This is a genomic window from Clostridium sp. cel8 (genome assembly GCF_014050525.1).
Lineage (GTDB): Bacteria > Bacillota > Clostridia > Clostridiales > Clostridiaceae > Clostridium_B.
Genome location: NZ_JACGAG010000007.1, coordinates 1 through 57,671, shown reverse-complemented (window position 1 = coordinate 57,671; position 57,671 = coordinate 1). Strand labels below are relative to the sequence as shown.

At 28.7% G+C, this 57,671-nt stretch carries 50 protein-coding genes, 2 CRISPR repeat arrays, 1 riboswitch and 1 other annotated feature (1 of these 54 running past the window's edge); of the genes, 39 read left to right on the top strand and 11 right to left on the bottom strand.

The genetic code is table 11. The annotated features are described in order from the left end of the window. Window positions 1–210: the 3' portion of an MYG1 family protein gene (locus H2684_RS07760; protein ID WP_347707536.1), read on the top strand. The gene continues 750 nt to the left of window position 1, outside the view; only the last 210 of its 960 coding nucleotides appear in the window; its start codon lies off the left edge, out of view; its stop codon occupies window positions 208–210. Between the two features lie 39 nt (window positions 211–249). Here H2684_RS07760 and H2684_RS07755 read toward each other — a convergent pair whose 3' ends face one another. From H2684_RS07755 to H2684_RS07740, 4 genes are all read right to left on the bottom strand, one after another. Further along, window positions 250–2,307, bottom strand: a complete 2,058-nt coding sequence (locus tag H2684_RS07755) for a PTS sugar transporter subunit IIA (protein ID WP_182088837.1) — start codon at window positions 2,305–2,307, stop codon at window positions 250–252. 62 nt (window positions 2,308–2,369) lie between these two features. Continuing rightward, window positions 2,370–3,737: a PTS ascorbate transporter subunit IIC gene (locus tag H2684_RS07750; protein ID WP_182088836.1), complete on the bottom strand. Its 1,368-nt coding sequence runs from the start codon at window positions 3,735–3,737 to the stop codon at window positions 2,370–2,372. Between the two features lie 17 nt (window positions 3,738–3,754). After that, a complete protein-coding gene (locus H2684_RS07745) occupies window positions 3,755–4,054 on the bottom strand; it encodes a PTS sugar transporter subunit IIB (protein WP_182088835.1) in 300 nt (99 codons plus the stop codon). A gap of 2 nt (window positions 4,055–4,056) precedes the next feature. Next, complete coding sequence (locus H2684_RS07740; protein ID WP_182088834.1) at window positions 4,057–4,509, bottom strand: PTS sugar transporter subunit IIA; 453 nt, start codon at window positions 4,507–4,509, stop codon at window positions 4,057–4,059. A 271-nt stretch (window positions 4,510–4,780) separates the two neighbouring features. Between H2684_RS07740 and H2684_RS07735 the strand changes: the two genes are divergently transcribed. The 11 genes from H2684_RS07735 to H2684_RS07685 all read left to right on the top strand — a co-directional run bounded on the left by H2684_RS07735 (window position 4,781) and on the right by H2684_RS07685 (window position 14,232). Then, window positions 4,781–6,691, top strand: a complete 1,911-nt coding sequence (locus tag H2684_RS07735; RefSeq protein ID WP_182088833.1) for a PTS sugar transporter subunit IIA — start codon at window positions 4,781–4,783, stop codon at window positions 6,689–6,691. Next, window positions 6,681–7,742 carry an aminopeptidase gene (gene ypdE, locus H2684_RS07730; RefSeq protein WP_182088832.1) on the top strand — a complete coding sequence of 354 codons (1,062 nt, stop codon included), beginning with the start codon at window positions 6,681–6,683 and terminating at the stop codon, window positions 7,740–7,742. The genes H2684_RS07735 and ypdE overlap by 11 nt, the downstream gene beginning before the upstream one ends. Further along, window positions 7,735–8,058, top strand: a complete 324-nt coding sequence (locus H2684_RS07725) for a PTS lactose/cellobiose transporter subunit IIA (RefSeq protein ID WP_182088831.1) — start codon at window positions 7,735–7,737, stop codon at window positions 8,056–8,058. Before ypdE ends, H2684_RS07725 begins: the two co-directional genes overlap by 8 nt. Window position 8,059: 1 nt before the next feature. Next, window positions 8,060–8,398: a PTS sugar transporter subunit IIB gene (locus tag H2684_RS07720; RefSeq protein ID WP_182088830.1), complete on the top strand. Its 339-nt coding sequence runs from the start codon at window positions 8,060–8,062 to the stop codon at window positions 8,396–8,398. Window positions 8,399–8,434: 36 nt separating this feature from the next. Next, on the top strand, window positions 8,435–9,724 hold the full coding sequence (locus H2684_RS07715) for a PTS transporter subunit EIIC (RefSeq protein WP_347707535.1): 1,290 nt from the start codon (window positions 8,435–8,437) through the stop codon (window positions 9,722–9,724). A 48-nt stretch (window positions 9,725–9,772) separates the two neighbouring features. After that, a complete protein-coding gene (locus H2684_RS07710) occupies window positions 9,773–10,861 on the top strand; it encodes a Xaa-Pro peptidase family protein (protein WP_182088828.1) in 1,089 nt (362 codons plus the stop codon). Then, complete coding sequence (locus H2684_RS07705; protein ID WP_182088827.1) at window positions 10,862–12,043, top strand: aminotransferase class I/II-fold pyridoxal phosphate-dependent enzyme; 1,182 nt, start codon at window positions 10,862–10,864, stop codon at window positions 12,041–12,043. Between the two features lie 12 nt (window positions 12,044–12,055). Then, window positions 12,056–12,658 (top strand): RDD family protein, encoded by a 603-nt coding sequence (locus H2684_RS07700; protein ID WP_182088826.1) that lies wholly within the window; start codon window positions 12,056–12,058, stop codon window positions 12,656–12,658. Between the two features lie 132 nt (window positions 12,659–12,790). Continuing rightward, window positions 12,791–13,477, top strand: coding sequence for a YeeE/YedE thiosulfate transporter family protein (locus tag H2684_RS07695; RefSeq protein WP_182088825.1), 687 nt, complete (start codon window positions 12,791–12,793; stop codon window positions 13,475–13,477). A 15-nt stretch (window positions 13,478–13,492) separates the two neighbouring features. Further along, complete coding sequence (locus H2684_RS07690; protein WP_182088824.1) at window positions 13,493–13,717, top strand: sulfurtransferase TusA family protein; 225 nt, start codon at window positions 13,493–13,495, stop codon at window positions 13,715–13,717. Further along, the gene (locus H2684_RS07685; RefSeq protein ID WP_347707534.1) at window positions 13,690–14,232 is read left to right on the top strand and encodes a YeeE/YedE thiosulfate transporter family protein; all 543 of its coding nucleotides are present in this window, start codon (window positions 13,690–13,692) and stop codon (window positions 14,230–14,232) included. Before H2684_RS07690 ends, H2684_RS07685 begins: the two co-directional genes overlap by 28 nt. Window positions 14,233–14,260: 28 nt before the next feature. Here the strand turns inward: H2684_RS07685 and H2684_RS07680 are convergent, their stop codons facing one another. Further along, window positions 14,261–15,151, bottom strand: coding sequence for a LysR family transcriptional regulator (locus H2684_RS07680; protein ID WP_182088823.1), 891 nt, complete (start codon window positions 15,149–15,151; stop codon window positions 14,261–14,263). Between the two features lie 237 nt (window positions 15,152–15,388). On the opposite strand from H2684_RS07680, the gene H2684_RS07675 reads away from it, so the two are divergent. From H2684_RS07675 to H2684_RS07645, 7 genes are all read left to right on the top strand, one after another. Next, window positions 15,389–16,654, top strand: coding sequence for a YeeE/YedE family protein (locus H2684_RS07675; protein ID WP_182088822.1), 1,266 nt, complete (start codon window positions 15,389–15,391; stop codon window positions 16,652–16,654). Window positions 16,655–16,695: 41 nt separating this feature from the next. Beyond that, entirely contained in the window at window positions 16,696–18,393 is a 1,698-nt protein-coding gene (locus H2684_RS07670; protein WP_182088821.1) for an FAD-dependent oxidoreductase, read from the top strand. Between the two features lie 11 nt (window positions 18,394–18,404). Then, entirely contained in the window at window positions 18,405–19,736 is a 1,332-nt protein-coding gene (locus tag H2684_RS07665; RefSeq protein ID WP_182088820.1) for an APC family permease, read from the top strand. Window positions 19,737–19,894: 158 nt separating this feature from the next. Then, the gene (locus H2684_RS07660) at window positions 19,895–20,626 is read left to right on the top strand and encodes a TetR/AcrR family transcriptional regulator (RefSeq protein WP_182088819.1); all 732 of its coding nucleotides are present in this window, start codon (window positions 19,895–19,897) and stop codon (window positions 20,624–20,626) included. Next, window positions 20,577–21,719, top strand: a complete 1,143-nt coding sequence (locus tag H2684_RS07655; RefSeq protein ID WP_182088818.1) for an HlyD family efflux transporter periplasmic adaptor subunit — start codon at window positions 20,577–20,579, stop codon at window positions 21,717–21,719. The genes H2684_RS07660 and H2684_RS07655 overlap by 50 nt, the downstream gene beginning before the upstream one ends. A gap of 18 nt (window positions 21,720–21,737) precedes the next feature. Beyond that, window positions 21,738–22,526, top strand: a complete 789-nt coding sequence (locus H2684_RS07650) for an ABC transporter ATP-binding protein (RefSeq protein WP_182088817.1) — start codon at window positions 21,738–21,740, stop codon at window positions 22,524–22,526. Continuing rightward, window positions 22,526–23,659, top strand: a complete 1,134-nt coding sequence (locus tag H2684_RS07645) for an ABC transporter permease (protein WP_182088816.1) — start codon at window positions 22,526–22,528, stop codon at window positions 23,657–23,659. The genes H2684_RS07650 and H2684_RS07645 overlap by 1 nt, the downstream gene beginning before the upstream one ends. Here H2684_RS07645 and H2684_RS07640 read toward each other — a convergent pair. Both H2684_RS07640 and H2684_RS07635 read right to left on the bottom strand, forming a co-directional pair. Continuing rightward, the gene (locus tag H2684_RS07640) at window positions 23,640–24,647 is read right to left on the bottom strand and encodes an acyltransferase family protein (protein WP_182088908.1); all 1,008 of its coding nucleotides are present in this window, start codon (window positions 24,645–24,647) and stop codon (window positions 23,640–23,642) included. The genes H2684_RS07645 and H2684_RS07640 overlap by 20 nt on opposite strands. A gap of 226 nt (window positions 24,648–24,873) precedes the next feature. Further along, on the bottom strand, window positions 24,874–25,209 hold the full coding sequence (locus H2684_RS07635) for a cupin domain-containing protein (RefSeq protein WP_182088815.1): 336 nt from the start codon (window positions 25,207–25,209) through the stop codon (window positions 24,874–24,876). 91 nt (window positions 25,210–25,300) lie between these two features. Between H2684_RS07635 and H2684_RS07630 the strand changes: the two genes are divergently transcribed. The 3 genes from H2684_RS07630 (at window position 25,301) to H2684_RS07620 (ending at window position 28,850) form a co-directional block, all read left to right on the top strand. After that, window positions 25,301–26,203, top strand: a complete 903-nt coding sequence (locus H2684_RS07630) for a site-2 protease family protein (RefSeq protein ID WP_243159297.1) — start codon at window positions 25,301–25,303, stop codon at window positions 26,201–26,203. A 68-nt stretch (window positions 26,204–26,271) separates the two neighbouring features. Continuing rightward, window positions 26,272–26,356: riboswitch (ZMP/ZTP riboswitch) on the top strand. A 50-nt stretch (window positions 26,357–26,406) separates the two neighbouring features. Beyond that, window positions 26,407–27,582: a phosphoribosylaminoimidazolecarboxamide formyltransferase gene (locus H2684_RS07625; protein WP_182088813.1), complete on the top strand. Its 1,176-nt coding sequence runs from the start codon at window positions 26,407–26,409 to the stop codon at window positions 27,580–27,582. A gap of 101 nt (window positions 27,583–27,683) precedes the next feature. Next, the gene (locus H2684_RS07620; protein WP_182088812.1) at window positions 27,684–28,850 is read left to right on the top strand and encodes an AI-2E family transporter; all 1,167 of its coding nucleotides are present in this window, start codon (window positions 27,684–27,686) and stop codon (window positions 28,848–28,850) included. A gap of 30 nt (window positions 28,851–28,880) precedes the next feature. Here H2684_RS07620 and H2684_RS07615 read toward each other — a convergent pair whose 3' ends face one another. Next, window positions 28,881–29,921 (bottom strand): M42 family metallopeptidase, encoded by a 1,041-nt coding sequence (locus H2684_RS07615; RefSeq protein WP_182088811.1) that lies wholly within the window; start codon window positions 29,919–29,921, stop codon window positions 28,881–28,883. Window positions 29,922–30,113: 192 nt separating this feature from the next. On the opposite strand from H2684_RS07615, the gene H2684_RS07610 reads away from it, so the two are divergent. The 7 genes from H2684_RS07610 (at window position 30,114) to H2684_RS07580 (ending at window position 39,012) form a co-directional block, all read left to right on the top strand. Further along, on the top strand, window positions 30,114–30,884 hold the full coding sequence (locus tag H2684_RS07610) for a 4Fe-4S binding protein (protein ID WP_207719416.1): 771 nt from the start codon (window positions 30,114–30,116) through the stop codon (window positions 30,882–30,884). A 112-nt stretch (window positions 30,885–30,996) separates the two neighbouring features. Further along, window positions 30,997–31,271, top strand: a binding site (T-box leader). Between the two features lie 161 nt (window positions 31,272–31,432). Further along, entirely contained in the window at window positions 31,433–32,746 is a 1,314-nt protein-coding gene (locus H2684_RS07605) for an MFS transporter (protein WP_182088810.1), read from the top strand. After that, window positions 32,743–33,951, top strand: a complete 1,209-nt coding sequence (ilvA, locus tag H2684_RS07600; protein WP_182088809.1) for a threonine ammonia-lyase — start codon at window positions 32,743–32,745, stop codon at window positions 33,949–33,951. Before H2684_RS07605 ends, ilvA begins: the two co-directional genes overlap by 4 nt. 131 nt (window positions 33,952–34,082) lie before the next feature. Continuing rightward, window positions 34,083–34,514: a MarR family transcriptional regulator gene (locus H2684_RS07595; protein WP_182088808.1), complete on the top strand. Its 432-nt coding sequence runs from the start codon at window positions 34,083–34,085 to the stop codon at window positions 34,512–34,514. Window positions 34,515–34,566: 52 nt separating this feature from the next. Further along, window positions 34,567–36,300, top strand: coding sequence for an ABC transporter ATP-binding protein (locus H2684_RS07590; RefSeq protein ID WP_182088807.1), 1,734 nt, complete (start codon window positions 34,567–34,569; stop codon window positions 36,298–36,300). Next, on the top strand, window positions 36,293–38,215 hold the full coding sequence (locus tag H2684_RS07585; protein WP_182088806.1) for an ABC transporter ATP-binding protein: 1,923 nt from the start codon (window positions 36,293–36,295) through the stop codon (window positions 38,213–38,215). Before H2684_RS07590 ends, H2684_RS07585 begins: the two co-directional genes overlap by 8 nt. A gap of 101 nt (window positions 38,216–38,316) precedes the next feature. Continuing rightward, window positions 38,317–39,012, top strand: a complete 696-nt coding sequence (locus tag H2684_RS07580) for a histidine phosphatase family protein (RefSeq protein WP_182088805.1) — start codon at window positions 38,317–38,319, stop codon at window positions 39,010–39,012. 89 nt (window positions 39,013–39,101) lie between these two features. On the opposite strand, the gene H2684_RS07575 is transcribed toward H2684_RS07580, so the two are convergent. Then, window positions 39,102–39,296 carry an alpha/beta-type small acid-soluble spore protein gene (locus tag H2684_RS07575; RefSeq protein WP_182088804.1) on the bottom strand — a complete coding sequence of 65 codons (195 nt, stop codon included), beginning with the start codon at window positions 39,294–39,296 and terminating at the stop codon, window positions 39,102–39,104. A gap of 490 nt (window positions 39,297–39,786) precedes the next feature. Then, window positions 39,787–40,347 (bottom strand): hypothetical protein, encoded by a 561-nt coding sequence (locus H2684_RS07570; RefSeq protein WP_182088803.1) that lies wholly within the window; start codon window positions 40,345–40,347, stop codon window positions 39,787–39,789. Between the two features lie 187 nt (window positions 40,348–40,534). Between H2684_RS07570 and H2684_RS07565 the strand changes: the two genes are divergently transcribed. The 8 genes from H2684_RS07565 (at window position 40,535) to H2684_RS07530 (ending at window position 52,345) form a co-directional block, all read left to right on the top strand. Beyond that, the gene (locus H2684_RS07565) at window positions 40,535–41,932 is read left to right on the top strand and encodes an aspartate ammonia-lyase (protein WP_182088802.1); all 1,398 of its coding nucleotides are present in this window, start codon (window positions 40,535–40,537) and stop codon (window positions 41,930–41,932) included. A gap of 39 nt (window positions 41,933–41,971) precedes the next feature. Next, a complete protein-coding gene (gene hydF, locus H2684_RS07560; protein WP_182088801.1) occupies window positions 41,972–43,207 on the top strand; it encodes a [FeFe] hydrogenase H-cluster maturation GTPase HydF in 1,236 nt (411 codons plus the stop codon). A 160-nt stretch (window positions 43,208–43,367) separates the two neighbouring features. Then, a CRISPR array of direct repeats spans window positions 43,368–44,673; the repeat unit is 30 nt; unit sequence GTTTTTAGACTACCTATGAGGAATTGAAAC. 228 nt (window positions 44,674–44,901) lie between these two features. Then, on the top strand, window positions 44,902–47,175 hold the full coding sequence (gene cas10, locus H2684_RS07555) for a type III-A CRISPR-associated protein Cas10/Csm1 (RefSeq protein ID WP_182088800.1): 2,274 nt from the start codon (window positions 44,902–44,904) through the stop codon (window positions 47,173–47,175). Window position 47,176: 1 nt separating this feature from the next. Further along, window positions 47,177–47,830 carry a type III-A CRISPR-associated protein Csm2 gene (gene csm2, locus H2684_RS07550; RefSeq protein ID WP_243159299.1) on the top strand — a complete coding sequence of 218 codons (654 nt, stop codon included), beginning with the start codon at window positions 47,177–47,179 and terminating at the stop codon, window positions 47,828–47,830. Window positions 47,831–47,842: 12 nt separating this feature from the next. Then, window positions 47,843–48,745 carry a type III-A CRISPR-associated RAMP protein Csm3 gene (gene csm3 / locus H2684_RS07545; protein ID WP_182088798.1) on the top strand — a complete coding sequence of 301 codons (903 nt, stop codon included), beginning with the start codon at window positions 47,843–47,845 and terminating at the stop codon, window positions 48,743–48,745. Window positions 48,746–48,759: 14 nt separating this feature from the next. Next, window positions 48,760–49,806: a type III-A CRISPR-associated RAMP protein Csm4 gene (csm4, locus tag H2684_RS07540; RefSeq protein WP_182088797.1), complete on the top strand. Its 1,047-nt coding sequence runs from the start codon at window positions 48,760–48,762 to the stop codon at window positions 49,804–49,806. A 2-nt stretch (window positions 49,807–49,808) separates the two neighbouring features. Then, on the top strand, window positions 49,809–50,864 hold the full coding sequence (gene csm5, locus H2684_RS07535; RefSeq protein WP_182088796.1) for a type III-A CRISPR-associated RAMP protein Csm5: 1,056 nt from the start codon (window positions 49,809–49,811) through the stop codon (window positions 50,862–50,864). Beyond that, window positions 50,843–52,345 carry a hypothetical protein gene (locus tag H2684_RS07530; RefSeq protein ID WP_182088795.1) on the top strand — a complete coding sequence of 501 codons (1,503 nt, stop codon included), beginning with the start codon at window positions 50,843–50,845 and terminating at the stop codon, window positions 52,343–52,345. The genes csm5 and H2684_RS07530 overlap by 22 nt, the downstream gene beginning before the upstream one ends. A gap of 200 nt (window positions 52,346–52,545) precedes the next feature. Further along, a CRISPR array of direct repeats spans window positions 52,546–53,251; the repeat unit is 30 nt; unit sequence GTTTTTAGTCTACCTATGAGGAATTGAAAC. 211 nt (window positions 53,252–53,462) lie between these two features. Here the strand turns inward: H2684_RS07530 and H2684_RS07525 are convergent. Next, window positions 53,463–54,158 carry a DUF6873 family GME fold protein gene (locus H2684_RS07525; protein ID WP_182088794.1) on the bottom strand — a complete coding sequence of 232 codons (696 nt, stop codon included), beginning with the start codon at window positions 54,156–54,158 and terminating at the stop codon, window positions 53,463–53,465. A gap of 182 nt (window positions 54,159–54,340) precedes the next feature. Here H2684_RS07525 and ytxC point away from each other — a divergent pair, with 182 nt between their 5' ends. Both ytxC and thrS read left to right on the top strand, forming a co-directional pair. After that, window positions 54,341–55,207 (top strand): putative sporulation protein YtxC, encoded by an 867-nt coding sequence (gene ytxC, locus H2684_RS07520; RefSeq protein ID WP_182088793.1) that lies wholly within the window; start codon window positions 54,341–54,343, stop codon window positions 55,205–55,207. Between the two features lie 452 nt (window positions 55,208–55,659). Then, on the top strand, window positions 55,660–57,570 hold the full coding sequence (gene thrS, locus H2684_RS07515; protein ID WP_182088792.1) for a threonine--tRNA ligase: 1,911 nt from the start codon (window positions 55,660–55,662) through the stop codon (window positions 57,568–57,570). The last annotated feature ends 101 nt before the right edge of the window (window positions 57,571–57,671 follow it).

The window sequence follows — 57,671 nt, the reverse complement described above, 5'->3', positions numbered from 1 at the left end:
TGGATGGGAAAAAGAGATAAAGAACTTCAAGATATAACAGGTGTTAATGATGCCGTATTCTGTCATACTGGAAGGTTTATTGCAGCAGCTGAATCTTTGGAAGGAATTATAAAATTAGCAAAACTTGCAATAGAAGAACCTGATGAAAAGAGAAAATTAAAAACAAGTAAATTTATGAGATTCATAAAGGGCTTATTTTTGAAAAAATAGGCCCTTTACTCAATTATATTATTCCGAATTTCCAAAAGTTCAAACTAAAAGTAATTCCTCTAATTCTTTTTTATTAGTGCATTTGTAAATAGAATTAAGCCAATTGTCATCTTGAATTTTATTCATTAATTGTGATAGTGCTTTAAGATGACTTACTGAATCAACTGGAGCTAAACCTATAATAAGATTAACTTTAACTGATTTTCTACATTTTAAGTTTGGTATATAAACTCCATGTTTTAAAAATGATATAGAAATTCCAAGAGAGTTAACACCATCACTTGGTTTTGCATGAGCAAGCATAATGCCTTTTCCAAGTACCATATATGGTCCATGATTTTTAGTTAAGTTTATAATTTCATTAATATATCTTTCAGTTACTATATTTTCGCGAGTAAGCGGATTATAGGTAAGTTTTATGGATTCCTCCCAACTTAAATTTTCTTTGCATATTATAATATGGGATTTGAAAAGAAGATTTTCCAGTCCAATATTATTTTTTGCAGTTAGTTCTTCATTGCTTTTAACTTGATTGAAATAACTTTCCAATGATTTTTTAAGACCAAGTACATTTTCAATTCGAGCATAATTGCTTATAATATCTAATAAATTTTCCGTATTAATTTGTGAATTTTTAGTGCTATTTAGTCCAACATTATCAAGTGCCTGTGTAATTCTATCCCACTCAAATGAGCTTGGAATTGCGGAAACTTGAATTACAGGTATATCTTTTCTTTTGTGCAAATCTATTGTACTAATGACTAGTTTAACTCCTGTAAGAGAGCTACTTTCGTATTGTAAAACACTCATAGGAGAAGAAAATTTAATTAAAGGATAACGACTGCATAATTGCTGTTCTAGAGCTATAGATGTACCTATTCCGCTAGAACAAACTATAATTACATCAGGTTCTTCCTTTGCCAAAGTTTTCTCTTCTAATTTCCTAAGCTCACTTCCAAAATAAAGAGCAATAAGTGCTATTTCATCATTACTTAGGTGTCTTGAAATAAATTCTTCAAAATAAGTAATGGAGTATTTTGTTAAGTTAAAAAGTTCATGATATTCTAGTTCTATTTGATCTAAATTTGGATGTTTATAGGGAATATTGTATTTCACTCGATTATAAGTTGAAAGTAAGTGTGTAGTTAAAGAAATCTCCAAATTTTCAGGGGGAATATCAACGCCTGCTAATTGGTTAAATCTATCAACTATTGCTCTAGTAATTGGAATCAGTTTTTTTATTGTTAAATCTTCTCGATTTATTTTAGAAAACTGACTTGAATTTATTATTTTTATTAAATAATGAGCTTCACTTTCATTTGAAATACCATTTTCACTTAGAAATTCTTTAGTGCAACGTAACCCAGAAGAATTTTTAAAATCGTAGTTTTCTTGAACATCAATTAATAATCTATTTGAATTTTTAATTCGATTTAAGTACCACAGTATGAAAGTGCTTGTAGTCATTAAAGCATCATCTGTTAAATAATTGCCAGTTGATTTCTCTAACTGATGAAGATAGGTATTAATTTGAGCCAGCTTACTTGGGTCGTTTGGAAGTTGGCTGTAGATAAGTGAATTGTGTTTGCTCAATTGTTCATATACCCAATTACGTTGAGCAGATTCTTCTCCCTGTAGTTTTCTACCTTCTTTTGATTTAATTAATTTTAATCCATACTTTTTTAATTTGTTATTTATATTTTTTAAATCGCTAATGGCAGTATTTTTGGAAACTTTCAAATCTGATATAATTGTGAGTAATGAAACCTTTTCATCGTTTATTAATTTCCATATAATAAATTCTTGCCTTTCATCACGATTGAGTTTAGGTTGTAATTTAAAGTCAGATGAAGATTTATTTTTATTTAAATAAGAAGTAGTACTTGGGGTTAAATAGTATCCTACATTGGTTATTTGCTGAATAGGATCTAAATTAGACTTTTCCAGTTCAGTATTCACTTTTTTAAGTACATAGAAAACACTTCTCCTAGATAGTTTCAAGCGGTCTTCTAGTTCTTGAAGAGATAGATATCTATTAGCACTTAATAATAAATTTAACAACTCATCTCCATGTTTAGTATGACTAAAACCAATCACAAAATACACCTCTTTTCATAATGGAGTAAAACCCCCGAACTTGTAATCCGGAGGTAAAATTTTTAATTTTCTGTAATTTCACTCTTGCTTCGAGAATTTAATACAGCGCTTGAAATAAGTACTGCAAGTGTGAATCCAATAATACCAACAATAACTGCTAATTGGCCATAAGATCCAACTTTTCCTAATATGATTCCAGGAATTAAATAATCTGTATCTGCAAATGTAGAAGCAGCAAGTTTTAAGTTTCCAAGTACAGGTAGAATGAAAAGTGGTAACCAACTAATTAATAATCCGTTAAATGCGGAGCCAAGTATTGCACCTCGTCTTCCTCCAGTTGCGTTTCCGTAAATTCCAGCAGCTGCACCACAGAAGAAGTGTCCAACTACACCTGGAATAATAACTGTTGTCTTCATACCAATCATTATAAACATGCTTATTGTACCTACAATAAAACTTACAAAGAATCCAATTAAAACTGCGTTTGGTGCATATGGGAATATAATTGGTACATCTAATGCTGGCTTGGAGTTTGGAACTAATTTTTTAGCAATACCTTGGAAAGCAGGTACAATTTCGCCTAAGATCATTCTTACCCCTTGAAGAACTACAACAAATCCAGCGGCAAAAGTTCCAGCTTGAACAATAGCGTATACTATAAAGTTACTTCCTGAGCTTAATTTAGTTTCCACAAAACTTGGACCTGCAACGATAGCTAGACAAATGTAAACTATAGACATTAATAAAGTAATCGATACAGTGGAATCACGCAAAAAACTTAAGCTTTTTGGAACATTTAAATCTTCAGTGTTCTGTTCACTATTTCCAAATAATTTACCAATTAATCCTGAAGCAGCATAACCTATATTTCCAGTATGCCCCATTGAAACTGCGTCGTTACCTGTGATTTTACGCATAAATGGTTGACATAATGCAGGTGTAACAGTCAATAATGTACCTTCAAATAAGCCTCCAAGTAAAATAGTTTGAAATCCAGTTCCTAAATTAGCACTTACCAAAATAACTGCAGTTAAACAGGAAACATAAAGCATTGCTTGACCAGTTAGAAAAATATACTTAAATCTTGTAACACGAGCTAATATAATATTAACAATCATTCCGACTAACATTATAAGTGCTGTTGTAGTTCCGTATTTAACTAAAGCTAGTGCAACAACGGCTTCATTACTAGGAACAACACCTTGAACGTTTAGTGCAAATTTAAACATTGTGGCAAAAGGCATCAGGGAACTGCTTAAGATGCCTGCACCTCCAATTAGAACTAGAAAACCAGCAAAAGTTTTAATTGTGCCTTGAACTATTTCTGTTGTCTTTTTCTTTTGTAAAATAAGACCTAACATTGCAATTAAGGCAACTAGAATAGCAGGTTGAGTCGCAATTGATACGAATAAATTTAATAAGGATTTCATTTTTAAACCTACCTTTCTTAGGAGTGAGTTATATTTTCTTTATCCAAAATTGTATTCACATGTTTTTTAATTTCATCTTTATCAATTAAGCTTTTTAAAGGTATAACTTTTTCCTTAGATATATTACCAAGTGCATCAGCAAGAGTTGACTCAACAAAAAAGTAATCTGCCGCACCATCTGAAACACTTCCAACATCAGCATGGTCTATTTGAATATTGTCTACATTAACACCTTCATCTTCTAGAATTTGCTGAATATTCATTTGAACCATAAAACTACTACCTAATCCACTTTGACATACTGCAAGAATTTTCATATCTATTTATCCTCCCTATTTTTAATAATATTTGCTAATTCATCAACACTTTTTGCGGATAGCATATTTTTGACTATTTCTTTATTTCCCAATAATTGTGTTAACTGTTGAATTAATTTTATATGGCTGTTACTATCTACAGCTGACAGTACAAACCATAGTTTGATTTTATGATCTTCATTTACTAAATCCACAGCTGGATCTGTTTTCAAAAGAGAAAGTGCAACTTTTAAAACTCCATTTTCTGGCCTAGAATGTGCCATTGCAATATTTTCTCCTATATTTATATAAGGACCATTTTCCTTTACAGAGTCGATCATAGCTGATACATATCTGTCCTCAATGCTATTATTTTTTAAGAGCGGAATAGCCGCTTTTTTAATAGCATCTTCCCAATTCATGTTGGTATTATTATCAACTTGAATGGTGTCCTTATTTAGTAAATCACTTAGCATGTTGTCTTCACCTCGCTTGCATTAGTTATAATAACCTGATAATTAGTAATTCATTCATTTAAAACAATTTAAATTACATGTGTTATTGTAAACTTGCACAAAAGCGTTTACAAGTTCACAGATAACACTTTTTTTAGTGCAAAAATTGACATAGTAATACTAATATATACATTAGGAAAATTGTTGCATTTTTATGTGCAAAAGTTCTTCTTTTCTATATTAGATTATATTTGTATAATGATAGTGAAAAGTATAGAAAGGAGAAGTTCAAATGAGATTGAGTCAAATAATGAGCGATTTAATTTACAATAGAGATTATATTCCAATTGAATACCTTATTTCCAAATATAAAGTATCTAAAAGAACAATTCAAAGTGATATTTCATATCTCATGAGAATTTCTACTAATAAAGGATTTAAAATTCATGTAAAAAGAGGCAAAGGATATTTGTTGGAAGTTGTTAACGATAAGTTATTTAATAAATTTCTTAAAACATTAAATGAAAAGAATGTTTTCAAAGTAAAAGAAAGACCGCATCAAATATTGGCATTTTTATCAGTACAAAATACATACGTTTCAATGGATAATATTGCAAATGCTTTTCAAGTATCTAAAACACTAATTAAGCATGATATAAAAAAAGTAGAACAAATTAGTAAAAATTATAATATGACTCTGGAAAAAAAGAGTCATCATGGAGTTAGAATAGTTTGTTCAAATAGAGACCTTAAACAATATATGTGTAATAAATATCGTGATGGAAACGTATTCATTAAAACAGAAGTTGATGATGTTGTAATGAATTTTTCAGATGTTGAGTCTGAATTAATAAACATTATGAATACAGAAAAGCTAAATATTAATTATAATGAATTATTAAATATTATAGTTTTTATAAAAGTTATGATATACATTTCAAAAAAGGAAACTAATAAGCCAAATAAAGACTATGAATTTTCTAAGTCTGATTCTATTGAAAAAGTTGCATCTGCAATAATCGATATTGTGGAAAATAGATATAATGTATATTTTGGAAAAGACGATATAAATGAATTAATTGATATTCTTAAGAAAAATATTGCTAAACAAGAATCAGATATTTTATTTACTAATAATTTAACTGAAGATATAGAAAATTGTTTAAAAAGAATAGATAAAATTTATGATAGTCATTTTCTAAAAGATCATGATTTGAAACAATTTTTGATTTCGCATATGATACTTTTAGCTAATAGATATAAGAATAAAATTTCGCATAAAAATTCTTTTGCAACTCAGTTAAGTGTTGTATATCCTATGATATTTGATATTGCAATACAATTTTGTGATGTATTCCACAAAAAGTACAATATTAAATTTAGTTTTGATGAAATAGGATTTGTAGCTATGCATTTTGCAGCACATATGGAAAAGGAAAAAGAATTGAAAATACAATCTTACAAAAAAATTGGTGTTGTATGTACATCAGGTGGTGGAATTTCATATTTGATTAAGATGCAACTTGAGTCTGTGTTTTCAAGGTCAGAAGTTAAAACATTTTCATTTTTACAGCAGGAAGAACTTTTAAGTTATAAGCCTGATATTATTTTTACAGCTGTACCAATATCTTATGATGTCAATATACCTGTAATTTATATAAAAGAATTTTTAGACGATAAAGACTTGTATAGAATTAGGGAAATTATAAAGTGTGATGATTATAATCCATATACATTGATAAATGAAAAGCCAACATACTATTCTTATTTTTCAAAGGAATTTTTTAACATAGTAGAAGATGATAGTTACGAGCATCTTATTAGAAATATGGCAGAAGATCTTGAAAAGAAAGGATATGGCAAGAAGGGATATGCAGATATGGTTATGGAACGAGAGAAATTTGTAAGCACCGTTTATTTAAATGGAGTATGCATACCTCATCCTATTGAAACAGATGCTTTAAAGAATGCAATATCAGTTAGTATATTGAAAAATCCATTTTTATCTAATGGAAGAGAAGTAAGAATTGTGTTCATGATTTGCTTAAAAAAAGAGCAAGTAGAAATTTATAAAGATATTACTAAAAAGTTATGTCAACTAATGCGAGAACCAAAGTACTTGGAAAGATTAGTTAGTGTTAAATTTTTCGAAGAGTTTATAGCAGTTATGAAAGAGATAGGAGGTGTTAATTATGAATTATAGCTTATTAAAAGCACTAAGCAATGCAGATGGTATAGCTTCTCATGAAAATGAAATAAGAAAAATTTTATACAACGAAGTTGCAAAATATAGTGATGAAGTTTTTTGTGATAATATTGGAAGTATTATATTCCATAAAAAAGGAAAAGACAAAAATCCACTAAAAATTATGTTTTGTGCTCACATGGATGAAGTGGGATTTATAGTTAGAAGCATTTCAGATATAGGATTTATATATCTTATGGCTGTAGGTAGTGTACAAAATAAGAGTAAAGAAATGCAAATTGTTAGAATAACAACATTTAATGGTAAAAAAATAGAGGGACTTCTAAATGTTACGAAAGATAGTGAAGGAAATGTAAAGGAAATGTACATCGATATTGGATGTGATACTGAAGCTGAAGTTAAATCATTTGGAATAGAAATAGGAAATATGGTTTGTTTTGCAAGTGAGGCAAGGCAGCTATCAAATGAAAATGTTTATATGGGTAAGGCAATGGATGATAGAACTGGATGCTATGTTATTGCTGAAGCTATTAAGAGAATAAAAGATGATGTTGAAAATGATATCTATTTTGTAGGTACAAGCAGCGAAGAAGTTGGAACTCGAGGTGCAAAAACTGCAGCTAATCTTATTGATCCAGATATAGTATTTGCATTAGATGTAGCAAATAACCCTGAACTTGTAAAAAACTATACAAATCATCGACTTATTGGAATGGGACCTATGATTGTGCATTATGATAAGACAATGTTTCCAAATGTAGAACTTTTAAGATATGTTAAGAGTATTGCAGATGAAAAAGGTATTCCATATCAATGTGATATGTTTAAGGGAGGAGGAACTGATGCTGGATATGCTCATTTAAATCGTAATGGAAAGTTGGCACTTGTGCTGGGAATACCATTAAGGTATTGCCATGGTCCATATTCTCTTGTTCATAGATATGATTTAGAAAATTTAATTAAACTCGTATGTGAGTTATGTTATTGTTTAAAACGTCAAGATTATAACAAATTTGTTAATTTTTTAGGAGGATACCAAGATGACTGAAGTAGAACAGAATATGATTATGGAAATGATTTCTTCTGCAGGTGAAAGTAAATCAAAGGCTTTTGAAGCACTAAAAAAAGTTAAGACAAGAGAATATGATGAAGCTCGTAAATTACTATCTGAGGCTAAAAAAGAAGATCTAGCTGCTCATAAAATTCAAACAAAGATCATCACGGACAGTATATCAAATAGTGATGATAAATCTGGAGTTGGGTTATTAATGGTGCATGCACAAGACCATTATATGACATCTCAATTAGCTAGAGATTTAATTGAGGAGTTAATAAATGTATTTGAAGAAAGGGAGGAGAAGTAAAATGAAAATTGTATTATGTTGTGCAGGAGGATTTTCAACGACTATGCTCATGGAAAGTATGAAAGGTGTAATTAAAAAGAGTGCAAAACTTAAAGAGGATGATTTTAAATTTGCTGCGATTCCTGTAGATATTTTGGAAAGTGAAGTTGAAGATTGTGATGTTGTTGTTGTTGGGCCACAAATTGCGCATAAGTTGGATTATATTAAATCAATAATTGATCCACATGAAATTCCTTATGTAGTTGTGGACAAAGAAACTTATGGAAAAATGGATGGGGCAACTGTATTGAAAAAAGTACTTATAGAACGTAAAAAAGCTGATATGAAAAAAAATAAATAATGAGGTGGAAAAATGTTTAATAAGTTCGAAGCTTTTATGAACAAATATTTAGCACCACTTGCTAACAAAATGGATAAAGAAGTACATTTGAGTGCCATTAAAAAAGCTATGGTAGCTTTAATGCCTCTACTAATCATAGGTAGCTTTTGTCTGATTCCAGAGGCTATTCCTAATATGATTGGTAAGGATAATGGGATATCTCAATGGATACTTGCTAATCTTGATATTATCTATATTCCATACAACGTAGGTATGGCACTTATGTCATTATATGCTACAGCTATTATGGCGTACCATCTTGCCAATTCTTATAAGATTGATGTTCCAGGATCTGTTATTATGGCGGTTATTGGTTTCTTTATGATAACTGTTGATTATACAAAAGATGGCGGAATTATGACTAAGTATTTAGGACCAAAAGGTCTTTTTTCAGCAATGTTTGCTACAATTGTTGCTGTAGAATTATATCGTTGGTGTAAAAAGAAAAAATTCACAATTAAAATGCCAGAATCAGTACCAGATTTTGTTTCAAGATCATTTGAAATGATTCCAATATCAGTTATTATTATTGGTTGTTTCTTAATTATACGTATTGTGTGTGTAAACGTGTTTAATATAATGCCACCATTGATTTTTACAAGTATATTTGCGCCGCTAGTTGGATCTATGGACAATCCATTGGCTTATACATTCCTGAAGATGTTGCAATGTTTACTATTCTTCTTTGGAATTCATCCATCTGTATTAAGTCCAATTACAAGCCCAATTTCTACTCAGTTTTTAGCAGAAAATATAGCTAACTATAAAGCGGGATTACCAATGACTCATTTCTTTGCACCTGGTCCAGATTCTGCCTTTGGAAATTTTACAGGTACAGGAATAACATTTGGTTTAGTATTTTGGTGTTTGTTTTCTAAATCTAAGGCATTAAAACAAGTAGGACGTGTTGCATTAATTCCTGCACTTTTCGGAATTAATGAACCAATATTATTTGGTGCTCCAATCGTATTAAATCCTATATTCTTTATTCCATATGTTATTTGTGGTGGAATTATAGGAAGTATACCTGGATGGATGATGAAATTTGGAATATTAAGATGTTCGTTCTTTACTCCACCTTATGTAGGTGTTTTCTTGGAAGGATATTTAACTAATATGGATGTAATGTCAATTGTTGCTAATGCAATTCAATTACTCTTATCAATTAGTGTATGGTATCCATTCTTTAAGATATATGAAAACCGTTATCAGAAAAAAGATAATGAAAAGAATAATATCTCTAAACAAGATGAAGAAATATTAAAAGATCTTGATTTAGATTTCTAAAACAAAGACAAACTTATGTTTGCCTTAGTCTTTAAAGGTGGGGATAATATGGCGAGAATGGTGAAAAAAGTACAGAAATTTATGTATAATAACAATATTGATGCTATGCTTATAAATAGTAAAACTATGAAAAAATGGCTATCGACTATGACAGGTAGTGGTTGTAATATTTTAATTACTCAAAATAAAGGTTTCCTCATATTAGATGAAAGATACTTAACAGAAGCTAAAGAAAAAGAACATGACCTTGAAATACTTCTAAACTCTTCATATAAGGGCAGTAAGAATTACTTAGCAGTAGTTGAAGATATATTAAAAAAAGAAAATTGTCATAATTTAGGCATTGAAGCTTCGCAAATGTTAGTAAAAGATTATAGAGATGTTGAAAAGCTAGGGGTTCAAATCATTCTTTTAGATAAAGAAATTGCTAAATTGCGCATTATAAAAACACAAGAAGAAATAGATACTATGAAAGAGGCAATTGATATTACAGATGATATTTATAAAAAAGTTATTGAAAATATACGAGTAGGAATGACAGAGTATGAAATAAGCGCTCTTATTCAATACAATTCAATTGCTTCAGGAGCTCAGCAGATGTCTTTTGACACAATTGTAGCAACTGGGGAGAGAACAGCTTTACCTCATGGAAGACCTACTCAACGTAAGGTTAAGGCTCATGAACCAATTATGATTGACTTTGGAATACAGTATAAAAATTATCAATCAGATATGACCCGTATGTGTTTTATTGGAGAACCAGATCCTAAGATTAAAGAAATTTATGATATTGTTTTAAAGGCACAGTTAGCAGGATTAAATGCTATTAAGTCAGGTGTTGTTGCAAGTTCTGTTGATAAAGCTGCTAGAGATATTATTTCTAAAGCTGGATATAGTAAATATTTCAATCATGGATTAGGTCATGGTCTTGGAATAGGAGATGGCTGTGAAATGCCAGTTTTAAATCCTGAAAGTAATACTATTTTAAAGGAACATATGATGATGTCTTGTGAACCTGGAATTTATGTTCCAAATGTTGGTGGTGTGCGTATTGAAGATGATGTAGTTATTATTAATGGAAAAGGTATTCCACTTAATAAGACTACAAAAGATTATATAATTTTGGAGGTAAGATAGATGAAATATAATTTTGATCAAGTTCATAATCGTCTTGGAACTTATTCTACACAATGGGATTATATTCAGGATAGATTTAATAAAAGAAATTTATTGCCGTTTTCAATTTCAGATACTGATTTTATTGTTCCAAAACCTATTACGAAAAAGATTCTTCAAGTTGCAGGCCAGCAGATATATGGATATACTAGGTGGAATCATCATGATTTCAAGTCATCTATAACAGAGCATTATAAGAGAAGATTTAATACACATATTGAAGAAAATTGGATTTTATATAGTCCAAGTGTTATGTATTCAGTGTCTTTATTAATCAGGTTGATAAGTTATCCAAAAGATAAGATTTTGACATTTAATCCTATGTATGACTCATTTTTTACAGTTATAGAAGACAATGATCGTATATTAGTATCAAACGATTTAATTCATAAAGGGGATTCTTTTGAAATTGATTTTGATTTATTTGAAAGACAGATAAAAGACTGTAAAGTATTGCTTTTATGTTCTCCACACAATCCTACAGGTAAGATGTGGTCAGAAGATGATATGAAATATATGGTGTCATTGTGTAAGAAATATAATGTAAAGATAATTTCTGATGAGATACATATGGATATACAGATTGGAAAAAAGAAGCAAATACCTCTTTTATCATATATAGATGACTATGATGAGTTATATACAGCTTCTTCTTCAAGTAAGACGTTTAATACTCCTGGATTGATTGGTTCATATGTTATAATACCAAAAGATACTGTAAGAGATGATTTCTTATATCACACTAGAAAAAAAGATTTTTTAAACTCTGCAAGTATATTTGGAATGTATGCTACAATGGTAGGATATACACAATGTGATGATTATATAGATCAATTAAATGACTATATTCGTGGTAACATGGAGCTGGTAGAGAACTTTGTTAAGAATGAACTTGTAGATTTTAAATTTAAAAAACCAGATGCTACTTATTTAGCATGGATAGATGGAAGAAAAGTTCCATATACATCTGAAGAAATTCAATATGCTTTAGTAAATGTAGGTGGAGTTGCTATTATGAAAGGTGAAACTTATGGATCTAATGGTGCAAAATATTTAAGAATGAATTTAGGATGCCCTAGTTCAAAGGTTAGAAAAGGTTTGGAAGGTTTTAAAAAAGCTATGGATTATTTGTATTCAAAATAGGAGGAAATTTTTATGCATAAATTATGGGGTAAGATAAAGTCCTTTATAAATAGAGAACCATCAAATGTCAGTATATCAAGGCGTCTTTTAGCATATGTTATAGACTGGTTCTTGGGAGGAATTGTTACAGGATTGCCTGCGGTTTTAATTTATGCTACAGTGACAAAAAGAACAGATATGTTTAGTAATCTCTATATATTTGCAAGTCTTGGATATTCAAGAGGATGGGCATATTTAGCTGGTGCTCTATGCTTTGTTACAGCCATAATTTATTATGTGTATATTCCATATAAGAAATATAATGGTCAGACAATTGGAAAGCATTTAGTTAAAATTAAAATTGTGAAAATGGATCATTCAGATCTAGATTTAAAAACTCTGTTTATACGTCAAATTATAGGATTGGTTCTTATAGAAGAATCTGCAGTTATAATTACAAGCTATTTAGTACAAATGCTTACTCTTATAAGTGGATTTTATTTTGAATACTATCTAGGAGTTCCAGGAAGAATTTTGACAATTATATCTGGTATTTTGATTTTAAGTACTGCATCACATAGAGCTATTCATGATTATATTTCAGGAACAACAGTTGTGTTAGAGGACAAAATATAAATTTATATATGTTTTATAAATAACCCAGTGAATTGACTAAAATTAAGACTTCACTGGGTATTAATTAATAGTGATATAATATTATATGTGGATTAAAGAAATAATAATTTTATTTAGAGAAAGGATGATATATTGTCAGATGAAATAGATGAATTAATTGAAAAACGTATCTCACAAGTAGAGAAGAAAAAGAGTCAGATTCCTTATGGAGTTATACTATTTTTAATTGTTTTAATATTATGTACAATGTTTTGGAAAAGCCACTATAATTATGCTGTGTGTCTAGGAGTAGGAACTATAATTGGAATTATTTTAAGATATTCAAGGTTTTGTTTTGCAGCAGCCTTTAGAGAACCTTTTGTTTCAGGAAGTACTAGAATACTTAGAGGAGTACTATTAGCCATGATTGTGAGTACTATTGGTTTTGCTGTCATTCAATCTGGATATAATTATACTAAGGGCGTTAATTATAACATGATTCCAGGGGCTGTTAGTTCTGTGGGAATCCATGTAATGTTTGGTGCTTTTATATTTGGTATAGGAATGGTTTTTGCAGCAGGATGTTCATCAAGTTTACTTATGAGAATTGGTGAGGGACATGCTTTGTACTGGATTGTTTTTCTAGGATTTATTATAGGAACTCTATTAGGTGCTAAAAGCTATTCATTTTGGTACGAGCATTTTATTAAAGATGCAAAGACAATTTATTTTCCTGAATATATTGATTTAAAAATTGTTGTTGTAGTTCAGATAGTAGTATTAATTATTTTATATAAAATTTCTCTATGGTATGAGAATAAACAATTAAAGGAAAAATAGTGGAGGAAAATTTTCATGGCAGTAAAAAAATTAGATTGTTTAAGTGAATTGTGTCCAATTCCTTTGCTTAAAGCTATGAAAGAATTGAAGACTATGAAAGAAGGGGATGTACTCATTATTGCTTGTGATCATAGTTGTGTTGTAATTGATATAGAAAAATGGGCACAAAATAAGAAGTATCCAGTTAAATCACTTGAATTAGGTGGAGGAGAGTGGGAAATATATATTCAAAAAGTATAGTAAAATATCTTAAGAAACCATGGCCTTATTGGATAGGTGGAATTTTATTAGGTATAATGAATGTAGTTTTATTAGCATTAATAGGTATAAGTTGGCAAATAACTAGTGGCTTTTTATTATGGGGAATTGGTATATTAAAATGTTTTGGACTAGATCCTTTTAAATGGGATTATTTTAGTCATTTTAAAGCTTATTATGAGCCAATTGCACTACATGGAAATGTGTTTATTAATAAATACACAATTTTAAATATAGGTGTTATTATAGGATCATTAATTGCAACTTTATTGGCATCTCAATTTAAATGGAAAAAAATAAAAAATAAAAAGCAATTTTTGCTTGCACTCTTAGGTGGGATTATGATGGGGTATGGAACTAGATTGACTGCTGGATGTACTATTGGAGCCTTTTTTAGTGGAATACCATCATTTTCTCTTCATGCTTGGGTTTTTGGAATATTTGTTATGTTAGGGGCATGGGTAGGTGTTAAATTTTTGGTTAGATTTTTCATATAGTTATAAAAAAGAGGAGCTAGTCCTCTTTTTAACAAAAACCTCTTTTATTAGACATTATAAAATCTATAAACATTTGCTCATGTTCTTTAAATGTATGTTTTTTTCGTGAAGCTATATAATAGGAAAAAGAAACACTTAAATTATCTACTTTAACTATTTGAATGGTCTGTTTTTTTAATTCTTGAGCCACTATTAGCTTTGGCAAAAAGGAAAAACCTTTTCCTGAAACAATAGATGATTTAATTGATTCTGGAGAATTCAAATCATAAATCACATTTAAATCTTTTATAGATAGATTCTGCTTTTCTAATGATTTTTCAATAACATGTCTAGTTCCAGAATTTTTTTCTCGTAAAATTAATGGAATTTGTTTTAGCTCTTCTATAGAAATTTTTTTAGGAGAATTGTTACTACTCCCTACTAAAATAAGTTCATCTGAAATAATAGGTTTAGTGATTATTTCATCTATATGTGGATCATATTGAATAATTCCAATATTAACAGTATGATCTTGTAATTTTTGAATAACTTCTGTTGAATTAAAAACTTCCATGTGAATATCTATTTTTTTATGCATATGCTTAAAAGTAAAAATACTGCATGGAATGGCATATTCACCTAGACTTTTACAACTACCTATTAGTAATTTTGGCTGTTTTTCATGCAAATTTATTAAATCTCTTTTAATATTTCCCTGAATAGACAGTAGAGTATCTGCATAATTGAATACTACAGACCCTTCTTCTGTTAATGTAACTCCTTTATTACTACGATTTAAAAGAGTTACTTGTAGTTCATTTTCTAAGCTTTTGATTTGATCACTCAGTCCAGGTTGAGTGATGTGGAGAATTTGAGCTGCTTTTGAAATACTACTACATTTTGCTGTAATATAAAATGATTGCAGATTTTCAAGATTCATATATTCACACCCTAAATACGAATAATATTTGTATAATTCCTATATTATATATGATACATAAAAAAAATATTTATTCAAGGTGATAATTAAGGTTAAATTTTCTAATTTTATAATTATTTAACTAAAGAAAATTATTATGCTATATAATTTTTACTTTATATAAAAACATAATAAAAACTACTATAATATTGTTAGAGAATTTTGTTAGGCAATTAACAAACAAGTGGGAGGTAAAAAATGAAAAAAGGTGAAGCAATTTTAGGATTTATAGTAATTTTTTTAGTATTGTTTTTAGGTAAAACATTTTTAAAAACGGACATGCTGTTTTTTAGACTCCTAATTGGAGTAGGTCTTGGATATGCATTGTCAAGGTCTTATACAGGATTTGCAGGTAGTGTAAATCGTGCATTTAGAACTGGATCAACTAAATTAATGAGAACACTTATGTTAATGTTTTTTATGACAGCGTTGCTAACAACTGCATTTTTATTTAAAAAAGATCCAACTACCTATAACCTTTGGATAAATCCAATTAATCTTGGTCTTATATTAGGAGGATTACTATTTGGATTTGGCATGTCATTTTCATCTTGTTGTGCAACAGGAGTTTTAACTGATTTAGTAACAGGACTGCCTAGAGCTTTTATTACATTAATATTTTTTGGAATAGGTGTATTTTTAGGATTCCCCGTGCAAAAAACAGCAAGTTGGGTTAAAAGTTCTTTGATTTCAACTCCAGTTGGTGAAAAATTGAATGGTGGTGTATTTCTTCCAGATTTATTCAAGTGGGATGGAGCTGGAGGATATATTGGAGCATTAACCTTGATGGCTATATTATGTGGAATCGTTGTATATATTTCATATAAATATGAAGGAAGTCGTAAATGCAATGATACATTTACTGGATATCCAACAGAGAAATTACAAGATGAAAGTAAGCCTTTGAATAGCAAAAATTATAAGCTTTTAAGTGAAGAAACATATATGAGAATATTTGATAAACCTTGGACATTAGCACAAGGAGCAGTTGTTTTAAGCATATTATTTTCTCTGTTAATGGGTGTCACTAAAGCTGGATGGGGAGCATCTACTCCTTATGGAATTTGGTTTGGAAAATTTTTAATGATATTTGGAGTTTCACCACAGGAATTATCTTCTTTTTCAAAAATGCCAGCAGAAGTTTATTCTACTCCTTTTTTTCAACATGGTGTATCAGTGCAAAATTTTGGTATAATAGTAGGGACGATAATATATTTATTGACAGCTGGTAAATTTATGAGAACATTTGTAACAGAACTACACATAACAGGAAGAGAAGCAATGCTATATGCATTAGGTGGAATTACTATGGGATTAGGCACTAGACTTGCAAATGGTTGTAATGTTGGAGCATTATATACACCTATAGCAAATTTTTCTCTTTCAGGATGGATCTTCTTAATATTTATGGTTTTAGGTGGAATTGTAGCAAACATACTTGGCAAAAAGTGGTCTAAAGCATAAGAAGTATAAATATAATTATAAAACTTAGGGAGGAATTTATTATGAAAAAAAGAATTTTGATTGTTGGGGGAGTAGCTGGAGGAGCTTCAGTTGCAGCAAGAGCACGAAGAATTGATGAAAATGCAGAAATTATAATGTTTGAAAAAGGTCCTCATGTATCTTTTTCTAATTGTTCTTTGCCATTTCATTTAAGTGGTATAGTAGAAAATAGTGATGATTTGGTTTTAATGTGTCCAACACAATTTAAAAAACAATACAATATTGAAGCTAGAGTTAATACTGAAGTTACTAAGATAAAGAGAGAAGAGAAGAAGATAGTAGTGAAAGACTTAGTAACAGGAGAAGAATATGAAGAGGCATATGACAAGCTTGTTTTATCTCCAGGAGCTAATCCAATCCGACCAAAAAGTATTGAAGGAGTAACAGCTCCAAATGTATTTACAGTAAGAAACGTAGTTGATATTAAGAAACTTAATGATTATATTGTTGAGAATAACATTGAAGATATAGCTGTTATTGGCGGTGGATTTATAGGAGTAGAAGTAACTGAAAACTTGCGTCTAGCAGGTAAAAATGTCAGCCTTATAGAAGCACTTGATCAGATAATGAGTCCTTTTGATTATGATATGGCTCAGATACTTCACAAAGAAATGATAGATAAGGGAGTTAATTTAATATTAAGAGATGGAGTAAAGAAAATAAATGAAGATTCTATAGAACTTCAATCTGGTAAAAAAGTTGCTGCAAAAGTCGTAGTAATGGCAATTGGTGTTAAACCTGAAACTAGTTTAGCTAAAGAGGCAGGACTTGAAATTGGAGAAACTGGAGGTATAAAAGTTGATCATAATTATTTGACAAGTGATAAAGATATCTATGCTGTAGGCGATGCTATTGAGGTTTATAATAAATTAACTCATAAACCTTCAAAACTTGCATTAGCAGGTCCTGCACAAAGACAGGCTAGAGCAGTAGCTGATCATATATACAATATACCTCATAACAATAAAGGAGTAATAGGATCCTCTGTAGTAAAAATATTCGATCTAGGAGCTGCATGTACAGGATTAAATGAAAAGACTGCAAAAAGAGCAGGAATTTCTTATGATTTTGTATATATAATTCCAACTGACAAAGTAGGATTGATGCCAGATAGCAATGTAATGCACTTTAAATTGATATATGAGTATCCAACAGGTAAAATACTTGGAGCACAAGCAATAGGAAAGGGAAATGTAGATAAGAGAATAGATGTTATTGCTGCAATGATTGAAATGGGCGGAACCTTAGAAGATTTAAAAGAATTAGAACTATGCTATTCTCCTATGTTTGGAACTGCTAAAGATGTAGTAAATCATGCAGCATTAGTAGGACTTAACTTACTATATGGAAGGTTTAAACAAGTTCCAGTAAGTAAAGTTAGGGAATTAGTAGAAAGTAATGCATTTATAGTAGATGTAAGAGAAAAAAATGAATATGAAGAGGGACATCTTAAAAATGCAATAAATATTCCATTAAGTGAAATTAGAGAAAGACTTGATGAAATTCCAAAGGATAAACCAGTATATCTACATTGTCGTTCAAGTCAAAGAAGTTACAATGCAGTAATGGCTCTACAAAATCTTGGATATAAAAATGTAATAAATATATCAGGTTCTTATCTTGGAATTTGTTGCTATGAATATTATGAAGATCAGGTAACAGGAAGGGAAAAGATAGTTACAAAATATAATTTTAAATAAAGGTTGGTTTTATGGTAAAGAAATTGAACAGAATAGATATACTAGCTTTAGCACTAGGATCTATTATTGGGTGGGGATCATTCACACTTCCAGGTTCAAAATTTCTCCATGAAAGTGGTATAATTAGCACGGCTGTTGGGTTAATACTTGGCGGCCTTGCTATTGTTTTAATACAAAAAGGTTACCACATTATGCTTGAGAGTAATCATGAAGATGGAGGAGAATTTTCTTATACTTACAATAATATGGGCAAAGCTAACGGATTTATAGTAGGTTGGTCATTGACTTTGTGTTATATAAGTATGGTTCCGCTTAATGCTACAGCATTTGTATTAGTGTTTAAGAAGCTGTTTGGAACAAAAGTAGATTTTTTATATCTTTATAAAGTAGCAGGATATCCTGTATATTTGTCAGAAGTCATAATTGCAAGCTTAATAATATTGATATTTGCTTATATAAATATTAGAGGAATAAAGGTAAGTTCTGGTATACAAAATATTATGAGCTTGCTTATGGTAGTAAATGTAACTATAGTATTTATATTTATGTTTATAAATACAGATCATAGTTTAATTATGAATACTTATATTTTAAATTATAAATTTGATATTGTTAAAATTATAAAAGTTTTTGCTATAGTTCCATTTTTGTTTGTAGGTTTTGATGTAATACCACAAGTATCTACAGAGCTTAATTTTGAGGCTCCAAAAGCAACTAAAATATCAATTTTAGCAGTATTTTGTGCAGTACTATTTTATAATCTATTAAACATTACAACTGGATTTGTATATACTCCACAGAAGGCATTGCAAGAACAATGGGCTCTAGGGTCTGCTATATTAAATAATATGGGATATATAGGTTTTTTACTATTAATAATATCATTGATAGGCGCAGTGTCAGGTGGAATAAATGGTTTTATGCTGGCTAGCAGTAAATTAATTGGATCTTTAGGTAAATATAAACTTATTCCTTCAAAGTACAATAAAAAAAATAGAAATGGTGTTTTTGAAAATGGAATTAAATTTATAACAGTAGTTAGTTTAATAGCACCTTGGTTTGGTAGAGAAGTTATTATATATATAGTTAATATGTCTTCTTTATTAGCTGCAATAGGTTATTTTCATGTGTGTTTTATTAGTTTTAAACATTCAATTGGATTAAACAGATATATTTCACAAATGGGAGCTGTTGTAAGTATTCTATTTATGCTATTACTCATAACACCTGGTTCTCCTGCAAGACTCAGCACGCCATCTATGATTTCAGTTATTTTGTGGACAATTTTAGGATACTTTTATTATAGAAAACATATATTAATGACAAATTACAATAGAGGATGATGTTGTTATTCAATATCTCCTCTATTTTTTTATATGCACAGAGTATTGACAAAATCTAATAAAGGGAATAAGATTAAAATAAATGAGTAAATACTCATTATTATAAAGTGAGTACTCATTTTTTAAGAATAAATTTAATATTAAAAAGGGTGAATAATATGGATTCTCAATCATATAAAAACAAAGAATTTTTAAAAGAACTTTTTTTAGAAGAGCATTCCTCAGAAAAAGAATTTACAAAAAGACAATGGCAAATATTGAATGCAGCTATAAAAGTGTTTTCTAAAAAAGGCTTTGGAAATAGTAGAATAAGTGAAATTGCAAAGGAAGCTAATGTTGCTGAAGGAACTATTTTTAGATACTATAAGACGAAAAATGATTTGCTTATAGGGTTAATAGTGCCATTAATTACAAAGTTTTTTAAGCCATTAGTACTTGAGTCAGTAGAAGCAATAATGAGAAATGATAAGGGAAAAGCTATAGATGAAATTATGACAGACTTATATATTGATAGGCTAGATCTTATAGAAAAGAATTTTTCTTTAATTAAAACTATATTTATCGAATCAACATACAATGCAGATCTTTTTGAGATTGTTCAAAAAAAAATAAATTCAAATCTCATACCACTTATAAATAATTTTGTTGAGGAAAATGTAAAAAATAAAAACTTTAGGGAAATTGAACCAATATTAATAACAAAAACAATTATGAGTTTTATCATTGGCCACATATTACTTACAAAGATTATGCCTGAATTTTTTAATGGTAAAGATGATAACAAAGAGAATATAAAAAATATGGTAGATATACTTTTGCATGGGATTGGAAATTATAAATATGAAATTAATAAAAAGGGAAGTGAAAATATTGAAGAAAAAGAAAATTAAAAAATACATATTTGCTTTTTTAATTATAGCAGTAGCTACTTCTGCATATTTTATCCTAAAGTATATTCAAAACAATGAAGATGATAGTAATATTTATTATGGTACAGCAGAAGCTGATAAAATAAATATTTGCACAGAAATTGGAGGAAGGATTAAAGAGATTAAAGTAGAAGAAGGTGAAAAAGTAAGTAAAGGCGATTTAATAGCTACAATTTATTCTGATGAAAGTTATCTAAATTTACAGAGAGCAGAGATTTCTATAAAGAATGCTGAAAATAATTTGGCTAAAGTAAAGGATGGAAATAGAGTAGAAGAGATTAAGGCACAGGAAGCTTTAGTAAAGCAAGCACAGGCTCTAGTAAAGCAAGGAGAAGCGGAACTTGAAAGTGCTCAAAATAATGTTAGTACTGCTCAAAATAATTACGATTACAAGAAGAAAACATATGATACTACTATGGCACTATATAAAAATGGTGCAGAGTCTAAAGATAATTTAGATAAAGTTAAAAATGATTTAGATAATGCAGAATCTACTTTAGCTAATATGAAGGCAGCTTTAGAAGCTGTGCAATCTCAGGTAGATAGTTACAAAGCTAAACTTGATGCAGCTGTTCAAAAACTTAACCTTCTAGTAAATGGGGCTAGTGAAAAAGATATAAACGCAGCAGAGTATAGTGTAGAGCAAGCTCAAAATAATTATGAAATGTCAAAATTACAATTAGATAAAAGTAAAGTAATTACCTTTAATGACGGAATTATAGAATCTATTAATTTCAATCCTGGTGAATATTTAACTCAAGGAAGTTCAATAGCTACACTTTTGGATAATAAAGATTTATGGATTAAAGTTTATGTTCCAGAAAGCGTACTACCTAGAATTAATATTAACAAAAAAGTAGTTTTAAAAAGTGACTTTTTAAAAGATAAAACTATTAATGGAAAAATAATATATATATCACCAGAAGCAGAGTTTACTCCTATGAATGTAGTTACTAAAAAAGATAGAATGAAGTTGGTATATGAAGTAAAAATAAAAATACTTGATAATTTAGATGTTGTAAAATCTGGTATGCTTTTTAGCGTAAAATTATAATAGTAGTGGAGGAATATTATGGACTATGCTATTTCTATAAAAAATCTTACAAAAAAATTTGGTAACTTTACGGCTGTAGACAATATATCATTTAATATACCTAAAGGAAAGATATTTGGATTTTTAGGGCCAAATGGATCAGGAAAATCAACTACTATAAGAATGATATGTGGAGTATTAAGACCTACCTGTGGAGAAGGAAGAGTACTAGGATATGATTTGATAAAAGAATCAGAAAAGATAAAGCAAAATATAGGATATATGTCCCAGAAATTTAGTTTGTATGAGGATTTAACTGTAGAAGAAAACTTGGACTTTTATGGAAATATATATATGTTAGATAAAGAAACACTAGAGTTTAGAAAGAAAGAATTAATTAAAATGGCAAATTTAGAAGGCAAGGAAAAAAGTATTGCAGGTACACTATCTGGAGGATGGAAACAGAGATTAGCACTAGGATGTTCTCTTATACATAATCCACAGCTTTTAATATTAGATGAACCAACTGCAGGAGTAGATCCGGTTTCAAGAAGAGATTTTTGGAACACTATAATTGATTTAGTAAAAGAAGGCATGACTGTGCTTGTAACCACTCATTATATGGATGAGGCATCGGTATGTGATATTATAGGATTTATATATAATGGTAAACTTGTAACTATTGATAGTATTGACAACCTTTACAAGAAACATAAAATCAATAATTTAGAAGATATATTTATAAAATATGTTAAGAAATTTTCTAATAAGGAAGTAGTAGCTTCCTTTGACGATTTAAAGTCCTTAAAGAATAAGGAGGAAGAATAATGCAGATGAAAAGACTACTTACTATAGCAAAAAAAGAATTTATACACATAAAAAGGGATAAGGCTAGTCTTGGTATTGCAGTTATAATGCCTATAGTAATGTTATTATTATTTGGATTTGCAGTTAATACAGATGTAAGTAATGTTAATTTAGTTGTATATGATGGAAGTAAAACAGTTGAAAGTAGAGAAATTGTAAATAGTTTTATCAATTCATATTATTTCAAATTATATGGTGAAGCAGATTCAGCTGATGATGTAGAAAATTACATTAGTTCGGGAAAAGTAAAAGTTGGATTAGTTATTCCACCTGATTATACTAGAACTTTGAGAAGAAATGAAACTTCAGAAGTCCAAATACTTGTTGATGGTTCTGACCCAACTATAGCGAGAACTGCTATGTCATATTCTAAACTTATAGGGAATAATTATTCTAATAAATTAAAATTAATAGATATGAGTAAAGCTGGTTTGGACAGTAAGGAAAGCATAGGGGTAGATGTTAAGCCGCTTTTGCTATACAACCCTTCTTTAGATAGTAGTAAATTCAATATTCCAGGAGTTATAGGTTTGGTGCTGCAAAACATTACAGTAATATTAACTGCTTTTTCTATGGTAAGGGAAAGAGAAAAAGGTACAATGGAACAACTTATAATGACACCAATTTCATCTTTTGAATTAATAGTTGGTAAATTAATACCTTATATAATTATAGGATTTTTAGATATGTTGCTATCTCTTCTATTAGGATATGTAATATTTGGAGTTGGAGTAAAGGGAAGTTTAATACTATTGATACTGCTTGGAACTCTATTTTTAATATGTTCTCTAGCCATGGGTATGCTTATATCTACAATATCTAAAACCCAATTACAAGCTATGCAGTTATCTGTAGCAATGATACTTCCTAGTGTAATTTTATCAGGATTTATATTTCCAAGAGAAGCTATGACAAAAGTTATATATTACATAAGTGATATTATTCCTATGACTTATTTTTTGCAAATATTAAGAGGTATAATGATTAAGGGAGTTGGTCTAAAATATTTAATTAATCCAATTGTATCCCTACTAATAATTACTACTGCTATTATTCTATTAACAATAAAAAAATTCAGGAAGACATTAGATTAGAAAAATATTTTGGATGAATTATTATTTTAGTAAGTTTATCAGTAAATTTTGAAGAAAGTAATATTACAATAAATAGTGAAAGAAGAATTATAATAAATATTTCGTCCATAAAATAATTTATATAATTAAAAAAGTTATATTCCACTAGAAGTTTAATAATAAAGCCATGAAAGGCATATACAGTCATAGTTCTAGAGCCAAGCTTCGTACAAAATAAATTCTTATTTGGAGTTAAAGCTAAAATAAAAATAGATATAGGTATAGCTAAAATATATGTGAATATACGAATCATGTATTCGGGATAGTTTGCACTATTTAATTGTGAATATGAAAAACTACCATAAAACCATCTATAATCAATTCTATCATTTAATAAATATATTCCTAGAAAAATTATGAATAATCCTAAAAAGGCATATTTCTTTTTAACATGTCTTTTTATGTTTTTTATGTGAGATTTCTGACAAAAGTAACCTATCAAGAAGTAAGGAAAAAATGTTATAGTTCTAGATAAACTCAAATAATAACCTATATTATTGTCATATCCAGATAGTATAGAAATAACAAAGGCTATTATAATGGGATGCTTTATTTTTGAAAAATATGGCAGTATAAGACTCCATGTAAAAAATGACACAAGATACCACATAATCCAGTAAGGATAAACTAAAGTGAACTTAAAATTTTCTGTCTTAAGAATATAGATGTTGAACAAATAGTACATAAATTGAAAAGTAATATATGATAGAATAATATTATTAATTTTCAGAAAAAATTTTTTGCTGTTGGTAATACTTTTTGAAAAATAGCCTGAAATAAAAACAAAAAGAGGCATATGAAAAGAATATATAAATGTGTATAGTATTTTCATATTTGTCTGTGAATTAATTAACGGCTCAACAGTATGTCCAATTACTACTAAAGTAATTAGTAGTAATTTTAAATTATCGAAATAGTAGCTTCTGCATTTTTGTTTTGTTAAATTCATAGTAGCTTCCATATATAAAATCAAACTCCATTTCTATATAATATATTTCATTGAAGTAGTTTCTACTTAATCCCTTATTTATATATTATATAGCTTCAATGTTACAATAAGATGTTACATTAATTAACTAAGTTTTAACATAATGAATAATATTTGAACTCAATTAATTTGTAGGTAATAGATAAATGGCCCAGTGAAATATTTAAAATTTAACTGGGCATTAAGTTTAACCTTTTATTACAGTTAATAGCATTTTAAATTTTTCTTTAGCTTCAAGAGAGTGGGGAACATCAGAAGGCATAACTATAGTTTGACCTGCTGTAACTGTAAAAGTATTATCTCCTATTGTAATGTCTGCTGTACCATCTAATATTTGGACCATAGCATCACCTGATGTTGTGTGAGTACTTATTCCTTCTCCTTTGTCTAAGGAGAATAATGTAATATTTGCAGATGGTATTTGAGAAAGTGTTCTGCTCACAACTTGACCTTCTTGATATGAAATTAGATCTTTTAATTCAACTACTTTTGCAAATTCTATATTTTTAATTAAATTGCTCATGTTTTACAGCTCCTTTCACTTTTATAATTTTAGTATAACCTATATAATAAAATTATAAAATTTATTTTTATTATGATAAAGGATGAAAGATATGAAGAGTAAAATAAAATATAAAGTTTATTCAGAAATATCTGAAGGAAGTGTATTCTATCGAGAAGGATTTAGTGAACAAGTATTGAAAAATCTATCACCAAAGTTACAGCCACTTAAAAAAGAAAAAAAAAAGAAGGGCCTAATTGGAATTTTAGGCACATTATTTGCATTCATACTTAAGTTTAAATTTATATTTTTAAAATTAAAATTTCTATTGGTGTTTTTAAAATTAGGTAAATTTACAGCTACACTAGGAACAATGTTAATTGCTATTTTTATATATGCTAAAATATATGGATGGGTTTTTGGTATAGGGTTTATTACTCTAATATTTGCTCATGAAATGGGACACTATATAGCAGCTGAAAGAATAAACTTGCCTGTTTCTGCTCCGGTATTTATTCCATTTGTTGGTGCTGTTATATCTATGAAGAAAAATCCCAAAACTGTAGAAGACGAGGCATTTATGGCATTTGCAGGCCCAGCTTTTGGGACACTAGCAACTTTGCTTTGCATACCTATATATTTTTTAACAGGAAGTAATGTTTTTTTGGCACTTTTATATAGTAGTTTTCTTTTGAATTTATTTAATCTTGTACCTGTAAATCCGTTAGATGGAGGTAGAGTAGTTAAGATTATTTCGCCAAAGTTGTGGCTTGTGGGAATACCTATTTTGGCTATTTGTGTTATAAAGTTTCTCAATCCTATATTAATTCTTATTTTGATACTTGGAATATCGGAAGTTTACAAGTACTTTAAAAATAGTAAAAGTGGTAAAGTCAACTATTATGATGTTGAAATTTCAACGAAAATAACATATGCTTTGTTGTACTTTGGATTAGTTGCAATATTAGCAATTGTAACTACTTATATAAATATGTTTATGCCAGTAAATTTATAGTGAAATTTTATTGCTTTAAGTTTAGTTTGACATAGTACTTTCTATATAATATAATTTAATAAAAAAGTAAACAATCATGTAACTGGCGGAAATGGAATATACCATAGGGAACATGATTGAATAGAAGTTGTATCGACCGCCTGGGTAATTTAATTATTTACCCAGGCTTTTTTAAGTTTAAATTAAAAGAGGAGTGATTGTAAATGGAAAATGGGGAACTTATATTAAAGTACGGGTGTAATCCACATCAAAAACCTGCAAGAGTTTATGTTGAAAAAGGAAAACTTCCATTTGAAGTTCTAAATGGAAGGCCAGGCTACATAAATTTAATGGATGCACTTAATTCATGGCAACTTGTAAAAGAATTAAAAAATGCAACTGGACTTATAAGTGCAGCTTCTTTTAAACATGTAAGTCCAGCTGGAGCTGCAGTTGCAACACCTTTAAATTATGTATTAAAGAAAGCTTATGCAGTTGAAGATTTAGAACTTTCTCCAGCAGCTACTGCATATTGCAGGGCAAGAGGTGCAGATAGAATGTCTTCTTATGGAGATTTTGCTGCAATAAGTGATGAAGTGGATTTATCTACGGCTATGGTACTTAAAAGCAGTGTTTCAGATGGAATAATTGCACCATCTTACAGCAAAGATGCTCTTGAAGTTTTAAAGAAAAAGAAAAAAGGAAATTATTGCATAATAAAGATAGACAAGGATTATGAACCAGAAAAAATAGAGAAGAGAAATATATTTGGAATAACTTTTGAGCAGAAAAGAAATGATGCAGTTATAACAGATGAACTTCTAAGAAATATAGTGACAGACAGAAAAGATCTACCTGAAGATGCAAAAAGAGATCTATTAATAGCTATGATCACACTTAAATACACTCAATCAAATTCTGTATGTTTTGCACTTGATGGACAGGTAATTGGAGTTGGTGCAGGACAGCAATCAAGAATTCACTGTACTAGACTTGCTGGATCAAAAGCAGATATATGGTTTTTAAGACAGCATCCTTCAGTTTTAGCACTTCCATTTAAAGATGGACTTAAAAAAGCTGAAAGAGATAATGCTATAGATCAGTATCTTAGAAGTGATGTAACAGAGGAGGAAACTCGCACTTGGAATGAAGTATTTACTGAAATTCCAAGAAAGCTTACAGATGAAGAAAAAATAGAATGGCTTTCAAAATTAAAAGGTGTTTCTCTTGCATCTGATGCATTTTTCCCATTTAGAGACAATATAGATAGAGCAGCTAAAAGTGGAGTAGAGTATATTTCACAGCCAGGAGGATCTATAAGAGATGATGATGTAATAGAGGCTTGTAATGATTATAATATGGTAATGGCATTTTCAAATTTAAGATTGTTTCATCATTAATATATAGTAAAGATACTGGCTAAAGATATAAAAAAATGATAAAGTAGTATTAAGCAAAAATTAAAGCTTAATAAAGTTAACTATGGAGATAAAAATTTATAATGAAAATAGATAAGAAATTATTTAGTTATTGTATGTACGCAGGAATTACAGTAATTTTAACTTATATTGCTATACTACTTTTGAATAATATAGGCAGTATCTTTACTTTACTTTGGAATTTTCTAGAAAAAATTATTACTCTAGTAAAGCCTCTGCTTATTGCACTTATAATTGTATATTTGCTCAGACCAGGTGTCAGTGGCATAGAAAATTTCTTGAACAGAAAAAAACTTATAAAAAAGGCATCTCATAGAAGGGCCCTGGGAATTTTTATAATATACATGTTTGTAATATCAATTATTGTAGCTGTTATAATTGGAATATATATTATGATAGGTGGAAAACTTTCCGATAATACAAGTATAACAAATATAGCTTTATATTTAAGTGATTATTTAAAAGATTCAACCCTATCAGTTAATTCTATAAGTGAGAGGTTAAAAACCGTTAATACTTCAATACCTAGAGAATTAAATGATAAAATTGCTCAAATTGTAAGTTATGTGCAGACATATTTCTCTGCAAGTATAGGAAAGATGATGAGTTCATTTGTAGATATAGTCAGCAATATAGCTTTGTTTGTAATAGCATTGGTTCTGAGTATTTACTTGATACAGGATTTTGAGTATTTTAAGGATCTGTGGAATAAGATATTTAGACTCATATTTCGTGACAGCAAAACAGGAAGTAAATTAACAGAAATATTAAATATTATGAATGTTACATTTTATAAATATATAAGAGGACAATTTTTAGAAGCATCTATGGTAGGTTTTTTATCCGCTGTTGTACTTTACTTTATAGGAATAGACTATTCACTTATTATAGGAATTATTGCAGGCATTTGTAATATGATACCATATGTAGGTCCTTTTGTAGGCACAGTTCTTGCAGTAATTATGGCACTTTTAAGTGGAAAGCCTATTATGGCAATATGGGCAATTGTTGGAATGACTGTAGTTCAACAAATTGACAACAATTTGCTTGCTCCTAAAATTGTAGGGGATAGTGTAGGACTGCACCCAGTTTTTACTATGATTGCAATTATTGCAGGTGGAAATGTAGGAGGGCTCATAGGAATGCTTATAGCTGTACCTATGGCAGCTTCCTTGAAAGTAATACTTAGCAGGTGGTATGCTTCTCACATGGAAAAATCAGAATTATAGAATACCAGCAGAATATAGGTTAAACTATACCTATGCTTTGCTGGCATATTTTATTATAAGATCAATTGTTGCCAGTATAGCATCAATGTGGGTTCTTTCGTAGGCATGAGATGCAAAAACTCCAGGACCTATAAGGGCTGCTTTTACATCCCAACCAGCACACAATGCAGCAGAAGCATCTGAAGTATAATAGGGATATATATCTACTTTGTATGGAATATTATTTTCTTTGCATGTTTCTATTAATTTTTTTCTAATGCTATAGTCATAAGGTCCAGATGAATCTTTGGCACAAATGCTTACAGCATACTCCGATGAGGTTTGACCGCATCCTACAGTTCCCATATCAATTGATATCAATTCTTTAGTTTTTTCAGGAAGAGCAGCACTAGATCCATGACCGACTTCTTCATAAGTACTAATATAAAAATTAGTTGTATAAGGGAGCTTTATATTGTTTTTATGAAGATATTTAATTGTATATATAACAGCAGATACTCCAGCTTTGTCATCTAGATATCTGCTTTTAATAAACTCTTTTTTAGTAATTAGAGTTCGAGGGTCTATTAATATGTAATCCCCTACAGAAATGCCAAGAGATTCAACATCATTTTTACAAAATACCTTTTCATCTAAAATTATTTCCATATTTTCAGGAGTTCTTTTAAGGTCATTAGCGGAATTTCCACTTATGTGTACAGAAGGTTTTGTAGTATGAATAGTAGCTGAATAACTTTTCCCATTTGAAGTTTCAATTGTACAATTTTCATCCTCAAGAGTTGACATCATATAAGTTCCAATAGGCAATAGAGAAAGAGTACCGTTGTCTTTTATATCTTTTACCATTGCACCTAATGTATCTACATGAGATGTAAATGTTCTTTGATAGGTATTATTTTTTCCAGGAAAGGATACAATAAGGCCTCCTTTAGTTGTGTTTTTATATGAAATATTCATTTCTTTAAGTGAATTTTCAATATGCCTCAATATAGATTCAGTATGTCCTGTAGGGCTTGATATAAAAAGAAGGTCCTTTAAAATATTTAAAATTTCAGCTTTGTCGTAATTCATAATTTATATCCTCCAAAATATAAAGTGTATTTTAAGATTATGATTAACATAAATTGATATAAGTATGTAAATATGATTTAGAAAGAGTAAATTTAGTCTTATCTTTTACTATGAAAATTAAACTGGTTGTTGTAGTATAATTTATAGAGGTATGAGTAATCAAAGATTAACAATGGAAGGATGAAGTAAAATATGAAAACAACAGCAATATATTTTTCACCTACTGGAACATCAAAAAGAGGAACTTGTGCTATAGCAAGGGTATTAGGAAATTATGTAGATGAAATCGATATCACAATTGAAGGTAATAGCTATGAAAGAGAATTTGGAATAGACGAAGTTGTAGTATTTGGGGCACCAGTGTATGCAGGAAGAATTTTTAAAGGTGTGAAGAAAAGATTGAAAAATATAAAGGGAAATCAAACTCCTTGTATAGTAACAGTTACATATGGAAATAGACATTATGATGATGCACTGCTAGAGTTAGCAGATATTGTTACAGCCAAGGGCTTTATACCAATTGCTGGAGCGGCTTTGATTGGAGAGCATACTTATGGAAAAATTCAAGTAGGACGTCCAAATTCCAATGATATAGTAGAAGATGAAAATTTTGGAGGAAAAGTGTTGAAAAAATTACAATCAGGTGATAGAACAGTTATTAATTTACCTGGAAATAGGCCTTATATTCATGGTGAAGAAGGTGGAAGTGGTGGAAGATTTACACCTAGTACAGATAAAAAGTGTACAAATTGTGGCTTGTGTGCAAAACAGTGCCCACAGGGAGCAATAGATATAGATGATTGTAGTAAGATAGATGCAGATAAGTGTATTTCATGTTTTAGATGCATTCGAAATTGTCCTATAAATGCTAAAAATGTGAATACGGAGGAATACAATATATTTGCAGAAAATCTTTCAAAAAAACTATCAAATCCCCGTAAAAATGAATTTTTTATATATTGAAAAATATAATATTAATAAACCCATACATAATTGTATATTTTATTAAAATTTCTTTCCAAAAAATGATTGACAACTTATAAAAAAAATAATATACTTATTCACATATCAAATAATATAAACTGTGAAGGAGAAAGAAATATTTAGTGTGTTAACTTAAGAGAGCCAATGTTTGGTGAAAATTGGTGTTAACCTAATATGGAAATCACTCCGGAGTTTCCAAGTAGAAAGGTATTTATACCGAGTAAACAAGGACGTATACCAGCGATACATGGTTAGGGTTTACATTAAATTTTTATTTAAAGTTGACCTGATTGAGGGGTAATATTAGTTATTTACTAATATTACAAATAAGGTGGTACCGCGAAGATAAAATCTTTCGTCCTTATAAACATATTAAAATGTGTCTATAAGGATGAAAGATTTTTTTATTCATTTAAATATCTACATTGTAAAAGGAGGGTAGCATAATGTTAGAATATTAAAAAAAGTTGGGCTATTTGAAATATAATAACATGGTTATGTAGAAATAATAAGGGGGCTTTAAAATTATGACTACAAGTAGTGTTACTAAAAGAAAGTATTTAAATGTTATTTTACCTTTGTTTATAGGATCAATGCTAGCTTACATTGATAGACTTAATATATCTTATGCAGCTTTGACTATGAATGAAGATCTGGGATTTAGTGCTCAGGTATTTGGAATGGGGGCAGGTATTTTATTTTTTGGATATGTGGTGTTTGAAGTACCTGGAACTGTGTTTGCAGAAAAACATAGTCCAAGTAAATGGGTTGTTAGAATTATGATCACTTGGGGTATAGTTACAAGCATGATGGGATTTGTTCATACAGAACTTCAGTTTTATATTGTTCGTTTTTTAGTAGGAGCTGCAGAAGCAAGTTTTTATCCAGTTTGTTATTCTGCCATTGTTCCTAGATGGTTTAATGCAAAGGATAGACCTAAGGCACTTTCAATATTGCTTACATCTATGCTGGTTTCAAGTATTATAGGATCTCCTCTAGCAGGTGTTATATTGGGGATAACAGCTTTTGGACTTAAAGGATGGCAGATGTTATTTATTTTAGAAGGAGCTTTGGCATTTATATTTGGAATTATACTTATATTTTGGCTTAAAGATTCACCTGAAGATGTAAACTGGCTTACTGAAGAAGAAAAGAAAAAGATGAAAGAGGAGTACGAAAAGGAAATTGAAATTAAAAATTCAATAAAGAAATATACATTATGGCAAGCACTCAGTGATAAAACAGTACTTAAATTATGTTTTATATATTTTATGTGGGTTACAGGATTTTGGGGATTTGGTTTCTGGCTTCCAACAGTGCTTAAATCAATATCAGGACTCAGCAATTCAAGTGTAAGCTTTTTAATTATAATACCAATGTCTGCAGCACTTATTGGATTTATATTTAATGGAAATTCTGCATCGAAAACTGGAGAAAGAAAATGGCATATAGCTATTCCACTTTTTATTGGAGCAATTGGAATGGCTTTTGGGACTCTCGTATCCAATCCTATAATTAGTTTTATATTTACATGTATTACTGCTGTTGGTGTATATATAGGAATGGGAGTATGGTGGTCAGTTCCTGTATCATTTTTGTCTGGTCCAGCAGCTGCAGGTGCAACTGGTCTTATAAACTCTGTAGGAAATTTAGGAGGATTCACTGGACCATATCTAGTTGGTTTTATTAAAACTGCCACAGGATCTTATAGTGCTGCATATATGTATTTGGCTATATCTTTAGTAATTGCAGGGGCTGTAATGCTGACACTTAAGCCAAAGGTAAGTGAAGATATGTCCTTGGAGAAAGAAAATGAAAAACTAGGGGGGGTTAAAGCTTGAATGTGAATTTAACATTAGATGATGTATTGTATGCCGCAAAAAGAATAAATGGAATATGTGTGAAGACAAAATTAATATATAGTAATGAATTCAGTGAAGAAAGTGGTAATGAAGTATATATAAAACCAGAAAATCTTCAGATTACTGGAGCTTTTAAATTAAGAGGGGCATTAAATAAAATAAGTAAATTAAGTAAAGAACAAAAAGAAAAGGGGCTTATAGCATCTTCTGCAGGAAATCATGCTCAAGGTGTTGCATATTCTGCTAAAAAGCTTGGAATTAATGCCACAATAGTTATGCCTGAAACTACACCATTTATAAAAGTTCAATCTACTAAGAAATATGGGGCAAATATAGTGCTTAAGGGAAAAGTCTATGATGAAGCTTACGAAGAAGCTAAAAGACTTGAAAGAGAAAATGGATATACTTTTGTTCATCCATTTAATGATGTAGATGTAATGGCAGGTCAGGGAACTATAGCACTTGAAATAATAGAAGAACTTAAAGATGTAGATGCCATAATAGTTCCTATAGGTGGTGGCGGATTAATAAGTGGAATATCTGTAGCCGCTAAATCTATAAATCCTAATATAAAAGTAATAGGTGTCCAAGCAGAAGGAGCAGATCCTATGAAAGTTTCCTTCGATACGGGAAAACTTACATATGCAGATAAAGTGGATACTATTGCAGATGGAGCAGCTGTTAAACAACCTGGAGATCTTACGTTTGAAGTTATAAAAAATTATGTAGATGAAATAGTTACAGTAAGTGATAAAGAACTTATGGAAACTGTATTTGTTGTTCTAGAAAAGCATAAGCTTGTGGCAGAGCCAACAGGAGTTATGTCACTTGCTGCTTTAAAGAGATTGAATTTTAAAGGTAAAAAAGTGGTTTCTTTAATAAGTGGTGGAAATATAGATGTTGTTACAATGTCATCACTTTTAAATAACGGTCTATTTTCAAGAGGAAGAATATTCTGCTTTTCAGTTAAGTTAAAAGATACTCCAGGAGAACTTCTCAAGATATCTAAGATATTAGCAGAAAAAGGAGCTAATGTAATAAAATTGGATCACAATCAATTTAAAGCTGTGGATAGATTGAAGCATGTGGTTTTAGAGGTAACAGTAGAAACAAATGGATATGAGCATATAGAATCAATAGTTAAATCTCTAAATCAAAGTGGATATAATATAGATAGAGTTTAATGATAAATGAAAAAGACTATGAAGGAATATTTTTTAATTTTCCTTCATAGTCTTTTTAGGCGTGTATTGACAACAATAATTTTAGTGACTATAATTAGTTAGGAATCTAACAAATATAATGGAGGATACTTATGGATGAAGATATACATATAGGCAAATTAATAATGACTTTTTCAAATATGATAAACAGGAAAATAGGAAAAAAAGCTTCTAAATATGGAATGACAAGTGTGCAATCGAGAATACTTGGATTTATACGCAGAGAATCCTATACAAAAGATATATTTCAAAAAGATATAGAAGAGGAACTTAATATTAGACGTTCTTCAGTAACTAGTGTACTTCAACTTATGGAAAAAAAGAAATTGATAAAGAGAGTACGAGTATGCGAAGATGGAAGACTTAAAAAGATAGTGCTTACCAAAGAAGGATTGGAAGCTGAAAAAAAAGTATATGACTCTATACTTAAAATTGAACGTAGTTTAAGGGATGAATTAAGTGATAGTGAATTTTATACACTTATTAATTTGATTAATAGATTATCTAAGAAGATTCAAGATTAAATATATTTTTAATATTATAGTTAGAAATCTAACAAGAGGAGGTTGATTTACTATGATAAAAAGGCTATTAGAATATATAGGGGAATTTAAAAAAGATACTATTATTACTCCAGTGTATGTTGCTCTTGAAGCAATTATGGAAACAATAATCCCAATGCTTATGGCAATGATTATTGACAATGGAGTTGAAAAGGGAAATATAAAATATGTATGTATTGTAGGAGTTATGATGCTTATAGTATCCTTTATATCTCTTACATGTGGAGTGATGTCTGGAAAATATTCAGCTAGGGCTTCCACGGGACTTGCCAGAAATTTAAGAAGAGAAATGTATTATAATATACAAAATTTTTCTTTTTCAAATATAGATAAGTATTCTACAGCTGGACTTATAACTAGGCTAACTACAGATATAACAAATATACAAAACGCATTTCAAATGATGATAAAAGTTCTTGTAAGAGCACCATTTATGCTTATATTTGCTATGACAATAACTTTTTATATAAATTCAAGATTGGCTCTAGTATTTTTAAGTTCAATAATTTTTCTTGGAATAGTTTTATATATCATAATGACAAAAGCACACCCTTATTTTATGGAAGTTTTTAAAAAATATGATGATTTAAATGCAAGCGTACAGGAAAATTTGACATCTATAAGAACTGTAAAGGCCTATGTTAGAGAAGAGCATGAAACTAGTAAATTTTATAGAGCTTCTCAAGTCTTATATAATTATTTTGTAAAAGCTCAAAAATTAATAATAATTAATGCTCCTGCTATGCAGTTTTCAGTTTATACTTGTATTTTGCTTATATCTTGGCTTGGAGCAAAAATGATTGTTGCAAAATCAATGACAACTGGAGAGCTTATGACTTTGTTTACATATACAGCTAATATAATGATGAGCCTTATGATGATTTCTATGGTTTTTGTAATGATGATTATGTCTAAATCTTCTGCTGAAAGAATTGTTGAAGTTCTAAATGAAAAAAGTGATCTTGTAAATCCTAAAAATCCAATTTATGAAGTAAAAGATGGATCTATATCATTTAACAATGTGGATTTCAAATATAGCAAAAATAAAGACAATCTAGTTTTAGAAAATATAAATATTAAAATTAATTCTGGTGAAACAATAGGTATTATTGGTGGTACAGGTAGTGCTAAGTCAACTTTAGTTCAGTTGATTCCAAGATTGTATGATGTTACTTCTGGAAGTGTTAAAGTTGGAGGCGTTGATGTTAGAAAGTATGATATAGAAACTTTAAGAAATGAAGTTTCCATGGTTCTTCAGAAAAATGTATTGTTTTCAGGAACAATAAAAGAAAATTTAAGATGGGGAAATAAAAATGCAACTGATGAGGATATAATTGCTGCATGCAGACAAGCTCAGGCTCATGAATTTATAGAAAAATTACCAGATAAATATGATACTTTTATTGAAGAAGATGGTACTAATATATCCGGTGGACAAAAACAGAGACTTTGTATTGCAAGAGCACTTCTTAAAAAACCTAAAATATTGATTTTAGATGATTCTACAAGTGCAGTGGATACCAAAACTGATGCACTTATTAGAAGAGCATTTAAAGAAAATATACCTAATACTACGAAAATTATTATTGCACAGCGCATTTCTTCAGTACAGGATTCAGATAGAATCATTGTATTAGATGATGGTAAAATAGATGGAATTGGAACTCATGAAGAGTTAATAAAATCTAATAGTATATATCGTGATGTTTATGAATCTCAGACGAAAGGAGATAAGAATAATGAGTAAAAACAATATTCATAAGCCTAAAGGGCCAGGAAGACATGTTGGATATGTAAAGCCAAGTAAAGGTTCTTTAAAAACTTTAAAAAGAATATTAGCTTATATATTTAAAAGATATAAATTTTTATTTTTTATTGTACTATTTAGTATAATTATAAGCTCTCTTGCAAATGTAATTGGGACAGTTCTATTGAGAAATTTAATTGATGATTATATAACTCCACTTCTAAATATGAATGGAAGAAATTTTGGACCATTGCTTAAAATGATAACTATTATGGCGGTAATCTATTATTTAGGAGTCTTAGCAACATATGTGTATAGTCGTATTATGATTGTGATTTCTCAAGGGACACTTAAAAAAATAAGAGATGACATGTTTAGCCATATGGAAAGTTTGCCTATTAAATTCTTTGATACACACTCACATGGGGATTTAATGAGCCTTTATACAAATGATACAGATACTTTAAGACAGATGATTAATCAGAGTATGCCTCAAATGACAGTTGCAATTATTACTGTATTGGGTACTTTTATTTCAATGATATATTTAAGTTGGCCACTTGCTATGATTGAAGTTATAATTATAATTTTGATGTTTAAAGTTGTCAAAAGTATAAGTGCAAAGAGCGGAAAATATTTTAGACTTCAGCAACAGAATCTAGGTAAGGTAAATGGTTATATAGAAGAGATGATAAATGGGCAAAAGGTTGTTAAAGTATTTTGTCACGAAGAAGAAGCAAAAATTAGTTTTGATAAATTAAATGATGAGCTCTATAAAAGTGCAAATAGTGCCAATAAATATGCAAATATTTTAATGCCGGTTATGGGTAATATAGGATATCAAAATTATGTACTTGTTGCTATATTTGGATCTATTCTTGCTATTTATGGATTTGGAGGATTTACTCTTGGAGGAATTGCAGCATTTTTACAATTGACTAGAATTTTTAGCACAACAGTCAACCAAAGCTCTCAGCAACTTAATTTTATTATTATGGCACTAGCAGGAGCTCAGCGTATATTTAAACTTCTTGATGAAAAATCTGAAACAGACGAAGGATATGTATCTCTAGTGAATGCAAAAGAAAATGAAAAAGGTGAATTAATAGAAACTGAAAAACACACTGGAACTTGGGCATGGAAAATTCAAGGAAAAGATGGAAGCGTAAATTATGCAAAGCTTTGTGGTGAAGTTGTTTTTGACGATGTGAATTTTGGATATGATGATGAAAAAGTTATATTGCATAATATAAAGCTCTATGCAAAGCAAGGACAAAAAATAGCTTTTGTAGGTGCTACAGGTGCAGGAAAAACTACTATTACTAATTTAATTAATCGCTTTTATGATATTAAAGATGGTAAAATACGATATGATGGAATAGATATTAATAAGATTAAGAAACATGATTTAAGGAGATCTCTTGGAATTGTTCTGCAAGATCCACACTTATTTACAGGAACAGTTGCAGATAATATTAGATATGGAAAGTTAGATGCAACTGATGAAGAAGTAGTTAAAGCTGCAAAGCTTGTTAATGCAGATGGATTTATAAGACATCTACCTAATGGATATAATACGGTTATAACTGGTGATGGAAGAAATTTATCACAGGGACAAAAACAGCTTTTAACTATTGCAAGAGCAGCGATTGCGGATCCTCCAGTTTTAATACTTGATGAAGCTACATCTAGTATTGATACGAGAACAGAAAGTATTGTTCAAGATGGCATGGATAAACTTATGAAGGGGAGAACTGTATTTGTCATTGCCCATAGACTTTCTACAGTTAAAAATTCAAATGTAATTATGGTGTTAGATAATGGAAGAATTATTGAGAGAGGAAGTCATGAAGATTTAATTAAACAAAGAGGTAAATACTATCAATTATATACAGGAGCCTTTGAACTATCTTAAAAAGTAAATGAATCTATAAATTCATTATGATGAAATGTATTTTAAAATAAGCTATAATTATAAAAAGTGTAGGCTTCAAAAATATAATTATGGAGGATAAAATGAATAGTAAAAATAGCGGAAGAGTTGTCTTATATTTAATGAGGCATGGTGAAACTATATTAAATAGAGCAAATAGAGTCCAAGGCTGGTGTGATGGAGTACTTACAAAGGAAGGAATAGAAACAGCTGTAAATACAGGGTTTGGACTTAGAAATGTTAAGTTTAAAGCTGCCTATAGCAGTGATTTAGGTAGAGCTATAAAAACTGGAACAATTGTTATAAAAGAAAATAAGTTAAGTCATAATCTAAAGTTGAAAGAACTTGAAGGATTAAGAGAAGTATGTTTTGGAAAATATGAAGGTGAATTTGAAAGTGTGTTATTTAATGATATTCTTAATTACCTTAATGTAAGGTCAATTGAAGAGGCAGAGAAAAAATATAATTTTCAAAAAGAATATTGTAATTCATGTGCTGCACTAGATGAAACAGGACAAGCTGAATCCTATGATAAGGTATTAAAAAGAGTGATGAAATCTTTAAAAGAAATATCTATAGAGAATTCTAAAGATAATGGTGGAAACGTACTTGTAGTAATACATGGGGGAATACTTAGACTTATAATTGATTATTTAGATAAAAGTTTTAATGTACGAGATATGGATAACTCTAGTATATCTAAAATCATATATGAAAATGATAAATTTAAGGTTCAATCTGTAAATGACAACAGCTATTCTATAAAGAAGAAAAATTAAATAAGAAATTAACTAAAAATGAGTATGATTTTTTGTGTAAAAATCATACTCATTTTCATATAATGCTTAATTAGATAATATTTGTGATGTTATTTTAGTCCCTGTTCATAAGCTTCTACCATTTTTTTAACCATGTTTCCACCTATTGATCCAGCTTCTCTTGCTGTTAAGTCACCATTGTAACCTTGTTTTAGGTTTACACCTACTTCTGATGCTGATTCCATTTTAAATTGATTTAATTTTTCCTTAGCTTCTGGAACTACTGGTTTGTTACTATATGACATAATATTCACTCCTTTTTATAGTATTATTTACTGCTTACAGTTAAAGTTTATACAATATACAAGAAAGTATTCGAGGTAATTAGAGGGTTTTAGGGAAAATTATTTAATCTATAGAAGATATATTCAGTTTTTTGTTTATAGTCAATTTAAAACTGGAGATCTTTTGGATCTCCAGTATAAAAAAGGAACTATCAACATATTAAAAAATAATATTTTGATTTATGTTAAATTTTATATTAAATAGCTTTAATACGTTGATAACCTTGTATTTATATAATATGCAAAATTTAAGTTATTATTCTTATAATCTAAAAAAACTTGATTATTTACAAATAGTTAATTTATAAGACACTAAGTTGTAACAACTCTTTGATATCATACAATCATAGTAATAAAATAATTTTATTAAGTAATATAATAGTTCCCCCTATTATATTTAAACAAGCACTTGAAATTTTTATTCCAAGTGCTTGTTTACTATTCTTTAGATTTATTTGTCTTGTTCTGTAGGATTTTGTATTAAAGTAATTTCCTCTTTTATATTTTCATTTTCTAGCGTTAATAAATCAAGTTCCTGCTCAATTTTTTCAAGTTTCTCATTTTCGATTTGAATATTTTCATCTGCCATTTTTTCAGAATTGTGCCTAAGATCACTTACTGCTTCTTCAATAAAATATTTTATTAACATTTTTTTGTTGTCATCGGGTTCAACTTTGATTTCCTTTAATGCAGCATAAACTGTATTTTCTGCAATGTTAAATTTTTCTTCATTTGTTTTAATCTCACCTGAATGTTGCAGCTGTTCTGCAACCTTAACTCCAACTGCAGCTTTTTCTTCTATCCAATCAATTAGAGATGTAGTTGTTTTTACACTAGGAACAGACTTAGCTATCTCTATAAATGGTTCTACAGTTTTGAGAGTTTTATCTGTAACGCTTAGTATCTTGTCTAAATTCATAGATTTATTTTTAAAATATGAAATTAGGGCAAATATAGCACCAATTACAACTACAACGGCCTCACATATTTTTATAATATCATCTGCTGTCATAATATTTAAAACCTCCTTAAATTAACTATAAAATTTATATCTTTCATAGTTAGTATATTTATATGTAGTCTAATTTGATATTTTTAAGTGAAATTTTAATAGAATATATTGCTATGCAGTTAAATAAAATTGCAATTGATGATAAAATATATATGTTAGTTTAAAATATAACAAGGAGAGTAGCATTATGTGTTTTAGGACAGAGAAGGATTTAATTGGAGAAAAAACTATACATAACTCACACTATTTTGGTATAAATACCCTTAGAGCTATGGATAATTTCAATATAGGAGGAAAAATTGTAAATATAAATCTAATAAAGGAAATAGCACTTATAAAAAAAGCAGCTGCAATAGTAAATAAAGATCTAAATCAATTAAACAGAAAAAAGGCAGATGCTATAATTAAAGCAAGTGAAGAAGTTATAGAAGGTAAATTTGACAGTGAATTTAAATTAAGTGCATTTCAAGGTGGAGCTGGAACTTCAACTAATATGAATGTAAATGAAGTTATAGCAAATAGAGCTATAGAAATACTTGGTGGAAAAAAAGGTGATTACAATATAGTTCATCCTTTAAATGATGTAAATATGTCCCAGTCTACAAATGACGTATATCCAACGGCACTTAGAATTGCATCTATTAAAAGTATAAGGGAGTTAAGTCAGTCCCTTGCAGATTTACAAGAAGAGCTTCAAATAAAAGAAAATGAGTTTTCAGATATATTGAAACTTGGAAGAACTGAGCTTATGGATGCACTTCCAATGATGGCTGGTCAGGGATTTGGTGCCTATGCTAAGGCTATAGCTAGAGATAGATGGAGAATTTACAAAGTTGAAGAAAGGCTTAGGGAGATTAATATAGGAGGTACTGCAATAGGAACTGGACTTAATGCCACTAAGAAGTTCATATATGAGATAACAGATGTACTTCAAAATTTAACTGGACTTGGAATTGCAAGGTCGGACTATCCAATGGATATTACTCAAAATTGTGATGTATTTGTAGAGGTGTCTGGATTATTAAAGTCATTAGCAGTTAACCTTTTAAAGATTTCCAATGATCTTAGACTTTTAAGTTCAGGTCCAAAAGGTGGAATAGGGGAAGTAATACTTCCAGAAGTTCAAGCAGGATCCACTATTATGCCTGGAAAGGTAAATCCTGTGATACCTGAGATGGTTGCTCAAGTGAGTATGAGGGTAATTGCAAATGATACTGCAATTACTATTGCAAGCTCCTCAGGTCAGCTTGAATTAAATGCATTTACTCCATTGGTTGCAGAGTGTCTACTTGAATCCCTTGAGATTTTACAAAAAGCAGTTGAAATATTTAGAGAAAAGTGTATAAAAGGTATAAAGATGAATGAGGAAAGATGTAAGAAAAATATTGATAAATCAACTGCAGTAGCTGCGGCTCTTGTTCATTACATAGGATATGATAAGACAAGTGAAGTTGCAAAGAAAGCTTTAAATGAAAGTAAATCAATAAAAGAGGTGTTATGTCAGATGAATATATTAAATAAGGATGAAATAGATAAAATAACCAATCCGTATGAACTTACCAAGCCTGGAATTCCTGGGAAATAGCAATAGATAAACTATAGAATAAATTAGGAGGAATTTATAATGAGTTTTAATGAAGCACCACGTTCTGTAAGAACACATATAGCTCTTTTTGGGAGAAGAAATGCAGGAAAGTCCAGTATTATAAATGCCATAACTGGTCAAAATGTAGCAATAGTATCTGATGTAAAAGGAACTACCACAGATCCAGTTTATAAATCTATGGAAATACTTCCAATAGGACCTTGTGTAATTATAGATACTGCAGGACTTGATGATGTTGGGAATTTAGGAGATCTTAGAAAAGAAAAAACTCTTAAAGTTTTAAATGAAACTGATATATCAATAGTTGTAATAGATTCAACGTTAAAAATTACAGACTATGATTTGTCTATAATAGACGAAATAAAGAAAAAGAATATTCCAATGATATTGGCTTTAAATAAATCAGATATATTGGATATAGAAGATAGTGAAGTTAAAGATATAAGTGAAAAATTTAATGTTCCAGTTGTGAAAATATCTTCTCTTACTGGAGATGGAGTAAAAAGATTAAAATCTGAAATAATTAAGGTACTTCCAAAAAATGAAAGTAAATTTGAAATAGTTGGAGATCTAATAAATCCTGGGGATTTTGTGGTACTTGTTACGCCAATAGATAAAGCAGCTCCAAAGGGAAGATTAATACTTCCACAGCAGCAGACAATAAGAGATATTTTAGAAAGTGACTGCACAGCTGTTGTTACAAAGGAATTTGAGCTTAGGGAAACTTTGGATAAGCTAGCTGTAAAACCTAAAATAGTTATTACAGACTCACAAGTGTTTTTAAAAGTGGCAGCAGACACCCCAAAGGATATACTTATGACATCATTTTCCATACTATTTGCTAGATATAAGGGAGATCTTGTTCAGCTTGTAAAAGGAGTAAAAGCTATAGAAAAATTAAAAGATGGAGATAAAGTTCTTATAGCAGAGGGATGTACACATCATAGGCAATCAGATGATATAGGAACAGTAAAAATACCAAGATGGATAAGACAATCTACTGGTAAAAAAATAGATTTTGAATACTCATCAGGAATTTCATTTACTGATGATGTAAAAAAATATTCACTTATAGTTCACTGTGGAGGGTGTATGCTTAACAGATCGGCTATGCTCTATAGGATTAATTCAGCTAAAGAGTTTGGAGTGCCTATAGTAAATTATGGTATATTAATTGCATATGTTCATGGAATACTTGACAGGGCATTAAAACCATTTCCTCTTGCAAATATGGTGTGGAAAGAGGAAGACTAAATAGATAGCTAAATTTTGTCGTCGACCTCCAGTAGTGCAAAAAACCCGGGAGGTCGACAAATAAGAAAATTAAGTAATTACAGGGGCTTTAGGAATTTCATTAATATATTGTTAACATATTGATATTTTCACAAGTCCTGTTATAATGGTACTTGGATGGGTTTTTAGACTACCTATGAGGAATTGAAACTGAGCTAGGGGACAGGCTACCGTCGCCTAAGCACATGTTTTTAGACTACCTATGAGGAATTGAAACTTAAATCCCCTTCTGCAACAAAACCAGCTGTTGCGTGTTTTTAGACTACCTATGAGGAATTGAAACTATCAAACTCTAATAGATCCGGTTGTGTAGGCAAATCAGTTTTTAGACTACCTATGAGGAATTGAAACAAGCAAAAAAGAAGAAGACCCCGCCCCACTCAAGAAGGTTTTTAGACTACCTATGAGGAATTGAAACGGCGAACAGGAAGAAATACAGAATAAAGCACAAGAAAGTTTTTAGACTACCTATGAGGAATTGAAACTTGCAGCAACTTGTTTTTTAAAACTTTCATCTACTACGTTTTTAGACTACCTATGAGGAATTGAAACAGGCTATAAAAAACAATAATATAGAACCAACACATAGTTTTTAGACTACCTATGAGGAATTGAAACATTTCAGTCCAAATCTCTTTTTGATAAACGGATATAAGTTTTTAGACTACCTATGAGGAATTGAAACTAAAATCGTCTAAGTCATCAAAGAAATCTCTACAAAAAGTTTTTAGACTACCTATGAGGAATTGAAACTTCTCATTTTTTGCAGTTTTGATTTCTTTTTCAACTTCGTTTTTAGACTACCTATGAGGAATTGAAACGCAGCAAATCCCCGCTGCCAGTCGCTGATAACACTGGTTTTTAGACTACCTATGAGGAATTGAAACTAAGTACGTCAATACATATTCTTTATGCACATATTGAGTTTTTAGACTACCTATGAGGAATTGAAACGCGTATATCTACCCCAACTGCTCTCAAGATATTCCATGTTTTTAGACTACCTATGAGGAATTGAAACAGTATTCTTCTCGTGTAGAAGGTTTTTCTTTTGCTATTTGTTTTTAGACTACCTATGAGGAATTGAAACTTACTTTGGACAATCTAGTACTAGAAGTGCAATCCAAGTTTTTAGACTACCTATGAGGAATTGAAACTATAATAATCGAAGTGCTTATATTGATAGTTCAGTTAGTTTTTAGACTACCTATGAGGAATTGAAACAAGCTATTACAAAATATGGCGATACTCAATTGAATATAGTTTTTAGACTACCTATGAGGAATTGAAACTTGCTTTGTTGTGTATATATACAATAGTTAATCTTATAGTTTTTAGACTACCTATGAGGAATTGAAACTTTTTTGTTACGGTTACAAAAGTATTGAAGATATTGTGTTTTTAGACTACCTATGAGGAATTTTTTTAGATATAACTGTATGAAAGTGAAAATTAAAATGAGAATGAATTTGACTTTTACTCAAATTCATTCTCATTTTAATTTTTTGCCTAATAAAACTATAAAATTTGATATTTATGCAGGATTTTACAAAATAGGATAGAATATAATATTATATGATATAAAATTTCTATGATATAAATTAATTTATATTATATAGATAGGAAGTGATATAGTGGAAGAATTTTTTTATGTTTTGCTTAAATATTTACAAGATATAAAGATAGAAAAAAATGATGAGCTTAAGAAATTTTTAGATAAATATATGGTGAATTTAAACAAAAATAAAGAAAATAAAAAACTATTAAATAATATTTATGAAGAATTCATAAATATTGAAGAATTTAGAACTAATACAAGCAATAAAATTTATAGGCTTAAATCTATATTTAGCAATGTAAATTTTGATGATGAAGTAGAACACAAAAAAAATATTTATAAAAATCCAGTTTTACAATCTCTTTCAAGTGAATATATTTATCCAAATGAAATTGATACAATAAGTGAAAAAGATTTTGCAATGATTATAAAATCTTTTATGCATGAAATAAATCTTTGTAAAAATGAAGAACAAATATTTTATGTTTTTAAAAAATATTTTTCCTGTATTCCTGTAAAGAATGTTCCTAATTGCTATGTTTCACTTTTTAATACTGCTAAAATTATATCTGCTATTTATTCATGTGTAAAAAGCGAAATAAATCTTAAAGAAAATTTAAAAGCTGAAGAGTTTGGCTTATTAAAGGCAGATGTTTCTGGAATACAAGACTTTATTTTTAGCATCTCAAGTAAAGAAGCTGCAAAAAGTTTAAAGGGAAGATCAGTATATATAAATATTTTAACAGATGTTATATCAAAATATATAGTTGGAAAATTAGGGTTATCACTGAATAATATTCTGTATAATGGTGGAGGAAATTTTTATATTATAATTCCAAAATCAAAGATTAATGAAGTTGATAAGATTCGAAAATATATATCAAAAGTTCTTTTAAAAGCTCATAAAGGAAAGATATATATAGCTATAGGCGTTTCTACAGTTAGTTGTGATGGTGAATTATTAACTATTGATAAATTAAAAGATATTTCTAAATTTTTTAGTAGTGTAAGTGAAAAAGTTGCATCGTTAAAAAATAGGAAGTGGAATGAAATAGGTATAGAAGAAAATTTTGAAGATATTTTTGGACCTATTGATAATGGTAACAACAATAAAAAAATATGTAGTATTTGTGGTTCTGTATTAAATAATTCAGATGAAGAAATGTGTGAAATGTGTAAATCGTTTGTAGAATTGACTGACGAAATAAAAAAAGCGGAATTTTATAGTGAAGAACAAGAAAAACAATTGCCTGAAGATAATAGTAATAATATTAACATTAAAGAATACAAAGATGTATTTAAAAGTTTTGGATTTGAAATTAAATTTAAAGTTACTAAAAGTAATGTTAATTTTAAAAAGTACCTAATTAATAATACTGATTTTTTAAGGTATGATTGCGATGGATATATTTTTAAATCATTTAATTTACCACAAGAGAGCATTTTTGAAAAAATAGTGTCTTTTAATATTGAAAAAAATAATATAGGAGATAAAAAGCTTGGAGTTTTAAAGCTTGATGTAGACAACCTTGGAAAAATATTTATTAAAGGACTCAAAACAAATGAAGAAAGTGGAGTTTCAATTGGACAGATAATAGAATTGAGTAATGCAATATCGTTATTTTTTGAAGGGTATTTAAATGAATTAATAAAAAATGATAAAGAAAAAAAGATTGTTGCAGGAGAAAAAATTAAGGGAGAAAATTGGGATAAAACGATGTATGTAGTATATGCTGGCGGAGATGATACATTTATTTTAGGTGCATATAATGAAGTATTTGAATTTTCATATGTATTGAGAAAAAGTTTTGAAAGATATGTTTGTAATAATAAACATATAACTTTTTCAGCAGGACTTGGATTGTTTCCATATAAATATCCTGTTGTAAAGTGTGCAAATTATACTGAGCAATTTCTTGATGAAGCAAAAATGTATGTAAGAAAAAATGATGAACTTCCGCAAAAAAATAGTGTTTGCTTATTTGGAGAGATATTTAAGTGGGATGAATTTGAGGAGATATTGGAAATAAGGAACAATTGTATTGATATATATAAGTTGTCTAAAAATAGAGCATTTCTACAAAAAATATTAAATAGTACTAAAGGATTTAAGTCCATTATGAGTGATATAAGTAGTAAAGAAAAGATAAATATAGCTAAAGTTCATAGATTGGCTTACTATCTTAGAGAACTTAGAAATAGTAAGAGTGAAATTAAAGATATGGTTGAAAATTTAGTTAAAACTTATGAAAAAATGATTGTTAATAGTATTTTAAATAAATCACATAATACTTGTAATATTATGGTTATACCTGCAGGAGTTAGATGGGCAGAACTTAATACTAAAAAGATGGGAGAAAGTGGTGAGTAAAATGCAAATTAAAGAAATAGTTGGGGAAAAAAAATTAAACAGAGAAAATAGAAAAAATGATTATACAAATCTTGAATTTAATAATAAGTTTAAAAATTTAATAAATAAAGGGGGTAAAATGTACTACTTTGATGAGGTTATAAATAAAAAATCTTATGATTTAGATAATATTCTAAAAAATGATGATGAAAATCAAGAATTAAAATTATTTGTTGAATATTTGAAAGGTATATCTAAATTAAAGAACTATTTTAGAAGGGGGATATCAAGTTTGTTCAGATATGAAGAAGATAAGGAGATAGACTATTTTAGAAATAATATTATAAATATTGATAATAACTATGATATATTCCTAAATAATGTTAAAGGATATGCTTATATTTTAATAAATAATGGAATGACAACATCACAGATTAGAAATGTTTACTCAGATGTTTTGAGAACTGATAGAATTGATGATTTAAAAAGATTAAGACCTAAGTTTGCATATATAGCAGGAAGAAGTTCAAGACTCACTGTAAAAAAGTTTATGGATTTGTTAGATTATGCTGTTAAATCAATGAATGAGGAAAATGGCAAAGAACAGTTGAAAAATTTTAAAAATTTTTTGGAAGCAATAGTTGCTTATATGAAATATTTTGGAGATAAAAATTAGGAGGTGTTTTACTTGAAGCTTTATGGAAAAGTATTTATAGAAGGAAAAATTTTATTAAAAACTGGATTAAGTATAGGTGGAGATAAAAGCTCTATTGAAATTGGGGGAATAGATAATAATGTTATAAAAAATTCAAATGGAGAACCATTTATTCCTGGATCATCTATAAAAGGAAAGATGAGAAGTTTAATAGAAAAGTCATTAGCTAGATATAGATTAGATATAAGTGCAAATGGAAATGAAATACAAATATCATCATCAGATTATGATTACGATGTTGAAAAATTCCTAAATAGTGAAAAAATAGATATAGATAATTCTAAAATAAGATCAAAAGTAGTAAAGTTTAATAAAAAATCAATTAAAGCAAGTTCCTGTGAATGTGGAAAATGCAGTATATGCAAAATTTTTGGGACAAGTGCTTCAAATGGAAATTCTGAACCAACAAGATTATATGTAAGAGATAGTTTCTTAAATAAAGAAACAAAAGAAAAAATGGATAATAGAGAAGGAATGTATTCTAGATTAGAGCTTGAATATACGGAAAGTAAATGGGAAAACACAATTGATAGAATTACATCAATGGCTAATCCAAGAAATATAGAAAGAGTTCCTGCAGGTGCAAAGTTTGATTTTGAGATGGTATATAATATTTACAATTTAGGTGATATTGAAAACTTAAAGATTTTATTCCAAGCATTATCACTTTTACAGGATGATTATTTAGGTGCAAATGGTTCAAGGGGATATGGAAAAATAAAATTTGTAGATTTATTTATAAGCGAAAAATCTATAGAAGATTATAAGCAAAATAAAAAAAGAAATAAATTAGAAAATGTAAAAGAACTTGATGAAATAAAATTAGAAAATATTATTTCGAGTTTAACTAAAAAATTAAAATTAAAACAATATTAGAATTGGGTGATTATATGAAAAGAGCCATTTTTTATATTAAAGATAAACAATTATATCATATTGGTGGTAGTGATGGAATAAAAGATTATTTTCCATCTGATAAGCTTTTTTCTGCACTTGTAAACTTTGCTAATATTATGTATGAAAAAGATGAATTTCAAAATATACTTGAAAAGCTTAAACAATCACAAATATCATCCATGTTTTTTGGTATAGAGATAGTAAATTTAAAAGATAAAACTTCAAAAAAAATATTTTTTAATCAAAAGCCTATGTATAAAATGGGTAATAAAGAAATAACAGATAGAGAGTTAACAACATTGAAGAAAATCAAAAAAGTAAATTACGTTTCAGATAATGTTTTAAATGAAGTCTTAAATTCCTTTGATAAAGAAGAGGATAAATTTATTTATGATTTAGGAAAAGATATTATTATTCAAGATAGATTTGCATTGAGTCAAAAAGATATTAAGAATATAAACATTAATAAATTTAAACTAGAAAAAATAAAGATTATAAAAAATATATCTAGAACAAAAATGGTGGAAAATAGATTTACTGGTTCTTCAGGAGATGTATTCTATAATGATTTTATAGAAGTTAATTATAGTTTTGTTGATGAATTTGAAATAAGACCATTTATGTATTTTAATATAAATAACTATTTCTGTGAAATGGATGGATTATTTAATTTTATGTGTGACGAAGGCATTGGAGGACATAGATCAGAAGGTGCAGGAATGTTTGAAAAATTTGATGTTGTTGATGCTGGTTTCGAATTTGATGATCAAGGGAAGTATTATATGAATGTATCATCAATATTTCCGAAAAAATCAGAAATGAAAAATGTTAAAAGTTATAATTTAGATGATAGGAATGGATTTGTGTATTCAAGTGGTTCTACAGGAATAAAAAAACCTTATTATAGAATTGTTAAAGAAGGAAGTATATTTGAAAAAAATAAAATTGATGGCAGAATTCTAGAAATGTCAATATCAGGATTAAATCATAAAGTCTATTTATATGGTAAAGCATTTTTGATAGGGTTTGGAGGTAAATAGAGATGAAATTTAAAATAAAGGTTCTTTCTCCTGTACATATAAAAAGTGGAAATACAATTTCACCATATGCAGATTTTATTTATGATAATAATTGCTTATTATATATGCACAATGAAAAGCTATGGAAAGATATCTCAAAGAATGAAACAATCTTAGATGAATATGTACAAGTAGTAAAAAATAGAGATACTAACTCAAAGGAAAAGTATACATTAAATGACTTTTTAAAAAGAAATGGTATAAATATAGAAAAGTATGTTTTTCAAAAAGTTAATTGTAATTCTGATATAAAATCTATGGAAGTTAGTGAAATAATAAAAACTAGTGGAAGACCATACATACCGGGTAGTTCAATAAAAGGTGCGATTAGGACTGCAATATTATATAATTATTTAAAATTAAATGGATTCGATTTTGATAAATTAGTTGATATTTCAGCTAAAAAGAACAAAAAAAATATATATGTTGGAGAAGATGTAATGAGAAAAGGAAAGAAAAATATACAGTCAGACATTATGAAGTTTCTTCAAGTAAGTGATACAAACTGTGCTGATATAGAAGATATATCTGTTAATTTAGAATATGGTGTAGATTATATAAATGTAAAACGTTCTAATAAATTAAGTACAAAAATGCCTACAGCTATGGAATCCATAAATAAAGGAACTGTTTTTCAATTTAATATTAAATGTGTAAAAGAAAATAAATTTTTTAATGATGAAGAGGATGTTCTAAAAACCATAAGAAAATTCTATAAAGATAATATTAAACGACATATAAAGGTTATGGAAGAATCCAGTGAAGAAATTTTTTCCAATATAATTTCAAAGTATAAAGAATATTTAAATGCAATAGATGATGGAAAATGTATTTTACGCATAGGTTCGAGTAAAAATTTTTATGACAATACAATATGTAATTTATTTGATGAAAAGGATGTTAGTGAAAAAATAGCAGGAGTTAAATATTCACTATTTCCTAGAAATGATTGGTTCATATTAGATAGTGAAAAAAATTATATAAAGGAGAGTTTAGGATGGATAGAGATAATGTCATAATGATAATAACTGTTGGTACGAGAGATGTGAATTTAGATGGAGAAATATTTGGAAATGTTACATACTCTGAAAAATTTAGTGAACTTAAAGATGCTTTTAATGGAAGAGCTAATACTTTATCTATAAGAAATGGTGGAAAAATAATATATGAAAATTATGAAAGATATAGAAAGAGATTATCATTCCCAATTATAGAGCCAATTATAGAGCATGTTTTAGGTGAAAATAACAAGATAGACAAAATATTTATTATTACTACTGATCAAAAGGAGAATGTAAAAGATCAATATAGAGATAGAGATACTTTATTTTTTGGTAAAATTATAGAAAAGATGATTAAGCAAAAATATAAAAAAAGATTTTCAAATATAGAATGTTATGAAGTTGAATGTAATAATATTACAGATTTAGGAAATATGAATGATGAATTTAAGAAATTCTATAATAAAAAATTAAAAAAGTATATAGGAAATGCTAAATTGTATATTGATAGTATGGGAGGTATAGATTCAATAAATACAGCTGTAATGATAAATGGTATTTTGAGTTTTCAAAATGATTGTATTATTTTGCATAAAAGTGAAGAATGTAATATGGTTCATCCATTAAGATTTGTATCTTCATTTACATTAGAAATGGATAAAAGTAGATTAAAAAAAGCATTAGAGAACTATAACTATATATATGCATTGGAAATAGTTAAATCTAATAAGAATTTATCAAAATATGAAGATATAATAGAAATAATAAAAAACAGACTATATTTTAATCTTGATGAATGTAAAAGAATTGCTCATAAAGTGGAGGCTGAAGCGCTTTATGATGATAAAATTCGGGATGAAATAATTAAGAATTTAGATGAAATAGAAAAAATAGAGAATAGTTCAGAGGGAAAAATTAAGGAATTATATTTTAATGCAAGAATAAAGTATATACAAGAACAATATGTTGATTTCTTGCTTAGAATTTTTAGATTTGAAGAAGAGCTTGTAACTAACTATACTTGTAAATATTTAGGAATAAAACAAAGTGAAAGGTATGAGAAAATAAATATAAAAAATGTATGTTGTAAAAATAATTATTTAAAAGAATATCTTCAGCAAAAAGATATAGAAATTGAAATGGGATATAATATAAAGATTGGGGAAGCTGTTGTTAATTTTTTGATTGAAGAAAATAAAGATAAAGATGGATCAAAATTAATAGAAGATGAAAATATTTTAAATAAATGTAAAAATGTATATAAACTTATTAATCATTTGGATTGCTTATCTCAATTAAGAAATAAATCAATAGGTGCTCATGGATTTCAACCAGTATCGAAAGAAAAAATTGATGAAAAACTTAAAGAATTAAAACCAATAAGTTTATGTATAGATGATGTGTTTAAAGAAATTGAAGAAAATATAGGAGATGGCTTTTATGGGTCTTCTTATACAAGAGTTAACAACTTAATAATAAATCAATTAGATAAAATATGATACAATTAAATTAATTTTTCACAGTTATTTAAAAAATTTTTTAAAGTTAACAGCTTTTGTCGTCGACCTCCAGTAGTGCAAAAAAACCTGGAGGTCGACAAATAAGAAAATTAAGTAATTACAGGGGCTTATGAATTTCATTAATATATTGTTAACATATTGATATTTCCATAAGTCCTGTTATAATGATACTTGGATGGGTTTTTAGTCTACCTATGAGGAATTGAAACATGATGAAACAACAACTTCAGAAGATGGATATTTCACGTTTTTAGTCTACCTATGAGGAATTGAAACCAGCAGCTATTACAGCAGGTGTAGCATTGTATAAGAAGTTTTTAGTCTACCTATGAGGAATTGAAACAAGGATGTAAGAGAGGAACACCCATTCGGCTGGAGAGTTTTTAGTCTACCTATGAGGAATTGAAACGTTTTTAATAGCTGCCCACCTTGAGAATCTGGTATATCGTTTTTAGTCTACCTATGAGGAATTGAAACTATGATGATGAAAGCCCTCTTGTAGACCTAACTGATAGTTTTTAGTCTACCTATGAGGAATTGAAACCTATTCAAATAGGAGGAAAAATAATGAATAAGGTTACATGTTTTTAGTCTACCTATGAGGAATTGAAACGGTTTTAAATCTAAGAAATCAAACGGAGCTTATAGAGTTTTTAGTCTACCTATGAGGAATTGAAACATAAAGAATTCCATATCAGACATATAAACAGCGGATCTAGGTTTTTAGACTACCTATGAGGAATTGAAACTATATTTATATAATTGTCAATAGTTTTTTGAAAAATAAGTTTTTAGTCTACCTATGAGGAATTGAAACCTGCAGATATTGTAAAAAATGCAATGTTAAGTGCTACAGTTTTTAGACTACCTATGAGGGATTTGTAAAATGAGTTTTTAATATACACAAGAAATTAAAATCTTTTTAATATCCTGTCTATGCAAGTTCCAAATATATTTTTAAATTTTCTATAAATATACATTAAGTAATAAATGTAAAAATAAATAAGCCATCACTTTCTGATATAATGTCCTCATTAAAAAGTTCAAAACATCAGTAAAGGATGACTATAAAAATAGCTTTTGTTTATTTTAAATTCTATATAAAGAATATGCTTCCTCTATCTATTAGTTTTCCATCTCGTAAAAACACAGGTTTCATGTTGTGCTTTTCAAGGAATTTTAGTACTTCACTTCCATAGGAATAATATTTTAGATTTCCAAAAAATACTACATAATTGTCAAACGCTCCGCAAGAGCCACCTATGAATCCATAGTCAAGGCCTGGAAGAAGGATATCTCCAGGAGGTATCAAAAGTACATCTATACTTTCATTTTTAAGTGCTCTTGAAATTGAAATGTCACTTGTAATTAAGGCATCTTTACATATTACTGCACAAGAACATTTTGTATAGCCTTGATTTACATTTATAAGTTTTTTATTTTCAATATTGTTTATGACAGTAGGATCAGTATACTTTAATTTATGCACGAAAAAATCAGGAAGATTTAATGCATTTAAAATTACATCTCTAGGATAACTGTCACTTAGACTATTTTTAGACAATAAAACTTCTACGTTTATTGAATTTAATTTTTTTATAAAATCTGTATCTATATCTTTGTGAACTACTGCTTTTTTATTGTTTATAAAAAAGGTTAAAATATCAGGATGACCACATATACTGTCATAGAGTTTTTTACAAGGAGGACATTTTATTATGTCCAATCCTAATTTTCTCAAGTTTTGCTCCTCTTCATTATCTATTCTAAAATCAACTATAGCATATTTCATTTGAAATTCTCCTAAATAATATAAATTTTATATCTTAAATATTATAAATCATAGTATGTTAATTGAACAGTGATTTTAATTTAAAATTATCTATTGAGTAATAAATTTGTCGATATTTGACAAATGAATTTTGAATATAGATTTTGTTTAAACACATACTATGCTAGAAGGGAGTGTGAAAAATGCCTTTATTAATTTTAGTTTATAAGGATGAAAGAGAAGAAATAATAGATGGAATAAAATCTACAATAGGATATTTTAAGAAAAAGCATATACATATGGGTGTATCTGAAAAAATGGAATCTGATACTCACTTCCTAAAGATATTTTCAGATTGCAAATTAAACGAAAGACTTAAAAATATATTTTACACATATATATCCTATATACTATACAACATAATAGTAGATGAATTTTATAAGAAAGATATAAATAAATTTCTAGATGAAAATTATTTCTTTTTACAAAATGATGAGAGAGAGTCTATGAAAAAAGAAAGTCTAAGATATATTAAAGGAAATGTATCACTTATAGATGAGAATTCAATTTATTGTATAAATAAAAAGAATAAAATAATAGAATATATAAAAAATTCTATAAATGAAAATAATAGTATAAATATTGAGGGCTTCATTACATTTAGAATGAAAAATATGTTAGATGACATTGAGAGCATAATTGATAAGGTAATAGAAAAGTATATGGTTGAAAGGGAATATGATGAATTTATAAAGCTGTTAAAATATTTTGTTGAAATTCAGGAAAGTAAAATAGATTATATGGATATAGAAATAAAAGAGGATGGAAGCTATATAATTAAAGATAAATATGGAAAGAATATAACAAAAGAACTATATAGTGAATTAGCTGAGTTTAGAAATGGCGATTATACTAAATCTGAAGATCTGCTTATTAGTGCTCTTATAACAAATTCTCCTGAAAGGATATCTATACACTGCACAGAAAACTGTAAAAATGAAGAGGTAATAGACACAATAAAAAATGTATTTACAGATAGAGTGAAATTTTATAGAAATTGCAAGATATAAAAGATATAAAAGATAAAATATTATAATATTTTATGCAATATTTGTGAATAATAGATGTTTTTATATTGACATATTTGTTTTAGAATAATAAAATAAGTAACATAAAGTGAGATAATGAGATAAGTTAAAGACAATGAAAAAGGAAGAGTAGATAAAATATTAATCTTAAGAGATAAAAACTTATTAGCTGAGAGGTTTTTTAGATGATATTTATTGAAAACCACCTTTGAGTCAAGTACTGAAAGTAAAAAATCTATGTGTTTTTTATTATTAAGTATTTTCGTATTCCTGCGTTAAAGGTATAGAGATGACAGTATAATTTATATTATTTTATATACATATTTTGCTGTTAATTTGGGTGGAAACACGGCGAGCTCGTCCCATAACTAGGGATGGGTTTTTTTAATATTTTAAAGTTTAATTTATATATTATTTTAGGAGGAGGAATAATAATGGTAAAGATATCCTTAAAGGATGGAAATGTAATTGAAGTTGAAAAAGGATTGACTGTAGGTGAAATTGCGTCTAAGCTAAGTATTTCACTAGGTAAAAAGGCTTTAGGAGCTAAATTAGATGGTAAAGTTGTAGAACTTACAAAAAAAATAAATGAAGATTGTAAATTAGAGATACTTACATTTGAAGATGAAGATGGAAAGAAGATACTTTGGCATACTGCATCTCATATACTTGCACAAGCAGTTAAAAGGTTGTATCCAGATGTAAAATTGGCTATAGGACCTGCTATAGATAATGGATTTTACTATGATTTAGATGCTGATTTTTCATTTACACCAGAATTGCTTGAAAAAATTGAAGTTGAAATGAACAAAATAATAAAGGAAAATGAAAAGCTTGAGAGATTTGAGCTTCCAAGAGAGGCTGCATTAAAGACTATGGAAGAAGCTAATGAGCCTTATAAAGTTCAATTGATTAAAGATTTGCCTGAAGATGAAGTTATATCATTTTATAAGCAAGGAGATTTTGTTGATCTTTGTGCAGGACCTCATGTGCCTTCAACTGGAAAAGTTAAAGTTGTAAAACTTCTTTCAATTGCAGGTGCTTATTGGAGAGGAAACGAAAATAATAAAATGCTTCAGAGAATATATGGAATTGCATTTGAGAAGAAGAAAGATCTTAAAGATTATTTAAATATGTTAGAAGAGGCTAAAAAGAGAGATCACAGAAAAATAGGAAAAGATCTAGACTTGTTTAGCATACATGAAGAAGGACCTGGATTTCCATTCTTCCATCCAAAGGGAATGGTAATAAGAAATACACTTCAGCAGTATTGGAGAGATGTACATACAAAAGCAGGATATGAGGAAATAATGACTCCAATTATATTAAATGAAAAGTTATGGCATGATTCAGGCCATTGGGATCACTATAAAGAAAATATGTACTTTACAAAAATAGATGATGCAGATTATGCTATAAAGCCAATGAACTGTCCAGGATCTATACTTGTTTACAAAAATAAGATACATTCCTATAGAGATCTTCCTATAAGATATGGGGAAATGGGAATTGTTCATAGACATGAAAAATCTGGAGCACTCCATGGACTTATGAGAGTAAGATGCTTTACTCAAGATGATGCACATATTTTTATGACTAAAGATATGATAACAGATGAAATATTAAATGTAATAAAATTGATAGACAGTTTCTATAAAGTATTTGGATTTGAATATTTTGTTGAATTATCTACAAGACCAGAAAATTCAATGGGAAGTGACGAAGATTGGGAAGCTGCTACAAAAGGACTTATATCAGCTCTTAATAAAGCAGGACTTAAGTATAAAGTAAATGAAGGTGACGGTGCTTTCTATGGACCTAAGATAGATTTTCATCTTAGAGATTGCATAGGTAGAACATGGCAGTGTGGAACAATACAGCTTGACTTCCAAATGCCTGAAAGATTTGATTTGAATTATATAGGTGCAGATGGAGAAAAACATAGACCAGTTATGGTACACAGAGTTGTATTTGGATCTATAGAGAGATTTATAGGTATTTTAATAGAAAATTATGCAGGAGCTTTTCCAACATGGCTTGCACCTGTACAGGTAGAAGTTATGAATATAACTGATTCACAAATTGACTATGTCAATAAAATAGTTGATGAATTAAAGAAAAATGACATTAGAGTGGAAAGTGATATTAGAAATGAAAAGATAGGTTATAAAATAAGAGAAACTCAAATGCAAAAAGTGCCATATATGATTATAGTTGGAGATAAGGAAATGAATGAGGGTAATGTTTCTGTTAGAAGTAGAAAAGATGGAGACATTGGAACTATGTCACTTTCAGATTTTATATCAAAAATTAAAGATGAAATAAATACAAAGTCAAATCAATAGTATAGTTTTGATTTCAAATAATATATGTCAACCGTTTTTGAAAATGTCCCAAAAAACTTTTAACATTAGCACCAGTTTTCTGGTGCTTTATTTCTATGCTG

Excerpts from the sequence above, each read along its gene's own strand:
- H2684_RS07725 (WP_182088831.1), top strand. The coding sequence starts at position 7,735 with ATGACTGAAGTAGAACAGAATATGATTATGGAAATGATTTCTTCTGCA.
- H2684_RS07605 (WP_182088810.1), top strand. The coding sequence starts at position 31,433 with ATGACTACAAGTAGTGTTACTAAAAGAAAGTATTTAAATGTTATTTTA.
- H2684_RS07735 (WP_182088833.1), top strand. The coding sequence starts at position 4,781 with ATGAGATTGAGTCAAATAATGAGCGATTTAATTTACAATAGAGATTAT.
- H2684_RS07625 (WP_182088813.1), top strand. The coding sequence starts at position 26,407 with ATGGAAAATGGGGAACTTATATTAAAGTACGGGTGTAATCCACATCAA.
- H2684_RS07675 (WP_182088822.1), top strand. The coding sequence starts at position 15,389 with ATGAAAAAAGGTGAAGCAATTTTAGGATTTATAGTAATTTTTTTAGTA.
- H2684_RS07720 (WP_182088830.1), top strand. The coding sequence starts at position 8,060 with ATGAAAATTGTATTATGTTGTGCAGGAGGATTTTCAACGACTATGCTC.
- ypdE (WP_182088832.1), top strand. The coding sequence starts at position 6,681 with ATGAATTATAGCTTATTAAAAGCACTAAGCAATGCAGATGGTATAGCT.
- H2684_RS07635 (WP_182088815.1), bottom strand. The coding sequence starts at position 25,209 with ATGAGCAATTTAATTAAAAATATAGAATTTGCAAAAGTAGTTGAATTA.
- H2684_RS07570 (WP_182088803.1), bottom strand. The coding sequence starts at position 40,347 with ATGACAGCAGATGATATTATAAAAATATGTGAGGCCGTTGTAGTTGTA.
- H2684_RS07670 (WP_182088821.1), top strand. The coding sequence starts at position 16,696 with ATGAAAAAAAGAATTTTGATTGTTGGGGGAGTAGCTGGAGGAGCTTCA.
- ytxC (WP_182088793.1), top strand. The coding sequence starts at position 54,341 with ATGCCTTTATTAATTTTAGTTTATAAGGATGAAAGAGAAGAAATAATA.
- H2684_RS07565 (WP_182088802.1), top strand. The coding sequence starts at position 40,535 with ATGTGTTTTAGGACAGAGAAGGATTTAATTGGAGAAAAAACTATACAT.
- H2684_RS07525 (WP_182088794.1), bottom strand. The coding sequence starts at position 54,158 with ATGAAATATGCTATAGTTGATTTTAGAATAGATAATGAAGAGGAGCAA.
- hydF (WP_182088801.1), top strand. The coding sequence starts at position 41,972 with ATGAGTTTTAATGAAGCACCACGTTCTGTAAGAACACATATAGCTCTT.
- H2684_RS07610 (WP_207719416.1), top strand. The coding sequence starts at position 30,114 with ATGAAAACAACAGCAATATATTTTTCACCTACTGGAACATCAAAAAGA.
- H2684_RS07700 (WP_182088826.1), top strand. The coding sequence starts at position 12,056 with ATGCATAAATTATGGGGTAAGATAAAGTCCTTTATAAATAGAGAACCA.
- H2684_RS07595 (WP_182088808.1), top strand. The coding sequence starts at position 34,083 with ATGGATGAAGATATACATATAGGCAAATTAATAATGACTTTTTCAAAT.
- H2684_RS07530 (WP_182088795.1), top strand. The coding sequence starts at position 50,843 with ATGGATAGAGATAATGTCATAATGATAATAACTGTTGGTACGAGAGAT.
- H2684_RS07715 (WP_347707535.1), top strand. The coding sequence starts at position 8,435 with ATGAACAAATATTTAGCACCACTTGCTAACAAAATGGATAAAGAAGTA.
- csm5 (WP_182088796.1), top strand. The coding sequence starts at position 49,809 with ATGAAATTTAAAATAAAGGTTCTTTCTCCTGTACATATAAAAAGTGGA.
- H2684_RS07615 (WP_182088811.1), bottom strand. The coding sequence starts at position 29,921 with ATGAATTACGACAAAGCTGAAATTTTAAATATTTTAAAGGACCTTCTT.
- H2684_RS07640 (WP_182088908.1), bottom strand. The coding sequence starts at position 24,647 with ATGAATTTAACAAAACAAAAATGCAGAAGCTACTATTTCGATAATTTA.
- H2684_RS07580 (WP_182088805.1), top strand. The coding sequence starts at position 38,317 with ATGAATAGTAAAAATAGCGGAAGAGTTGTCTTATATTTAATGAGGCAT.
- H2684_RS07590 (WP_182088807.1), top strand. The coding sequence starts at position 34,567 with ATGATAAAAAGGCTATTAGAATATATAGGGGAATTTAAAAAAGATACT.
- H2684_RS07705 (WP_182088827.1), top strand. The coding sequence starts at position 10,862 with ATGAAATATAATTTTGATCAAGTTCATAATCGTCTTGGAACTTATTCT.
- H2684_RS07750 (WP_182088836.1), bottom strand. The coding sequence starts at position 3,737 with ATGAAATCCTTATTAAATTTATTCGTATCAATTGCGACTCAACCTGCT.
- csm4 (WP_182088797.1), top strand. The coding sequence starts at position 48,760 with ATGAAAAGAGCCATTTTTTATATTAAAGATAAACAATTATATCATATT.
- H2684_RS07655 (WP_182088818.1), top strand. The coding sequence starts at position 20,577 with ATGAAATTAATAAAAAGGGAAGTGAAAATATTGAAGAAAAAGAAAATT.
- H2684_RS07680 (WP_182088823.1), bottom strand. The coding sequence starts at position 15,151 with ATGAATCTTGAAAATCTGCAATCATTTTATATTACAGCAAAATGTAGT.
- H2684_RS07660 (WP_182088819.1), top strand. The coding sequence starts at position 19,895 with ATGGATTCTCAATCATATAAAAACAAAGAATTTTTAAAAGAACTTTTT.
- H2684_RS07740 (WP_182088834.1), bottom strand. The coding sequence starts at position 4,509 with ATGCTAAGTGATTTACTAAATAAGGACACCATTCAAGTTGATAATAAT.
- H2684_RS07650 (WP_182088817.1), top strand. The coding sequence starts at position 21,738 with ATGGACTATGCTATTTCTATAAAAAATCTTACAAAAAAATTTGGTAAC.
- H2684_RS07745 (WP_182088835.1), bottom strand. The coding sequence starts at position 4,054 with ATGAAAATTCTTGCAGTATGTCAAAGTGGATTAGGTAGTAGTTTTATG.
- thrS (WP_182088792.1), top strand. The coding sequence starts at position 55,660 with ATGGTAAAGATATCCTTAAAGGATGGAAATGTAATTGAAGTTGAAAAA.
- H2684_RS07575 (WP_182088804.1), bottom strand. The coding sequence starts at position 39,296 with ATGTCATATAGTAACAAACCAGTAGTTCCAGAAGCTAAGGAAAAATTA.
- csm2 (WP_243159299.1), top strand. The coding sequence starts at position 47,177 with ATGCAAATTAAAGAAATAGTTGGGGAAAAAAAATTAAACAGAGAAAAT.
- H2684_RS07690 (WP_182088824.1), top strand. The coding sequence starts at position 13,493 with ATGGCAGTAAAAAAATTAGATTGTTTAAGTGAATTGTGTCCAATTCCT.
- H2684_RS07645 (WP_182088816.1), top strand. The coding sequence starts at position 22,526 with ATGCAGATGAAAAGACTACTTACTATAGCAAAAAAAGAATTTATACAC.
- H2684_RS07665 (WP_182088820.1), top strand. The coding sequence starts at position 18,405 with ATGGTAAAGAAATTGAACAGAATAGATATACTAGCTTTAGCACTAGGA.
- H2684_RS07710 (WP_182088828.1), top strand. The coding sequence starts at position 9,773 with ATGGCGAGAATGGTGAAAAAAGTACAGAAATTTATGTATAATAACAAT.
- H2684_RS07630 (WP_243159297.1), top strand. The coding sequence starts at position 25,301 with ATGAAGAGTAAAATAAAATATAAAGTTTATTCAGAAATATCTGAAGGA.
- H2684_RS07585 (WP_182088806.1), top strand. The coding sequence starts at position 36,293 with ATGAGTAAAAACAATATTCATAAGCCTAAAGGGCCAGGAAGACATGTT.
- H2684_RS07620 (WP_182088812.1), top strand. The coding sequence starts at position 27,684 with ATGAAAATAGATAAGAAATTATTTAGTTATTGTATGTACGCAGGAATT.